This is a genomic window from Paraburkholderia sp. RL17-337-BIB-A (assembly GCF_046025895.1).
GTDB classification, from domain to species: Bacteria; Pseudomonadota; Gammaproteobacteria; order Burkholderiales; family Burkholderiaceae; genus Paraburkholderia; species Paraburkholderia fungorum_C.
In genome coordinates this window covers 1,492,866-1,550,536 of the sequence record NZ_JARESY010000001.1, presented here as the reverse complement: position 1 = coordinate 1,550,536, position 57,671 = coordinate 1,492,866, and the positions used below count along the sequence as shown (strand labels likewise).

General features: G+C 62.5%; 37 protein-coding genes, 1 tRNA gene and 1 pseudogene (1 of these 39 only partly in view). 15 read left to right on the top strand and 24 right to left on the bottom strand.

Annotated features, from left to right (window positions below):
- Nucleotides 1-97: the 3' portion of a phasin family protein gene (locus tag P0D84_RS07065; protein ID WP_408334074.1), read on the top strand. It extends 476 nt beyond the left edge of the window; the window shows 97 of its 573 coding nt (coding positions 477-573); the start codon falls outside the window, past its left edge; the stop codon is at nt 95-97.
- A gap of 324 nt (nt 98-421) precedes the next feature.
- On the opposite strand, the gene lpdA is transcribed toward P0D84_RS07065, so the two are convergent.
- The 3 genes from lpdA to aceE all read right to left on the bottom strand — a co-directional run bounded on the left by lpdA (nt 422) and on the right by aceE (nt 6,928).
- Nucleotides 422-2,209 (bottom strand): dihydrolipoyl dehydrogenase, encoded by a 1,788-nt coding sequence (gene lpdA, locus P0D84_RS07060; protein ID WP_408334071.1) that lies wholly within the window; start codon nt 2,207-2,209, stop codon nt 422-424.
- 285 nt (nt 2,210-2,494) lie between these two features.
- Nucleotides 2,495-4,147, bottom strand: a complete 1,653-nt coding sequence (gene aceF, locus P0D84_RS07055) for a dihydrolipoyllysine-residue acetyltransferase (RefSeq protein ID WP_408334068.1) — start codon at nt 4,145-4,147, stop codon at nt 2,495-2,497.
- Between the two features lie 84 nt (nt 4,148-4,231).
- Nucleotides 4,232-6,928, bottom strand: a complete 2,697-nt coding sequence (aceE, locus tag P0D84_RS07050) for a pyruvate dehydrogenase (acetyl-transferring), homodimeric type (RefSeq protein ID WP_408334065.1) — start codon at nt 6,926-6,928, stop codon at nt 4,232-4,234.
- Nucleotides 6,929-7,201: 273 nt separating this feature from the next.
- Between aceE and fixL the strand changes: the two genes are divergently transcribed.
- The 5 genes from fixL to folD all read left to right on the top strand — a co-directional run bounded on the left by fixL (nt 7,202) and on the right by folD (nt 14,798).
- A complete protein-coding gene (fixL, locus tag P0D84_RS07045; protein WP_408339708.1) occupies nt 7,202-9,718 on the top strand; it encodes an oxygen sensor histidine kinase FixL in 2,517 nt (838 codons plus the stop codon).
- Complete coding sequence (fixJ, locus tag P0D84_RS07040) at nt 9,715-10,359, top strand: oxygen response regulator transcription factor FixJ (protein ID WP_011488992.1); 645 nt, start codon at nt 9,715-9,717, stop codon at nt 10,357-10,359. Before fixL ends, fixJ begins: the two co-directional genes overlap by 4 nt.
- Nucleotides 10,360-10,988: 629 nt before the next feature.
- On the top strand, nt 10,989-12,386 hold the full coding sequence (locus tag P0D84_RS07035) for a DUF3300 domain-containing protein (protein ID WP_408334062.1): 1,398 nt from the start codon (nt 10,989-10,991) through the stop codon (nt 12,384-12,386).
- A gap of 20 nt (nt 12,387-12,406) precedes the next feature.
- The gene (locus P0D84_RS07030) at nt 12,407-13,348 is read left to right on the top strand and encodes a DUF2950 domain-containing protein (protein ID WP_408334059.1); all 942 of its coding nucleotides are present in this window, start codon (nt 12,407-12,409) and stop codon (nt 13,346-13,348) included.
- A 589-nt stretch (nt 13,349-13,937) separates the two neighbouring features.
- Nucleotides 13,938-14,798 (top strand): bifunctional methylenetetrahydrofolate dehydrogenase/methenyltetrahydrofolate cyclohydrolase FolD, encoded by an 861-nt coding sequence (folD, locus tag P0D84_RS07025; RefSeq protein WP_408334057.1) that lies wholly within the window; start codon nt 13,938-13,940, stop codon nt 14,796-14,798.
- A 248-nt stretch (nt 14,799-15,046) separates the two neighbouring features.
- Here the strand turns inward: folD and P0D84_RS07020 are convergent, their stop codons facing one another.
- Nucleotides 15,047-16,162 carry an acyltransferase family protein gene (locus tag P0D84_RS07020; RefSeq protein ID WP_408334054.1) on the bottom strand — a complete coding sequence of 372 codons (1,116 nt, stop codon included), beginning with the start codon at nt 16,160-16,162 and terminating at the stop codon, nt 15,047-15,049.
- 248 nt (nt 16,163-16,410) lie between these two features.
- Between P0D84_RS07020 and P0D84_RS07015 the strand changes: the two genes are divergently transcribed.
- The gene (locus P0D84_RS07015; RefSeq protein ID WP_408334050.1) at nt 16,411-18,519 is read left to right on the top strand and encodes a M3 family metallopeptidase; all 2,109 of its coding nucleotides are present in this window, start codon (nt 16,411-16,413) and stop codon (nt 18,517-18,519) included.
- Between the two features lie 238 nt (nt 18,520-18,757).
- On the opposite strand, the gene P0D84_RS07010 is transcribed toward P0D84_RS07015, so the two are convergent.
- Nucleotides 18,758-20,059: an amidohydrolase family protein gene (locus P0D84_RS07010; protein WP_408334047.1), complete on the bottom strand. Its 1,302-nt coding sequence runs from the start codon at nt 20,057-20,059 to the stop codon at nt 18,758-18,760.
- A 404-nt stretch (nt 20,060-20,463) separates the two neighbouring features.
- On the opposite strand from P0D84_RS07010, the gene P0D84_RS07005 reads away from it, so the two are divergent.
- Nucleotides 20,464-21,162, top strand: a complete 699-nt coding sequence (locus P0D84_RS07005) for an aspartate/glutamate racemase family protein (RefSeq protein WP_408334045.1) — start codon at nt 20,464-20,466, stop codon at nt 21,160-21,162.
- A 120-nt stretch (nt 21,163-21,282) separates the two neighbouring features.
- Here the strand turns inward: P0D84_RS07005 and P0D84_RS07000 are convergent.
- Nucleotides 21,283-21,359 (bottom strand) — tRNA-Met (locus P0D84_RS07000).
- Nucleotides 21,360-21,472: 113 nt separating this feature from the next.
- Nucleotides 21,473-21,760 (bottom strand): hypothetical protein, encoded by a 288-nt coding sequence (locus tag P0D84_RS06995; protein ID WP_179732908.1) that lies wholly within the window; start codon nt 21,758-21,760, stop codon nt 21,473-21,475.
- A gap of 248 nt (nt 21,761-22,008) precedes the next feature.
- Between P0D84_RS06995 and xth the strand changes: the two genes are divergently transcribed.
- A complete protein-coding gene (gene xth, locus P0D84_RS06990; RefSeq protein ID WP_408334041.1) occupies nt 22,009-22,785 on the top strand; it encodes an exodeoxyribonuclease III in 777 nt (258 codons plus the stop codon).
- 17 nt (nt 22,786-22,802) lie between these two features.
- On the opposite strand, the gene P0D84_RS06985 is transcribed toward xth, so the two are convergent.
- From P0D84_RS06985 to glnA, 4 genes are all read right to left on the bottom strand, one after another.
- Complete coding sequence (locus tag P0D84_RS06985; protein ID WP_408334038.1) at nt 22,803-25,079, bottom strand: prolyl oligopeptidase family serine peptidase; 2,277 nt, start codon at nt 25,077-25,079, stop codon at nt 22,803-22,805.
- A gap of 186 nt (nt 25,080-25,265) precedes the next feature.
- Nucleotides 25,266-26,783: a nitrogen regulation protein NR(I) gene (ntrC, locus tag P0D84_RS06980; protein WP_408334035.1), complete on the bottom strand. Its 1,518-nt coding sequence runs from the start codon at nt 26,781-26,783 to the stop codon at nt 25,266-25,268.
- 147 nt (nt 26,784-26,930) lie between these two features.
- Nucleotides 26,931-28,073 carry a nitrogen regulation protein NR(II) gene (glnL, locus tag P0D84_RS06975; RefSeq protein ID WP_408334032.1) on the bottom strand — a complete coding sequence of 381 codons (1,143 nt, stop codon included), beginning with the start codon at nt 28,071-28,073 and terminating at the stop codon, nt 26,931-26,933.
- Between the two features lie 212 nt (nt 28,074-28,285).
- Nucleotides 28,286-29,701, bottom strand: coding sequence for a type I glutamate--ammonia ligase (gene glnA / locus P0D84_RS06970; RefSeq protein ID WP_408334029.1), 1,416 nt, complete (start codon nt 29,699-29,701; stop codon nt 28,286-28,288).
- Between the two features lie 439 nt (nt 29,702-30,140).
- Here glnA and P0D84_RS06965 point away from each other — a divergent pair, with 439 nt between their 5' ends.
- Nucleotides 30,141-30,605 carry a rhodanese-like domain-containing protein gene (locus tag P0D84_RS06965; RefSeq protein ID WP_408334026.1) on the top strand — a complete coding sequence of 155 codons (465 nt, stop codon included), beginning with the start codon at nt 30,141-30,143 and terminating at the stop codon, nt 30,603-30,605.
- Between the two features lie 88 nt (nt 30,606-30,693).
- Here P0D84_RS06965 and P0D84_RS06960 read toward each other — a convergent pair whose 3' ends face one another.
- The 4 genes from P0D84_RS06960 to P0D84_RS06945 form a co-directional block, all read right to left on the bottom strand.
- Complete coding sequence (locus tag P0D84_RS06960) at nt 30,694-31,530, bottom strand: competence/damage-inducible protein A (protein ID WP_408334023.1); 837 nt, start codon at nt 31,528-31,530, stop codon at nt 30,694-30,696.
- 30 nt (nt 31,531-31,560) lie between these two features.
- Nucleotides 31,561-32,391: an EI24 domain-containing protein gene (locus tag P0D84_RS06955; protein WP_408334020.1), complete on the bottom strand. Its 831-nt coding sequence runs from the start codon at nt 32,389-32,391 to the stop codon at nt 31,561-31,563.
- Nucleotides 32,392-32,668: 277 nt separating this feature from the next.
- Nucleotides 32,669-33,667: a sterol desaturase family protein gene (locus tag P0D84_RS06950; protein WP_408334017.1), complete on the bottom strand. Its 999-nt coding sequence runs from the start codon at nt 33,665-33,667 to the stop codon at nt 32,669-32,671.
- 31 nt (nt 33,668-33,698) lie between these two features.
- A complete protein-coding gene (locus P0D84_RS06945) occupies nt 33,699-34,718 on the bottom strand; it encodes a YVTN family beta-propeller repeat protein (protein WP_408334014.1) in 1,020 nt (339 codons plus the stop codon).
- Nucleotides 34,719-35,248: 530 nt separating this feature from the next.
- Here P0D84_RS06945 and P0D84_RS49040 point away from each other — a divergent pair.
- A pseudogene (locus P0D84_RS49040) lies at nt 35,249-36,268 on the top strand (ESPR domain-containing protein); the annotation flags it as partial.
- A gap of 18 nt (nt 36,269-36,286) precedes the next feature.
- Nucleotides 36,287-38,953, top strand: a complete 2,667-nt coding sequence (locus P0D84_RS06940; RefSeq protein WP_459252209.1) for a YadA-like family protein — start codon at nt 36,287-36,289, stop codon at nt 38,951-38,953.
- A gap of 236 nt (nt 38,954-39,189) precedes the next feature.
- Here P0D84_RS06940 and hrpA read toward each other — a convergent pair whose 3' ends face one another.
- Nucleotides 39,190-43,797, bottom strand: coding sequence for an ATP-dependent RNA helicase HrpA (hrpA, locus tag P0D84_RS06935; RefSeq protein WP_408334008.1), 4,608 nt, complete (start codon nt 43,795-43,797; stop codon nt 39,190-39,192).
- Nucleotides 43,798-43,820: 23 nt separating this feature from the next.
- On the opposite strand from hrpA, the gene argA reads away from it, so the two are divergent.
- The 3 genes from argA (at nt 43,821) to proP (ending at nt 47,776) form a co-directional block, all read left to right on the top strand.
- On the top strand, nt 43,821-45,209 hold the full coding sequence (gene argA / locus P0D84_RS06930; RefSeq protein WP_408334005.1) for an amino-acid N-acetyltransferase: 1,389 nt from the start codon (nt 43,821-43,823) through the stop codon (nt 45,207-45,209).
- A gap of 56 nt (nt 45,210-45,265) precedes the next feature.
- Nucleotides 45,266-45,541: an oxidative damage protection protein gene (locus tag P0D84_RS06925; RefSeq protein ID WP_082855080.1), complete on the top strand. Its 276-nt coding sequence runs from the start codon at nt 45,266-45,268 to the stop codon at nt 45,539-45,541.
- Nucleotides 45,542-46,306: 765 nt separating this feature from the next.
- Entirely contained in the window at nt 46,307-47,776 is a 1,470-nt protein-coding gene (gene proP / locus P0D84_RS06920) for a glycine betaine/L-proline transporter ProP (protein WP_408334002.1), read from the top strand.
- Nucleotides 47,777-47,947: 171 nt separating this feature from the next.
- Here the strand turns inward: proP and P0D84_RS06915 are convergent, their stop codons facing one another.
- From P0D84_RS06915 to P0D84_RS06880, 8 genes are all read right to left on the bottom strand, one after another.
- Nucleotides 47,948-48,436, bottom strand: a complete 489-nt coding sequence (locus tag P0D84_RS06915; RefSeq protein ID WP_408333999.1) for a metallophosphoesterase family protein — start codon at nt 48,434-48,436, stop codon at nt 47,948-47,950.
- A 304-nt stretch (nt 48,437-48,740) separates the two neighbouring features.
- The gene (locus P0D84_RS06910) at nt 48,741-49,550 is read right to left on the bottom strand and encodes a hypothetical protein (RefSeq protein WP_408333996.1); all 810 of its coding nucleotides are present in this window, start codon (nt 49,548-49,550) and stop codon (nt 48,741-48,743) included.
- 2 nt (nt 49,551-49,552) lie between these two features.
- Nucleotides 49,553-50,128, bottom strand: coding sequence for a TMEM175 family protein (locus P0D84_RS06905; protein ID WP_408333993.1), 576 nt, complete (start codon nt 50,126-50,128; stop codon nt 49,553-49,555).
- A gap of 273 nt (nt 50,129-50,401) precedes the next feature.
- Nucleotides 50,402-54,157, bottom strand: a complete 3,756-nt coding sequence (locus tag P0D84_RS06900; protein WP_408333990.1) for an autotransporter outer membrane beta-barrel domain-containing protein — start codon at nt 54,155-54,157, stop codon at nt 50,402-50,404.
- 738 nt (nt 54,158-54,895) lie between these two features.
- The gene (locus tag P0D84_RS06895) at nt 54,896-55,282 is read right to left on the bottom strand and encodes a DUF488 domain-containing protein (protein WP_408333987.1); all 387 of its coding nucleotides are present in this window, start codon (nt 55,280-55,282) and stop codon (nt 54,896-54,898) included.
- Between the two features lie 80 nt (nt 55,283-55,362).
- Nucleotides 55,363-55,710, bottom strand: a complete 348-nt coding sequence (locus P0D84_RS06890; RefSeq protein WP_408333984.1) for a cupin domain-containing protein — start codon at nt 55,708-55,710, stop codon at nt 55,363-55,365.
- 156 nt (nt 55,711-55,866) lie between these two features.
- The gene (locus tag P0D84_RS06885; RefSeq protein ID WP_408333981.1) at nt 55,867-57,267 is read right to left on the bottom strand and encodes an FAD-containing oxidoreductase; all 1,401 of its coding nucleotides are present in this window, start codon (nt 57,265-57,267) and stop codon (nt 55,867-55,869) included.
- Nucleotides 57,268-57,359: 92 nt separating this feature from the next.
- Complete coding sequence (locus P0D84_RS06880) at nt 57,360-57,548, bottom strand: hypothetical protein (protein WP_408333978.1); 189 nt, start codon at nt 57,546-57,548, stop codon at nt 57,360-57,362.
- Nucleotides 57,549-57,671 lie beyond the last annotated feature (123 nt).

Here is a 57,671-nt window from a genome sequence, read left to right as displayed (position 1 = left end):
CGCCGAAAGCAACTTCAATGCAGCCGCAACAGCCGCATCGAAGGCAGCATCGCAAGCCGCTGCGCAAGCATCGCGCTCGGCAAAGAAGGCAGTCTAAGTTTCAGGCCGCATGTCACGCCGGCCCGCCTCACAGCTGGGCCGGCGTTATTGTAAGCAACAGCGTCGTGCCGTTGCCGCTCACACGGTTGTACGTGGCCGAACGCTCCGATACGTTGAATAGCGTATCGTTTGCCCGGCGAAAGGCCGGGATTTTTTTGCTGCTAGCTGAGATGTGTGCCGCATGTTTCATGCGTCGCGACACGACAAACGTTCTACGCTGCCTGCTGCAATAGAAAACGGCGCGCCCTTAGCGGGACGCGCCGTTTTTTTTCTCTGCATCACCGAACCCACCTGCATGCAGGTGGGCCCAGCGCCAGCGGCATTACTTCTTTTTCTGCGGCGGCAAGTCGGTACAGACGCCTTCGTACAACTCGGCAGCCATACCAACCGATTCGCCGAGCGTCGGGTGCGGGTGAATCGTCTTACCGATATCCGTTGCGTCCGCACCCATTTCGATCGCGAGACACACTTCGCTGATCAGATCGCCTGCATTCAGACCGACAATCCCGCCGCCGATCACGCGATGCGTTTCTTCGTCGAACAGCAGCTTGGTGAAACCTTCATCGCGGCCGTTGGCGATTGCGCGGCCCGACGCAGCCCACGGGAACACCGCCTTGCCGTACTTGATGCCTTCGGCCTTCAGCTGGTCTTCGGTCTTGCCGGCCCACGCCACTTCCGGATCGGTGTAGGCCACCGAGGGAATCTGCAGCGCGTCGAAGTACGCCTTCTCGCCATGAGCCACTTCGGCTGCGACGTGGCCTTCGTGCACAGCTTTGTGCGCGAGCATTGGCTGACCGACGATATCGCCGATCGCGAAGATATGCGGCACGTTGGTGCGCATCTGCTTGTCGACGTCGATGAAGCCGCGATCCGTTACGGCCACACCGGCCTTGTCCGCGCCGATCTTCTTGCCGTTCGGCGACCGGCCGACGGCGACCAGCACGAGGTCATAGCGTTGCGCTTCGGCCGGCGCCTTTTCGCCTTCGAACGACACGTAGATACCATCGTCTTTCGCTTCGGCGCCGGTGGTTTTGGTCTTCAGCATGACGTTGGCGAAACGCTTGCTGTTGTACTTCTCCCAGACCTTGACCAGATCGCGATCCGCGCCGGCCATCAGGCCGTCGAGCATTTCGACCACATCGATCTTCGCACCGAGCGTGGAGTAGACCGTCGCCATTTCGAGCCCGATGATGCCGCCGCCGATCACCAGCATGCGTTGTGGAATCTGACGCAGTTCGAGCGCGCCGGTCGAATCGACCACCCGCGGATCTTCCGGAATGAACGGCAGCTTCACCGCTTCCGAGCCGGCGGCGATGATGGCCTGCTTGAACTTGACGACCTTCTTGCCGCCTTCGGTCTGCACTTCCATGTGGTTCGGATCGACGAACGAGCCGTTGCCCGTCACGACTTCGACCTTGCGCATCTTGGCCATGCCGGCGAGACCGCCGGTGAGCTTCTTGACGACGCCCGACTTGAAGTCACGCAGCTTGTCGAGATCGATTTGCGGCTTGGCGAAGGTGATGCCGTGCGCGCCGAGCGCTTCGGCTTCGTCAATGACGAGCGCCGTATGCAGCAGTGCTTTCGACGGAATACAACCGACGTTCAGACAGACGCCGCCGAGCGTTGCATAGCGTTCGACGAGCACGGTCTTCATGCCGAGATCGGCCGAGCGGAACGCAGCGGAATAACCGCCGGGGCCCGAACCGAGCACGAGCATGTCGCACTCGATGTCCGCGTTGCCGGAGAAGCTACCAGCTTGCGGAGCAGGCGCGGCAGCCTTCGGTGCAGCGGCGGCTTGCGCCGCTTGAGCGGGCGCTTTCTCGGGCTCTTTGGCCGGCGCTTTCGGCGCATCTTTAGCCGGTGCAGCGTCCGCCGCTGTTTCGACGAGCGCGATGACCGTGCCTTGCGAGACTTTGTCGCCGGCTTTGACGCGTACTTCCTTGACGGTGCCGGCGGTATCGCTGGGCACTTCGATGGAGGCCTTATCGGACTCGAGCGTCATCAGCGCCTGTTCGGTCTCGATGACATCGCCCGGTTTGATATTGACTTCGATGACATCGACGTCCTTGAAGTCACCGATATCCGGCACTTTTACTTCGACGAGACTCATAGTGTCCCCTTCTCTTATTGATCGTGATGAGGGAAGAACCACTTCAAAGCAGCCTGAAAGCTGGCAGCAGTCTGGACAGAATCAACCTTTGCAGTCCGTCCAAGGACGCGCCTTTCTTTTGCCTACTTTTCTTTGGAAGACGCCCCGCAGGAAGTACCCTTGGGGTGCAAAGAAAAGTAGGTGCCGCCCCGCACAGGGGCGACACTAATAGACCGATAAGAAAGCAGGTTCAACAAAGAGACGTGGATAACAGAAAAGAAACCCACGCCCCGCGCAACACCAGGATCAAAGAATCACACGCCGAAAATCGGCAAGAATCGCACCCAGATAAGCATTGAACCGCGCTGCCGCAGCACCATCAATAACCCGATGGTCATACGACAACGACAGCGGCAGAATCAACCGCGGCACAAACTGCTTGCCATCCCAAACCGGCTTCATCGCGCCGCGCGACAACCCAAGAATGGCGACTTCAGGCGCATTGATGATCGGCGTGAAGTTCGTCCCGCCAATGCCGCCCAGGGAAGAAATCGAGAAGCAGCCACCTTGCATCTGATCCGGCTTGAGCTTGCCGTCGCGCGCCGCCTTCGAAAGCTCAGTCATTTCCTTCGCGATATCGATCAACCCCTTCTTATCCGCATCGCGAATAACCGGCACGACCAGACCATTCGGCGTATCAGCAGCAAATCCGATGTGGAAATACTGCTTGAACACCAGGTTGTCACCATCGAGGCTGGCATTGAACGTCGGGAACTGCTTCAAGGCCGACACAACCGCCTTGATCACGAACGCCAGCATCGTGATCTTCACGCCGGCCTTTTCGTTTTCCTTGTTCAACTGCACGCGCAGCGCTTCGAGCTCGGTGATATCCGCTTCGTCGTTGTTCGTGACGTGCGGGATCATGACCCAGTTGCGATGCAGATTCGCGCCCGAAATCTTCTTGATGCGCGACAGCGGCTTCGGATCGACCGGACCGAATTTGGTGAAGTCGACCTTCGGCCACGGCAGCAGGTTCAGCTCGCCGCCACCGGCAGCAGGCGCGGCAGCACCTGCCGGCGCAGCACGCTGACCCGTCATCACGCCCTTGATGAAGGCAGTGACGTCCGCTTGCGTAATACGGCCCTTCGGACCCGTGCCCTGCACCTGCGTCACGTCCACACCGAGTTCGCGCGCGAACTTGCGCACGGACGGCGAAGCATGACTCGCATGACGCGCACCGCCTTCGCCAGCCGGAATCAGCGGCGCCTGCGCGAGCGCGGACGGCGAAGCCGGAGCGGGCGACGGAGCCGCCGGCGCATCCGACGGCTTCTCGGCCACTTCCTGCCGGGCAGCGGGCGCGGGCGCCGGCGCAGCTGCGCCGCCATCCGCCTCCAGCACGACAATCACCGAGCCTTCCGACACGTTATCGCCAACCTTGACCTTCACTTCCTTGACGACGCCGGCGGCCGAGCTCGGCACATCCATGGTCGCCTTGTCGGATTCGAGCGTCACCAGCGACTGCTCTTTCTCGACGCGATCGCCGACCTTCACCGCGACTTCGATCACGGGAATGTCTTTGTAGTCGCCGATATCCGGCACTTTGACTTCTTGCAGACCACCACCGGCGGCAGCAGGCGCCGGCGCGGCAGCGGGTGCGGCGGCCGGTGCAGGCGCCGGCGCAGCAGCAGGTGCCGGAGCGGGCGCGGCAGCACCGCCTTCAGCGCCTTCCAGCACGACGATCAGCGAACCTTCCGACACGTTGTCGCCGACCTTGACCTTCACTTCCTTGACGACGCCGGCGGCCGAGCTCGGCACGTCCATGGTCGCCTTGTCGGATTCCAGCGTAACGAGCGATTGCTCTTTCTCGACGGTATCACCCGCCTTCACCAGCACCTCGATCACAGGAATGTCCTTGTAATCGCCGATGTCCGGCACCTTGACTTCGATCGCTTGACTCATTGTTAGTGTCTCCTGGGCCGCGCACGCCGCCTGCCCTGTCGATCAGAGCAGGCGCGCACGCCGTGGCACACGGGGAATGATGCCTTAGACGGTCATCGGGTTGGGTTTGGCGGGATCAAGGTCGTACTTCTTGAGCGCCTCGGCGACGACCTTGCGTTCGATCGTGCCTTCATCTGCCAGTGCATTCAACGCGGCAACCGTGACCCAGTAGCGGTCGACTTCGAAGAAGTGACGCAGCTTTTCGCGCGTGTCCGAACGGCCGTAGCCATCCGTGCCCAGCACGACGAACTTTTGCGGCACGAACGCGCGGATCTGCTCGGTCAGCGCGCGCACGTAGTCGGTCGATGCGATGACCGGACCTTGCGCGTCCTTCAGCAGCTTCTCGACGTGCGAGACTTTCTTCTCTTCGGTCGGGTGCAACAGGTTCCAGCGTTGCACTTCGTGGCCTTCGCGCGCCAGTTCGGTGAAGCTCGGTACGCTCCACAGGTCGGCTGCGACGCCCCAGTCGTTCTTCAGAAGATCAGCAGCGGCGATCACTTCATTGAAGATCGTGCCCGCGCCCATCAGCTGAACGCGCGGCGCCTTCTTGTCGGCTTCAGCCTTGCGGAAGGAATACATACCCTTGATGATGTCGGCCGCTACAGCATCGCCCTGCGGAATCGCCGGGTGCTCGTAGTTTTCGTTCATCACCGTGATGTAGTAGTACACGTCTTCCTGGTCAGCAACCATGCGGCGCAGACCATCCTGCATGATCACAGCGAGTTCGTAACCGAAGGTCGGGTCGTAGCTGATGCAGTTCGGCACCGAAGCCGCCCACAGCAGCGAGTGGCCGTCTTCGTGCTGCAGACCTTCGCCGTTCAGCGTCGTGCGGCCAGCGGTGCCGCCCAGCAGGAAGCCGCGCGAGCGCATATCGCCCGCGGCCCACGCCAGATCGCCGATACGCTGGAAGCCGAACATCGAATAGAAGATGTAGAACGGGATCATGATCTCGCCGTGCGTCGAGTACGACGTCGCGGCGGCGATCCAGTCAGCCATACCGCCGGCTTCGTTGATGCCTTCCTGCAGGATCTGACCGGTTTCCGACTCACGGTAGAACATCAGCTGGTCGGAATCTTCCGGCACGTACTTCTGGCCGTCCTGATTCCAGATACCGATCTGACGGAACAGGCCTTCCATACCGAAGGTACGCGACTCGTCCGGCACGATCGGCACGATGCGCTTGCCGAGCGCCTTGTCCTTCAGCAGGATGTTCAGGATCCGCACGAACGCCATCGTCGTGGAAATCTCGCGGCCCTCGCCCGTGCCCTTGAGCAGCGGCTCGAATGCCGACAGCGCCGGCACCGGCAGCGACTCAGCCTTCTGACGACGCGCCGGCAGATAGCCGCCGAGGTCCTGGCGGCGAGCGCGCATGTACTCGAGTTCTTTCGAACCTTCTTCGAACTTGAGGTACGGCACGTCGACGATATCTTCGTCGGAGATCGGCAGACGGAACTGGTCGCGGAATTTCTTCAGCTGATCCACGTGCAGCTTCTTCTGCTGGTGGGTGATGTTCATCGCCTGGCCGGCTTCGCCCATGCCGTAGCCCTTGATCGTCTTCGCGAGGATGACGGTCGGCTGGCCCTGCGAATTCGACGCTTCCTGGAACGCTGCGTAGATCTTGTGCGGATCGTGACCGCCGCGATTCAGGTTCCAGATGTCCTCGTCGGACCATTCGGCGACCAGCGCCTTCAGTTCCGGCGTGTTGAAGAAGTGTTCGCGAACAAACGCGCCCGACTCCGACTTGTACGTCTGATATTCGCCGTCGACGACGTCCATCATGCGGCGCATCAGCGCGCCCGACTTGTCGCGTTGGAACAGCGCATCCCAGCGGCTGCCCCAGATGACCTTGATCACGTTCCAGCCGGCGCCGCGGAATTCGCTTTCCAGTTCCTGGATGATCTTGCCGTTCCCGCGCACCGGACCGTCGAGGCGCTGCAGATTGCAGTTGATCACGAACACGAGGTTGTCGAGGCGTTCGCGGCCGGCCATGCCGATCGCGCCGAGCGATTCCGGCTCGTCCGTTTCGCCGTCGCCGAGGAAGGCCCAGACCTTGCGGCCTTCGGTCTTCACAATGCCGCGCGCCTGCATGTACTTCATGAAGCGCGCCTGATAGATCGCCATGATCGGGCCAAGGCCCATCGAGACGGTCGGGAATTGCCAGAAATCCGGCATCAGCCACGGGTGCGGGTACGACGAGATGCCCTCGCCGCCCACTTCCTGACGGAAGTTGTCGAGCTGGTTCTCGGTCAGACGGCCGAGCAGGAACGCGCGCGAGTAGACCCCCGGCGACGAATGGCCCTGCACGAACACGAGGTCGCCGCCATGTTGGGCCGACGGCGCATGCCAGAAGTGGTTATAGCCGACGTCGTACAGCGTGGCGGCAGAAGCGAACGAGGCGATATGGCCGCCCACGTTGGTGTCCTTGCCGGCGCGCAGCACCATTGCGATGGCGTTCCAGCGCGTGTACGAGCGGATGCGGTGTTCGAGGTCCTGGTCGCCGGGGATCTTCGCCTGACGCGAGACCGGGATCGTGTTGATGTACGGCGTATTGGCGGAGAACGGCAAATGTTCGCCGTGTACACGGGCGAATTCGATTTGCTTTTCGATCAGGTAGTGGGCGCGATCGGGGCCCACTGCAGAAATCACGCCATCCAGCGCTTCCAGCCATTCGCCGGTTTCCTGGGGATCGTCGTCTTTTTCGGCGGCGACATATTTCATGACTTCGTCGGGTACAGCGGACATGCTCGTCTCCTGGGTATGAGGAACGCTCTTGAACAGACGGCGCGGACGAAGCACGACCGCGGCAGCTTCGGCCGATTGTAAAAGGGGTCCCGACGTCCGCGCAACAAAATTTTCGAATTACGAGATCGATTCTCATAATGCGGAAAATTGTTGCGGCGCAACTTGATTTGACTGCCGATCGACGGATACGTCGGCTAGTTTGCGCCGAATAACGGTTCTTTCAGCGCTTTTTTGCGCCATTTGCTAGCGACTTGCTGCGCTACAATGCCACGCATGTTGACCGAACGGCTTTTCGCTCGCTCGGCGCGTACCCCCGGTTCGCCGGGCGATTCGACGCCGTCCTCCCGCTGGCACCACGGACCGTGGTGGTCGAACTCCTATTTGCTCACGCCGCTCCTGTCGATCCTGGTTTTCCTGGTCGTCATGAGCCTGATTCTGTGGAGCTTGAACCGGCGCGAACAGCAGCAGCAGGAAGACACGCTCTACCGCAATGTCGCGTGGGCGCAGCAGCAGATCCGCCTGTCCATGACGGGCGCGCAGGAACAGATCCAGGCGCTCGCCCGCGATCTGGTCGCCGGCCACGCCGATCCGCATTCATTCCAGGTGTCCACCACGGACATCATGCAGGGGCATCCCGAGATCCTCTACATGAACTGGTACACGAGCCAACAGCAGCCGCGCTGGCCCAATACCGCACTCCCCGTGTTCGGCCAGCGTCTCGCCAAACCGAACGACGCGCAGATGGACGAAGCCGTCAAAGCCGCCTTCAACGAGGCGCGCACCACGCGCCGCCAGGTGTACTCGCCGCTGATCTACGACGACCTCGGCAATGGATACATCACGCTGCAGACGCCGGTCTATCGCGACCGCGACTTCCTCGGCACGGTTGCCGCCGTGTTCTCGGTGGAAGGCATCCTGAAGCACGACATCCCGCCCGAGCTGTCGGCCAAATACAAAATCTCGATCATCGACGTGAACAACCGCGAGTTGACCACCACGTCGACCCGCCCGCGCCTGCCGCGCGACATGTTCTACGATCTGCCGCTCGACCCGCCGGGCCAGGGCGTCTCGGTGCGCGTCTATGCGTTCCCGCAGATGACCAACTTCACCAACAACACGCTGGTCTGGCTGGTGGCCGGCCTGTCGTGCTTCGTGCTGTGGAGTCTGTGGAGTTTGTGGAAACACACGCGGCAGCGCTTTGAAGCGCAGCAGGCGCTTTATGCTGAAGCCTTCTTCCGGCGCGCAATGGAGAACTCGGTACTGATCGGCATGCGCGTGCTCGACATGCACGGCCGCATTACTCACGTCAACCCTGCGTTTTGCCGTATGACCGGCTGGGACGAAAGCGATCTGGTCGGCAAGAACGCACCGTTTGCGTACTGGCCGCGCGACGCTTACCCCGAGATGCAACGCCAGCTGGACATGACGCTGCGCGGCAAGGCGCCTTCTTCGGGCTTCGAATTGCGGGTGCGCCGCAAGGACGGTTCGTTGTTTCATGCGCGGCTCTATGTCTCGCCGCTGATCGACAGCTCGGGGCGCCAGACCGGCTGGATGTCGTCGATGACCGACATCACCGAGCCGAAACGCGCGCGCGAAGAACTCGCCGCCGCGCACGAGCGCTTCACGACCGTGCTGGAAAGTCTCGACGCCGCCGTCTCCGTACTGGCCGCCGACGAAGCCGAACTGCTGTTCGCCAACCGCTATTACCGCCACCTGTTCGGGATTCGCCCGGACGGTCATCTGGAATTGGCGGGCGGCGGGTTCGATAGCGCACAGGCGTCGTCCGATTCAATCGATATGGTGGACACATATGCGGGTCTGCCCGCCGCCGCGTTGACCGAAAGCACCGCCGATGCGCAGGAAATCTACGTGCAAAGCATCCAGAAGTGGTTCGAAGTGCGCCGTCAGTACATCCAGTGGGTGGACGGCCACCTCGCGCAGATGCAGATCGCGACCGACATCACCACGCGCAAGCAGGCTCAAGAGCTCTCGCGTCAGCAGGACGAGAAACTGCAGTTCACCAGCCGCCTGATGACGATGGGCGAAATGGCCTCGTCGCTCGCGCACGAACTGAACCAGCCGCTCGCCGCGATCAATAACTATTGCTCGGGAACCGTGGCGCTGGTTAAATCCGGTCGGACGACGCCTGACAATCTCCTGCCCGTGCTCGAAAAAACCGCCCAGCAGGCGGTGCGCGCAGGCATGATCATCAAGCGCATTCGCGAGTTCGTGAAACGCAGCGAGCCGAAACGCCAGGCCACGCGCGTGGCCGATATCGTCGCCGACGCCGTGGGTCTCGCCGAACTCGAGGCGCGCAAGCGCAAGATTCGCATTGTGACCGATCTGCGCTCGCGTTTGCCGGTGATCTACGTCGATCCGGTGCTGATCGAGCAGGTATTGGTGAACCTGCTGAAGAACGGCGCGGAAGCGATGTACGATGCGCGCCCGAACGCGGTCGACCCCGTGATCCGCGTGGTCGTGCGGCTGGAAGGCGGGTTTGTCTGCATCAGCGTCGTCGACCAGGGACCGGGCGTCGACGAGGCGACCGCCGAGCGTCTCTTTGAACCGTTTTACAGCACCAAGTCCGATGGTATGGGCATGGGGCTGAACATTTGCCGTTCGATTATCGAATCGCACCGCGGCCGTCTGTGGGTGGTGAACAACGTCGAATCTGACGGCCACATCACAGGTGCCACGTTCCATTGCAGTCTGCCTATTGGAGAGCCTGACGGCCCGAGCAACGGCGGGTCAGAGGCGCCGACACCACAAACCGTTACGGGAGAGCTATGAACAGCCCAGTCACCACACAGGAAACTGTCTTTGTCGTCGACGACGACGAGGCCGTGCGAGATTCGCTGCGCTGGCTGCTGGAGGCAAACGGCTACCGCGTGCAATGCTTCTCCAGCGCCGAGCAGTTCATCGACGCGTGGCAGCCGCATACGCATCCGGGCCAGATCGCGTGTCTGATTCTCGATGTGCGGATGTCCGGCATGAGCGGGCTCGAGTTGCAGGAACGCCTGATCGCCGACAATGCGTCGCTGCCGATCATCTTCGTGACGGGCCACGGCGACGTGCCGATGGCGGTGTCGACGATGAAAAAAGGCGCCATGGACTTCATCGAAAAACCGTTCGACGAAGCCGAACTGCGCAAGCTGGTCGAGCGCATGCTCGATAAAGCCCGCAGCGAAAGCACCAGCGTGCAGCAGCAGCGCGCCGCCGCCGAACGGCTGGGCAAACTGACCGCGCGTGAGCATCAGGTGCTGGAGCGCATCATTGCTGGCCGCCTGAACAAGCAGATTGCCGACGACCTCGGCATCAGCATCAAGACGGTCGAAGCGCACCGCGCGAACATCATGGAAAAGCTCAACGTCAACACGGTCGCCGATCTGCTGCGACTGGCGCTGTCGAACAAGCCGCAACCGGCACAATAAGCATAACGCCCGCGGCACCGCCCGCGGGTCGCTACTGCGTTTGAACGGCCGGACTGTTGAAAAGTCCGGCCTGTTTCATCTTTCTCTTTTCTTTCCCTTATCCTTTCCTGCTTCGCGACAACAAGTCGGGGCATGGCCGATGTATCGGCGTCGGTATTCGCACTTCGGTCCGCGTTGGCATTGGCATTGGCATTGGCATTGGCATTGGCATTGGCGTCTGCGTCTCCGTCTGCATCCCCATCCCCATCCCCATCCCCATCCGTCAATCATTACGCATTACTCAGCATGCGCTTACGTCGCGGGGCAATAAGTTCTTTCCTCCGACAAGATTGACAAGCCTCGCCGCGCCGCTTAATTTACGCAGAACTCCTCAGCAGGGACCGTCGATGCCCGATGAACGCAGGACAAGTGTGCTGCCGTTGTCGTATGCGGGGTCACCATGCGTTGCGAAGCAGTCAAGGCGGTTCGACCACGTCGCTGAACTACCTGCCTTATCGAACGGCTCACACGAAACCGAGCCCTGCCTTTCTGCCTTTACTCGCTTCCATCTCCATTCCAGCGCGCCCAGACAACGCACCGTCCGTTGTGCATTGACTTCGCGCGTCTAACGCAGTCGGGAGGATTTCATCGTGAAACGATCCGGAACACACCGTTCGCGTGTGTTACTTGTTTGCGCCGCCCTTGCAGGCGCGCCACTCTTCGCCGGGCTGGTCACGCCGGGCGTCGTCCATGCGCAAAGCGCCGCGAAGATATCGAACCAGCAACTCGATTCGCTGACCGCACCCATCGCGCTCTATCCCGACGCACTGCTCGCGCAGGTGCTGATGGCCGCCACTTTCCCCCAGGACGTGCAGGCCGCAGCCGCATGGTCGAACGCGAACTCGAAGCTGCAAGGCGACGACGCCGTCAAGGCGGTCGCATCCGAGCCGTGGGACCCGAGCGTGCAATCGCTGGTCGCCTTTCCGCAGGTCCTCGCGACGATGGCGTCGAAACCGGACTGGGTCTCGCAACTCGGCAGCGCCTTTCTCGGCCAGCCGAATGACGTGATGGACTCCGTGCAACGCTTGCGCAAACAGGCGCAGGCCGCCGGCAATCTGAAGACGAGTTCGCAGCAGAAAGTCGTAGTCGAGCAAAGCACGATCCAGATCGTGCCGGTCAACCCACAGGTGGTATACGTGCCCACGTATAACCCGACTGTCGTCTACGGTACGTGGCCCTATCCTGCCTACCCGCCGGTGTATGTGCCACCGCCGCCCGGCTATGCCATCGCGACCGGACTCGCCGCCGGGCTTGCGTTCGGTGCCGGCGTCGCCGTGGCCAATTCGCTCTGGGGCGGCTTCAACTGGAACACGCATGACGTCAACATCAACGTGAACCGGTACAACAACATCAATGTGAACAACCGGCTCAACGTGAACAGCAACACGACGAACTGGAACCGCAACGCCAACGTCAATCGCAACGTCAACAACGCCAATCTCAACCGTAACGTCAACAACAACCTCGGGAGCGCGCAGCGCGATGCCTTCCGCGGCCGTGACGACGCGGCCCGTGCCCAGGCGCAACAGACCTTGCAGAACCGTACCGGCCAGAACGTCAGCGGCAGTGCCAGCCAGCGCGTGCAGGGGATTCATCAGGGCGGCGCCGCGAACGGCAACCTGCAGAGCCGTGCGCAGAACGTCAATCGCGATAACGCGTTGCGCGGCGCCGGCGACGGCAACGCCGCGCGGCAGGACGCGCAGCGTGGTGAGGCGAGCCGCAACGCGGCCGCGAATCGTTCCGGCGGCTTTGGCGCGAACGGTGGCGGCCAGCAACGCGCGGGCGGTGGTCTCGGCGCGAACGGTGGAGGCCAGCAACGTACGGGCGGCGGTCCCGGTGCGAACGGCGGAGGCCAGCAACGCGCGGGCGGCGGTCTCGGTGCGAACGGCGGGGGTGTCCAGCGCGGTGGTGGCGGCAACTTCGGCGGTGGCGGCGGCAGACTGGGCGGTGGCGGCGGCGGTGAGCGTCATCTCGGCCGCAACCGTTGAACGATCAAGAGGAGTCTCTGATGATTCGCATATTCCCACGCGGCGCCTTGCGCGCCCACGTTCTGACATTTGCCGCCGCCCTCGGCACGACCGGCACCCTGCTGGTCGCGCCGGTACTGTTGCTCGGCACGACCGCCGCACATGCGCAGGCGGTCTATCCCAGCGCCGACGACGCCGCCAATGCGTTCGTCGACGCCTTGGCCCGCAGCGACGAAGGCGCGCTCAAACACGTGCTCGGCAACGATTTTCATCGCTTCATTCCTGCTGAAGGAATCGGCGAGGACGACATCTACCAGTTCCTCGGCGCATGGTCTAAAGGGCATCAGATCGTCCAGGATCCAGTGAAGAGCAAGGGCCGCGCGACCGCGCATCTGGCTGTCGGCGACAGTGGCTGGACCTTGCCGATTCCGCTCGTACAGGCCGCGCACGGCTGGCGCTTCGATCCGTCGGCCGCACGGGACGAAATGCTGACGCGCCGTATCGGCCGCAATGAAGATGCAGCGATCCAGACTTCGCTCGCCTACCTCGACGCGCAAAACGATTATCACAACCTGACGCAGCACTACGCGCAGCGCTTCGTCAGTACGCAAGGCCAGCATGACGGCCTGTACTGGGCGACGGCGCCCGGCGAAACGCAAAGCCCGCTCGGACCGCTCGCCGCCACCATGCCCAACGGCACCCTGCCGAAAGAGGCCTATCACGGCTATCACTACCGGATCCTGACGGCGCAAGGTCCCCGTGCGAAGGGCGGCGCGCAGAACTACGTTGAGAACGGTGTGCTGACCAAAGGGGTCGGTCTGATCGCCTCGCCGGCGGAATATGGCAAGACTGGGGTGATGAGCTTTATCGTTAATCGGGACGGTCAGGTCTATCAGAAGAACCTCGGGCCGCAGACCGCGCGCGCGGCGGCCGCTATTAAATCGTTCGACCCGGACGATAGCTGGCAGCCGGTGCAACAGTAGCGTTCGCTTCGATGGCCGCGGCGGCGCATAAGCCGTCCGCGGCCGATCCACACTGAGATCCAGCGCCGGTATCGACGCTGGCGCCAGGCCAATCTTCAGCGCCGCAATACGTGCGGGCGTCCATCTCAGGCCGCACCGCCGCCCGCTACGTCCAGACCCGCCACCGCCCCAACACCGGCGTGCATGTTGACGTCCATGCTGGCACGCACCTCCGCCAATCCCATCTAGCCCGGCCAGAGCACTCAGCACTGGCATCCCCTCTGATACGCCTGGCCACCCACGACGCTAGCGTCTCCACATCGCTCAGCACAGGCATCCGAGCCGACATCCACGCTGACACGCACGGACACCAACCACGTCTAGCCGCCCACAGCCCTTAGCCCTCAACGCCGGCACGCACCGCGCCACCCGGAATCCAGACACGGCACGCCCTGCCGGGCCGGTATAATGTCGGACTTTGCAGCGCTGCTTATCCCTGATCCGCGCCGCGCGCTTTTCACGTGCCGACCCGTTTTCGATGAAAAGCGCCTTCGCAGGTGCCGCGCGCCTGCGCCTCCTCCGCTTTCCAATCTGCCCATCTCGACCGACCATGACTGCCAAACTGATCGACGGCCTAGCCCTTTCCAAGACCCTGCGCGCCGACGTCGCCACGCGTGCCGCCGCCCTCACCGCTCGCGGCCATCAGCCGGGCCTCGCCGTGGTGCTGGTCGGCGCCAATCCGGCCAGCGAAGTCTATGTGCGCAACAAGGTCAAGGCGTGCCACGACAACGGACTCGGTTCCTCGTTCGACCGCTATCCGGCCGATCTGCCGGAAGCCGATCTGCTGGCCCGCATCGACGAACTGAACCGCGACCCGCGCATCCACGGCATTCTGGTGCAACTGCCGCTGCCGAAGCATATCGACAGCCACAAGGTGATCGAAGCCATCGCGCCGGAAAAGGATGTGGACGGTTTTCACGTCGCCAACGCCGGTGCACTGATGACCGGCCGGCCCCTGTTCCGCCCGTGCACGCCGTACGGCGTGATGAAGATGCTGGCGGCCTATGAAATTCCGCTGCAAGGCGCGAATGCGGTGGTGATCGGCCGCTCGAACATCGTCGGCAAGCCGATGGCGCTGCTGCTGCTCGAAGCAGGCGCGACCGTCACGATCTGCCATAGCAAGACGCGCGACCTGGCCGCCCATACGCGTAACGCCGACGTGGTGGTCGCCGCCACCGGTCTGCGCAACATTCTCACGGCGGACATGGTGAAGCCGGGTGCCGCCGTGATCGACGTCGGCATGAATCGCGACGAAGCCGGCAAGTTGTGCGGCGACGTCGATTTCGCGGGCGTCAAGGAAGTGGCCGGCTATATCACGCCGGTGCCGGGCGGCGTCGGTCCGATGACCATCACCATGCTGCTCGTCAACACGATCGAAGCCGCCGAGCGCGAAGCGGCGGCAAACGCGTAAGGCTGAAGGGTGCAACCGTGCCGGCGAACCTTTTCGCCGGCATGCAAGGCCGCGGGTACCGCGCCGAATTCGAGCCCGCATCCCGCCAGCAACGCCTGGCGTGGATTCCCCGCTTTCATTCCTGCATCGTTCATCGGCGTCGATACCAGGCGTCGATCCTCGTCGGCATTATCTGTTACCGGCTCACGCGTTCCATGCCCGGTTCACGTGTTGCATGCCCGGCGCCACCCCTTGTGCCGGTCCACCACTCAGCGCATCGCCTGATCCCCAGCCGCCATCCCTGCGCCGAGCGGCGTTTGCGACCGCGCCAGACGCCGCCGGCACCACTTCAGCACCGGCCGCTCCACAAAGTGCCACGACAGCGCCGCGCACAGCAGAATGAACGGCGCGGCGATCAGCACTGCGACCACATGGCTCAAGTGCGGCGCGACATTGGCGACGCATTGCTGCACCATAAAGCCGTACAGATAAATCCCATACGAGTAATCGTGACGCGGCACGAAACGCCGCAACAGCGGCGTCGTGCCCACCCACAGCACGCCGTAAACGAAAGCCAGATAGAACAGCGGCTGAGCGCCGGCCGTGTCGCGGAACACCAGAAATACCATCGCCAGCGCGAGCGCCGCCAGGCCGTTGATGTCAACCCGCTCGCGCCATCCGTACAGCAGCATCCCCAGCAAGAAAAATGGCTCCGGCCAGAACGAATAACCGCCGGGCGTTTCGCTGAAGTCACGCAGCCCGATCTGCAGATGCGGCAGATGCACGCGGAAAACGAACGCAGCGCATCCGAGCACGACCGCCAGCGCCACGCCGCGCGCGCTGGAGAGCAGCCCCAGCATGCCGGTCACCATCACGATCAGATAACAGCGCACTTCGAGCGGCAAGGTCCACAGCGGCGCGCAGACGTCGACGGCAAAGCGGTTGTGCTCGAATACGCCAGGCAGCGCCCAGCCCGTTTTCAGCACAATGGTGGAAAAGTTGTCGAGGTTGCCCCACGTCGCGCCCGAGGCGAAATAGTCGCGCAGCGGCAGCGTCGTAAATAGCGGCCCGAGGATAAACACGGTCACCAGCGAACCGCCCGCCACTGCCGGCCACAGGCGCGCAATGCGCAACGCGACGAAACGCGGCACCGAGCGTTGCCGGTCGAAACTCGCGGTCACCAACATGCCGCTCATCAGAAAAAACGCATAGACGCCGAGTGCGCCGAAACCGTCGAAACCGAGCGCGTTCTGGACCCAATCCGTCGTGCCGTCGGGTGCTTGCAGCAGATACGAATGGCCATACACCACGGCGACGGCGGCAAGAAGCCGCACCAGATCGAAGTTGTTGCCGTTGCGCGATAGAGCGTGCGAAAGCGGGTTCATCGACACCTCTTACAGAAAACGTCGCCGACGGGTAGCGATACGCCAGAATGCGGCACAGCAGCAATTCGCACCGTTCGCTTTCGCACAGAGCCCGCGCACAGTCGCGCGACATCTGATAATTTGTCTGCCGACGGATTGGAATCGGCGCGCCCTGCCCCAATAATGCCTATATGAGGTGTTACCGGCGGCGTCGCGCGCGCCCGTCGATGCACCGATTACCCGTTCACCCGCGTCAGACAGGAAGCCTTATGTCCACTACCCCCTCGACTCACGACAATCCGCTCCTCGATTTTTCCGACCTGCCGCGCTTTGGCGACATCCGCCCCGAACACGTCACGCCCGCCCTCGATATCCTGCTCGCCGATGCGGCCGCCGCCGTCGAGCGCGCCGCCCAGCCCATCACGCCCGCTTCGTGGGCCGATGTGGTCGAACCGGTCGAGCGCGCCACCGAACCGTTGTCGCGCGCCTGGAGCGTGGTCGGCCATCTGAACGCCGTGGCCGATACGCCGGAACTGCGGGCCGTGTACGGCGAGAATCTGCCGCGCGTCACCGAATTCTGGTCGAGCGTGGGCCAGAACCTCGCGCTGTACGAAAAGTACAAGGCACTGAACGCCAGCAGCGATTTCGCTTCGCTCACGGGCGAGCGCAAGAAGATCCTTGGCAATGCGCTGCGCGACTTCCGCCTGTCGGGCGCGGAATTGCCGGAAGACCAGAAGCCGCATTTCGCCGAATTGCAGGAACGCCAGGCGAGCTTGTCGAAAGCATTTTCAGACCACGTGCTCGATGCGACGAACGCATTCGCGTATCTCGTCGAAGCCGGCGCTGAAGCACAACTGGCCGGCCTGCCCGAAGATGTGATCGAAGCCGCGAAGGAAGCGGCCGAACGCGAAGGCAAGACCGGCTACAAATTCACGCTGCACTTCCCGTCGTATTTCCCGGTGATGCAGTACTCGGAAAATCGCGCAATGCGCGAAGCCATGTACCGCGCGTATGTAACACGTGCCTCCGAACTCGGCTCGCAATACGGCAAGGGCAAGCCGGAATGGGACAACACTCAGGTGCTCGCCGATCAGTTGAAGCTGCGCGCGGAAGAAGCGCACATGCTCGGCTACAACAACTTCGCCGAGGTCTCGCTCGCGCCGAAAATGGCGGAGTCGCCGGCGCAGGTGATGGCCTTCCTCGAAGACCTCGCCACGCGCGCGCGTCCGCATGCCGAACAGGACTGGAAGGAACTGCGCGAATTCGCCGCGAACGAACTCGGCATGAGTGAGCTGCAACCGTGGGACATGACGTTCGCCGCTGAGCGTTTGCGCCAGAAGCGTTATTCGTTCTCGGAGAACGAAGTCAAACAGTACTTCCCGGAAGACGCGGTATTCAAGGGCCTCTTCAAGGTCACGGAGACGCTGTTCGGCGTGCGCATCCGTCGCGACGAAGCGGCCGTGTGGCATCCGGACGTGCGCTTTTTCCGCGTCGAGAATCAGGACGGCGGCCTCGTCGCCCAGTTCTATCTCGACCTGTATGCACGCGAAGGCAAACGCGGCGGCGCATGGATGGACGACGCGCGTGGCCGTCACAAGCACACGCACGGCAGCGTGCAAACGCCGGTCGCGTATCTGACCTGCAACTTCTCGGCGCCGGTGGGCGGCAAACCCGCCTGCTTCACGCACGATGAAGTGATCACGCTGTTCCACGAGTTCGGCCACGGGCTGCATCACATGCTCACGCGTGTCGACGAACTGGGCGTGTCGGGTATCAACGGCGTCGAGTGGGACGCGGTCGAACTGCCGTCGCAATTCATGGAAAACTTCTGCTGGGAGTGGGACGTGCTGAGCGACATGACTTCGCACGTCGAAACCGCCAGGCCGCTGCCGCGCGATCTGTTCGACAAGATGCTCGCCGCGAAGAACTTCCAGAGCGGTCTCGGCACATTGCGCCAGATCGTGTTCTCGATGTTCGACATGCAACTGCACACCGGTTTCGACGCGTCCGGCACGAAGAACGCGACCGAACTCGCGAGCGAGATCAACGAGCGTTTCCACGTGGTGCCGCAAGCTTCGTTCTCGCGTTGGCCGAATACGTTCAGCCACATCTTCGCGGGCGGCTACGCGGCGGGTTACTACAGCTACAAGTGGGCAGAAGTGCTGTCCGCCGACGCCTACGCCGCGTTCGAAGAAGCCGCGCAAGCCGCGAGTGGCAGCGTGCTCGATCAGGCGACCGGCATGCGGTATCGCAAGGAGATTCTGGAGGTGGGCGGCAGCCGTCCCGCGATGGAATCGTTCAAGGCCTTCCGTGGCCGCGAGCCGAATATCGACGCCTTGTTGCGGCACAACGGCATGACGCCTGGCGCGGCGCATTGATCTTGCGTCGTTGAAGCATCTGTCGGCGCTGTAGAGAGCGCCGTCGCCGATAAAAAAGCCGGTGACTTGCGTGAGCAAGCACCGGCTTTTGCTAATCGCGCGTGTGGCGCGTGTGGCGCGTGTGGCGCGTGTGGCGCCTGTGTCACGTGTATCACGTGTATCGCGTGTATCGCGTGTATCGCGTGTATCGCGTGTATCGCCTGTGGCGCCTGTGTCGCCGGTGGCGGGCGCGCTGCGGCTAGCCGCGATGCAGTTTGAAATCTACCTCTGCAGGCCGCCCTTCCAGCGACAACGCCGCGCGCGCAGCAGGCGCACGGCTCACCACCTTGCCGCGACTCACCACCGCGAGCCGCGCAGCGCGCAAGCGGATCGCTTCGACCGGATCGCGGGCGTCCAGCAGCACCAGATTGGCGGCGCTTCCCGGCGCGATGCCGTAGCCTTCCAGGCCGAGAATACGCGCGGCATTCACGGTGACCGCGTCGAAGCACGCATGCATGCCGTCGACACCCGTCATCTGCGCAACATGCAGACCCATATGCGCGACTTCGAGCATGTCGCCGGAGCCGAGGCTGTACCACGGGTCCATCACGCAATCGTGACCGAACGCGACGTTGATGCCCGCCGCCATCATCTCCGGCACGCGGGTCATGCCGCGGCGCTTCGGATACGTGTCGCTGCGGCCCTGCAGCGTGATGTTGATCAGCGGGTTGGCGATCGCGGCAACGCCCGACTCGCGCATCAGCGGCAATAGCTTGCTGACGTAGTAGTTGTCCATTGAATGCATCGAGGTCAGGTGCGAACCGGTGACGCGCCCATGCAGACCGAGGCGGTGCGTTTCGGCTGCGAGCGTTTCGATATGGCGCGACATCGGATCGTCCGATTCGTCGCAATGCATGTCGACGCGCAAGCCCTGCTCCGCCGCGTACTCGCACAACATGCGCACCGATTGGGCGCCGTCCGCCATCGTGCGTTCGAAATGCGGAATCCCGCCGACCACGTCGACGCCCATTTTGATCGAGCGCTTCAGGTTCTCGAAAGCGCCGGCGCTGCGCAATACACCGTCCTGTGGAAACGCCACCAGTTGCAGATCGAGATACGGGGCGACGCGGCGCTTCACTTCGACCAGCGCTTCGACCGCGAGCAAGCGCGGGTCACACACATCCACATGGCTGCGAATTGCCAGCAGCCCACGCGCGACAGCCCAATCGCAATACTGCAGCGCGCGCTCGACCAGCGCCTCCTGCGTGAGGTCCGGCTTCAGTTCGCCCCACAGCGCGATGCCCTCCAGCAAGGTGCCCGACGCGTTCACGCGCGGCAGACCGTATGACAACGTCGCGTCCATGTGGAAATGCGGATCGACGAAGGGCGGTGTGATGAGCGAACCGGCGGCGTCGATTTCTTCACGTGCGCTGGCGGCCAGATTCGGCTCAACAGCCACGATGCGGCCCGCTTCGATGCCGATGTCGACCGGCTGCTTTTGCTGCATTTTCTGCGGCGTGGCGCTCGGCGACAGCATCGCGCGGCGGATGATCAGATCCATGAATCGCTCCCTGTTGACCGCTCTTTGAATGATGTCGATTCTATCGGCGCCAGAAAGTGCGTGGCGGGGTTTTGTCTTAACTAGATGCCGTACCGGTGAGCAGGGGGACATCCGTACCGGCTGCGGGCAGGACCGTCCGCCTATACTCGACCTTTCGAACGTTCGATGCGTGGGATTTGGCGTTGGCGTTGGCGTTGGCGTTGGCCGTTTGCCGGTTGCCGTTTGCCGGTTGCCGTTTGCCGTTTGCCGTTTGCCGTTTGCCGTTTGCCGTTTGGCGTTTGGCGTTTGGCGTTTGGCGTTTGGCGTTTGGCGTTTGGCGCTCGGCGCTCGGCGCTCGGCGCTCGGCGTTTGGCATTCTCCTCCGTCACACACCAGCCGCATCGTCCACCAACGGGAGCAAGACCATGAAAACCATCGGCGTGATCGGCGGGATGAGCTGGGAATCGTCCACCGAGTACTACAAGCTCCTGAACCGCCACGCCAAGGCGCGCCTCGGCGGCCACCACAATGCCCGCAGCCTGATGTTGACCCTTGACTTCGCGCCGATCGAGGCCAACCAGCGCGCCGGCGACTGGACCGCGCTTGGCCAACAATTGGCCGACGCCGCCCGTCAACTCGAACGAGGCGGCGCCGACCTGGTGATACTGGCGACCAACACGATGCATCGCGTGTATGAATCGATCGAACGGGCGATCGAGGTGCCGTTCCTGCACATCGCGGACCCCACTGGCAACGCGCTGTGCGCCGCGGGAATCGAGCGGGTGGGCTTGCTCGGCACGCGCTACACGATGGAACAGACTTTCTACACGGGCCGCTTGCGCGAGCGCTACGGCCTCGAGACGCTGGTTCCCGATGAAGCCGAACGCGCGGATGTGCACCGCATCATCTACGACGAACTGTGCCACGGCAACGTGAACGACACTTCGCGTGCGGTGTACCAACATGTAATCGAAGGACTCGCCGCGCGTGGCGCGCAAGCGGTGATTCTCGGCTGCACGGAAATCACCTTGCTGATCAAGCCGGAAAACTCGGCGTTACCCGTGTTCGACACGACTGCGTTGCATGCGCAGGCGGCGGTGCAATGGGCGATCGATTCGGACTGAATGCAAGCGTGCGTGGCGGCTGCGTGGCGCGGCCCGATTGCTTCGTCCGGGCGCGCATGAGAAGAGAGGCCAGAAGTCAAAAAGCCCGCTAGCTTGCGCTAGCGGGCTTTCAACAATGCTTGGTTGCGGGGGTAGGATTTGAACCTACGACCTTCGGGTTATGAGCCCGACGAGCTGCCAGACTGCTCCACCCCGCGTCAGAGAAAAAAATTATAGCGGGTCGTCAGCAAGCCGTCAAACAATTGAATGAAATACTTTCAAACGAGGTGCGCAGCACGTTTCCTCGCTCCTGCAGCAATGAGCAAGCAACTCAAAGATCCTCGACCGTCGCGCCGTCCACCTTGCCGTCGATGATGTCCGCGCCGTACTGGCTTGCGCTGCGCTTGGCGACGCCGAAATCAGAGAACGTGGACGTCAGCACGAGACGAAATACGCGGCTTGCCTTCGAGCCGCTGATCGCGCCCGGCCGGCAGACGCGTACCGCCACGTCGTAACCTTCGGCATGGCGCTTGTGGCCGTCGAACTTGTCGAACTGGCGTGAAAACACCAGCGGATGCACTTCGAAGTCCTTATAAAGGGCTGGATAAAGTTGAGCCATGGACCATCCCCGATGCGCGTAAATGTGATCCCACTATACGCCGCGGCATGACAGCATCGGGCTTTTATTTTTCATGGCGGGCGCGGCGACTTTCACTGTCGCGTGCCTCGCGCGATAAGATGCGGGGCTATCGGCATAAGCCCGATCGTGCCAACCCGGAACTGGGTCGCAGACGGGCAGATAAAGCAATAGAGCAAAAACGAGGGGCAACGCCCTTCAAAGACTGTGCACAAGAATGTGAGAACTTCATGAAAATCGCCACCTGGAACGTCAACTCCCTCAAAGTACGCGAGCAGCATGTGATCGACTGGCTCGGCACCAGCCAGACCGACGTGCTGTGTCTGCAGGAATTGAAGCTGACCGACGACAAATTCCCCCGTGCCGCACTCGAAGAGAAAGGCTACCGGAGCTGGTTCGCGGGCCAGAAAACCTACAACGGCGTCGGCATTCTGGTGCGTGACGGCCTGAACGTCGACCCGAGCACCATCGTGCGCAATATCCCCGGCTTCGAGGATCCGCAGCAACGCGTGATTGCCGCGACGGTCGACGGCGTGCGCATCATCTCCGCGTACTTCCCCAACGGCCAGGCGCCGGGCACCGACAAGTTCGCCTACAAACTGCGCTGGCTTGCTGCGCTGCACGACTGGATCGCGCGCGAAATGGCGCTCTACCCGAAGCTCGCATTGCTCGGCGACTACAACATCGCACCGGAAGATCGCGACGTACACGATCCGAAAGCATGGGAAGGCCAGAATCTGGTGTCGCCCGAAGAGCGCGCCGCATTCGTGCAGCTGATCGGCCTCGGGCTGCTCGATGCATTCCGTCAGTTCGAGCAGCCGGAAAAAATCTATTCGTGGTGGGACTACCGGATGATGGCGTTCCGCCGCAATGCGGGGCTGCGCATCGATCACATTCTGCTGTCGAAGGCGCTGGCCGACGAGTGCTCGTCTTGCGATATCGACAAGGTCCCGCGCAAATGGGATCAACCGTCGGACCATGCGCCAGTTGTCGCGCAGATCGGCTGAACGCGTGACGAAAGAGGCTACGCCGCCCCGTTCAAGCAGCGCCACAAGAATTCAAACACCATCGCATCATGCTCGGCCTGCTCCAGTTCATCGGAGCCGCCGTGGCCTCCTTCCGTGTTCTCCCGATACCAGACACTTTGCGCGCCCAGTGCCTGCATGCGCGCGGCCATCTTGCGCGCGTGTCCGGGGTGCACGCGATCGTCGGCTGTCGATGTGGTGAACAGCACGGGCGGATACGCCACGTCAGCACTCACACGGTGATAGGGCGAGTAGGCAGCCAGCACACGCGCTTCGTCGGGCTCGTCCGGATCGCCGTATTCATCGATCCATGACGCGCCCGCGTGCAGCAGGTGATAGCGACGCATGTCGAGCAGCGGCACCTCGCAGACCACGGCGCCGAACAACTCAGGCCGCTGCACCATGCACGCCGCGACCAGCAGGCCGCCATTGCTGCCGCCCTGAATGCCGAGCTGCGCGGCACGGGTCACGCCTGTGCTGATGAGCGCCTCGGCCACCGCGATGAAATCGTCGAACGCGCGCTGCCGATGCTCACCCTGCGCCGCCGTGTGCCACTCAGTGCCGAACTCGCCGCCGCCGCGGATATGCGCCACCACATACACGCCGCCCCGTTCCAGCCAGCCGATGCCCGGCCCAGTCAGGTAGCTCGGCAGCAATGGAATCGCGAAACCGCCGTATCCGTTGAGCAGGCATGGGCGGGTTTGGTTGTGCGTTTGGTTGTGCGTTTGCAACCCCTCTACCGCGTGTTGCGCATCCCGCGGTCCGATCACGGTGTACGGCACCCGCGTGCCGTCCGCGGACACCGCGTGCGCACGCGTCACGACGAACGGCGTCGCGTCGAACTGAGTCGGCCAGCGGTCGAGTAACGCCCAATCGGTCAGGTCATCCTGAGCCAGATCGGTTAGCCAGTATGCAGGCGGCTGCAAATAATCGTCGGTATCGACGAACACTTCGTCGTTCAGCGTCGGCTCGACGGGCGAGACGTCGGCTTCTTGGTCATCACGCGACGGAAAGACGCGTTGATGCCAATGCCACGCTTGATCAGCCGTTTGCGACGGAGTCCACAGCGAAGTCTTGCTCCGCACATCTTCCAGATACGACACGATCAGATGATTGCGCGTGTGGGTCCACTCGCAGGCGGAGGTTTGCGATGTCGGCGTGAAGAGCGGCACCACGTCACGCTCACCACGCAACAATGCAGCTTCGCGGATCGCCAGCAACGCGCCGCCTGGATAGCGCACACCGTTGCAATCCCAGTCGAGGCGCGGCTCGAGCAGCAGCCAACCCTGCCAGCCGCCGACCGCGACGTATGACGGTACGTCGTACTGTTGCCAGGCATTGGCGCTGTTGGCGTTGCTGGCGCTGTTGGCGCTGTTGGCGCTGTTGGCGTTGCTGGCGTTGCTGGCGTTGCTGGCGTTGCTGGCGTTGCTGGCGTTGCTGGCGTTGTTGGCGCTGTTGGCAGCGCTCGCGCGATTAGCCGCGTCGCCCGCATCAACATCGGCACTATCGAGGTAATACGTATGCGAATCGAAGAAATCGACGCTGCTCACCACTGTGTGGCGCCGCTCGACCGGATCGTAGTGCGCCTCCACGCCGATATCGCCGAACGCGCCCTTGAAGACCACCGGCGCCTCGGCCAGCGCAGTGCCGCGCGTCCAGCGCCGCACTTCGCGCGGATAGCCGGAGCGCGTCAGCGTCTTGCGGCCGTTGTCCCAGCCGACATAAAGCGTATTCCGATCGATCCACGAAGCGGTGTGCTTGCCTGCCTTCGCAATCACGAAACCATCGTCGACAAAACGTTGCGCGTCGATGTCGAACTCGCGCACCACGAGCGCATCCGAGCCGCCCGGCGACAGCGTGATCAGCGCACGGTCGCCGTCCGGATAAAGAATGTCGAGCTCGACGCAAACCCACGGCGTGCCTTCGGCAGCACCGAGCGCGTCGAAATCGAGCAGGTTCTGCCAGACAGACGCACCGCTGCGCCAGGCTGCCCACGTGGTACGCCGCCAGATGCCTTTGGGATTGCGTTCGTCCTGCCACAAATCATAGGCCCACTCCTTCCAGCGATCCGGAATGACCGGACGCTCGCGCGGCAGATAAGCGTCGGCAAGCCGCTGCCTGAGCGACTCGAATTCGGCGCTGCTGCCCCACGCGGCGCGCGTGCGGGCGTTTTGCGCTTCGACCCACGCGAGCGCGCCGGGGTCGTCGAGCACTTCGAGCGACAGAAAGGGATCGGGGGAAAGCGGCCAGAAGAAAGGAGCGGGAGAAGCGGGCATCGTCAGCTGTCGAATGAAAACAGCGTTGATTATGCCTTGCGTGAGGCCGAGGGCCTTTGACGCTACGCGCGGGAACAGCGAAAGAGTAGCCGACCGGGCGGTTTACGGGGCTGTCTGGGAGACCTGCCCAACCGGCGGCCCAACGAGTGAAACTGCCGGGGCGGCTGGCAAGCCACCCCGCCAACCTTACGGCTCGAGATTGAGTTCCTGAATCTTGCGCGTAATCGTATTGCGACCGATGCCGAGCCGCTCGGCCGCCTCCACCTTGCGTCCGCGTGTGAAATCCAGCGCCTCGCGAATCACCGCCGCTTCGAAGCGGCGCGCGAGTTCGTCCATGACGTCGGCAGCATTCTCACGCAACATCCGCGCGACTTCGGTACGCAAGCCGCCTTCCCAGGCGCTCAAGGTGGTCGCTGCCGGCATGCCGGCAGCGGTAGCCGGGTGCGTGGCCGCGCTGGTACCGTTGATCGGCGCACCGCCGGCGAGGCCCGCCTCACCTGTGCCGATCACGCCATTGCCACCGTTCGAGAGATCGGTCACGCCTGCTTGCGTGGGCCCCAGATCGGGCGGCAAGTCCTTGATCTCGATGGTCTGCGCGGGCGCCATCACCGTGAGCCAATTGGCGAGATTCTCCAGTTGCCGCACGTTGCCCGGAAATGGCAGCGATGCCAGATAAGCCAGCGCCTCTTCGGACACGCGCTTCGACTCCACACCCAGATCGCGCGCACTCTTTTGCAGGAAGTGGCGCGTGAGCAGCGGAATGTCTTCGCTGCGCTCGCGCAGAGCCGGCAAGCGCAAGCGAATCACATTGAGCCGGTGATACAAGTCCTCGCGGAACAGACCCTGACGCACACGCGATTCGAGGTTCTGGTGCGTCGCTGCAATGACGCGCACATTCGCGCGCAACGGATTGTGGCCGCCAACGCGATAGAACTGGCCGTCCGACAACACACGCAACAAACGCGTCTGCAAATCGAACGGCATATCGCCGATTTCATCGAGAAACAGCGTGCCGTTCTCGGCCTGTTCGAAGCGTCCCTGGCGCATGGCCTGCGCGCCGGTAAATGCACCGCGCTCATGACCGAATAATTCGGATTCCAACAGATCTTTCGGAATCGCCGCCGTATTCAGCGCGATGAAGGGACCGTTCGCGCGTGGGCTATGTCGGTGCAACGCACGCGCGACCAGTTCCTTTCCGGTGCCTGATTCGCCGGTAATGAGCACGGTGGCCGCGGAATGCGACAGCCGGCCGATCGCGCGAAACATGTCCTGCATCGCCGGCGCCTGGCCGAGCATTTCCGGTGCATCGGCGACGCGGTCGTCCCACGTCTGTTCGCCGCGCATGCTTTCGTCGACCGCGCGCCGGATCAGTTCGACCGCCTTGTCGACGTCGAACGGTTTGGCGAGGTACTCGAACGCGCCGCCCTGGAACGCGGCGACCGCACTATCCAGATCGGAGAACGCCGTCATGATGATGACGGGCAAGCCCGGCACCCTGTCGCGAACGGTTTGCAGCAATTCAAGGCCGGAGCCGCCGGGCATCCTGATGTCGGACACCAGCACCTGAGGGCTCTCGTGATCGAGCGCCGCGGAAGCCTCGCGCACGTTCGCAAAGCTGCGTGTCGCGAAGTTTTCGCGAGCGAGCGCTTTTTCAAGCACCCAGCGAATCGATTGATCGTCGTCTACTATCCAGATCGGCTTCATATAGGTCGGTCAGAAGTCTTGAGAGGGAAAACGCCCCCAACCTGTCGCTTCGCACCAGCCCCCCCGAGGGGAGTGATCCCACAAGGGAACTTCCTGCGAGGCGAAAAACTTAGGGCGGCCCGGCGTTTTCTCACGGTGCATTCAGTGTTAGCAGTCGAGCGGCAGCAGAATCTGAAACTCGGTGTGGCCCGGCCGGCTTTCCACTTCGATCAGGCCGTCGTGCTGTTGCACGAAAGTCTGCGCAAGCGTCAATCCGAGACCGCTGCCGTCTTCACGCCCCGACACGAGCGGATAGAAAATGCGGTCACGGATTTCCTCGGGAATGCCCGGGCCGTTATCAGTGATACGCAAGTCCAGTGCCAGCTTACATAAGCGTTTCGACACGGTGATCTTGCGCGCAATACGCGTGCGCAATTCGATGCGCGCGTCGCCTTGCGAAATGCGTTCGCGCAAGGCTTCGGCAGCGTTGCGCACGATGTTCAGCAGCGCCTGGATCAGTTGTTCCTTGTCGCCGCGCAGGTCCGGCACACTCACGTCGTAATCGCGCTCGATCGTGAGGCCACGCGGAAACTCCGCGAGGATCACCTGGCGCACACGTTCACAGACTTCGTGAATATTCACGTCGCCGACGATATGCGGATGACGGTGTGGCTCGAGCAAGCGATCAACCAGCGTTTGCAGCCGGTCCGATTCCTTGATGATGACCTGCGTGTACTCGCGCAACTCGTCGCGCTGGCGCTCGCCGAGTTCGAACTCGAGCAATTGCGCCGCGCCGCGAATCCCGCCGAGCGGGTTCTTGATCTCATGCGCGAGATTGCGAATCAGTTGTTTGTTGACGGCCGTGAGGTCATTGATGCGCTCCTCGCGGTCGGTGCGTAAATGCCGCTCGTTCTCGAACAGTTCGAGCAGCACATAGTCTTGCGCGCTTTCCAGAAAACCGACGATCGCATGCACATGCAGCGGCTCGTGGCCTGGACGTTCGAGTATGGCGTCCAGATGCGTTGCGTGAAACCGGTGAGCGGCGATCGCGGCAATGGTCGCGACCAATTCGTCCGCATTCGAGAAAATGTCCGGCCACGCCATCTGCGTGAGTTGCTTTCGCGAGAGCTCCAGCATCGATTCCGCCGACGGGTTCGCAAACGCGACGCGCAGCGTGCGCTTTTCGAGCACCAGCACAACCGTCGGCAATGCCTCGAAGCCCGGCAGCAAACCGGAACCCACTAGCTGAACGTCGTCCGACAACGTCTGCACGTGCCCTTTTCTTGCCTTCATCAGATTCTTCAGAACCATCTTGCAGTCTGGCCGATAGGAGATGGTGATAAATCAGGTGTACCGCTTATTGTCCTGCTTCATTGCCCTGCTTCTTGCCCTTACGCCGCAAACGTCATGAGTGGGACTCATTCGGGTCCAACAAAAAAGGGACGGCGCCGCCGTCCCTTCGTGACCGATCGCGAGCGTCGGGCAAGCGCTTCGCCGTTTGAAGGGCGAAGCGTCATTGCCGCTTACAGCGAGTAGTACATTTCGAATTCGATCGGGTGCACCGACTGACGATAGCGTTGCAGCTCGCCCGTCTTCAGTTCGATGTACGCGTCGAGCATCGAATCCGTGAACACGCCACCGCGCGTCAGGAACTCACGATCTGCGTCGAGTGCGTCGAGCGCCTGGTCGAGGCCGGCACACACGGTCGGGATCTTTGCATCCTCTTCCGGCGGCAGGTCGTACAGGTTCTTGTCGGCAGCTTCGCCCGGGTGAATCTTGTTCTGCACGCCGTCCAGACCCGCCATCATCAGCGCGGAGAAGCACAGGTACGGATTCGTCATCGGATCCGGGAAACGCGTTTCGATACGGCGGCCCTTCGGGTTCGACACGTGCGGAATACGGATCGATGCCGAACGGTTGCGAGCCGAGTAAGCCAGCTTCACCGGTGCTTCGAAGTGCGGCACGAGGCGCTTGTACGAGTTCGTCGACGGGTTCGTGATGGCGTTCAGCGCACGAGCATGCTTGATGATGCCGCCGATGTAGAACAACGCGAATTCCGACAGACCTGCGTAACCGTTGCCTGCGAACAGGTTCGTGCCGTCTTTCCAGATCGACTGGTGAACGTGCATGCCCGAACCGTTATCGCCAACCACCGGCTTCGGCATGAACGTTGCCGTCTTGCCGTACGTGTGCGCGACGTTGTGGATGATGTACTTCATTTGCTGCAGCCAGTCGGCGCGCTGCACCAGCGTCGAGAACTTCGTGCCGATTTCGTTCTGGCCCTGGCCTGCGACTTCGTGGTGATGCACTTCGACCGGGATGCCGATCTGTTCGAGCAGCAGACACATTTCCGAACGGATGTCCTGGAACGTGTCGACCGGAGCGACCGGGAAGTAGCCGCCCTTCGTGCCCGGACGGTGGCCGGTGTTGCCGCCTTCGAAGTCCATCGACGACGACCACGGTGCTTCTTCCGAACCGATCTTGACGAACGTGCCCGACTGATCCGTGCCCCACTTGATCGAGTCGAAAATGAAGAATTCCGGCTCCGGACCGAAGAAGGCCGTGTCGCCAAGGCCCGTGCTCTTCAGGTACGCTTCAGCGCGCTTGGCGAGCGAACGCGGGTCGCGTTCGTAGCCCTTGCCGTCAGCCGGTTCGACGACGTCGCAGGTCAACACGAGGGTCGATTCTTCATAGAACGGGTCGATGAAGGCCGTGTTTGCGTCCGGGATCAGCAACATGTCCGATGCTTCGATGCCCTTCCAGCCGGCAATCGACGAACCGTCAAACGCATGGCCGCTTTCGAACTTGTCTTCATCGAATGCCGACACCGGCACCGAAACGTGTTGCTCTTTGCCGCGCGTGTCGGTGAAACGAAAGTCGACAAACTTGACGTCCTCGTCTTTGACGAGTTGAACGACGTCGGCCACGGATTTACTCATAACCTTTTCTCCTGATTAACGAATTCGGCGGATTCAGCCGCCGCCCAATCTAGCTGACCCGTCCCGGCGCGTCCACCCCTGGATCGTTGAGGGGAACATAAAAGCCTGCTGGACAAATCGATCGGCACCAATAAAGCATCTTCTGTGCCATGTATGCGCCAAGCAGGCGCAAAACCACAATGCGCGCGCATTTGCGGGGAATGGGCGCACCGCACCGCATCCAGCCCCGAAATCTCCGCGCCCTCCACAGCACCAGATTCGTGCATTCACAGAAACGGGGACAACAAGCACCGCCATTCTGGTGCATACGTAAAAATATGCACCATTTCAGAGCGATCGTCCTCGTTGTTCCCGCGCGAACCATCCGTCTCAGTGAGGCGCATGCGCGACACACGCGGCGCGCTAGAATGGTCATTTGGTCCGAAGGAGATTCGCGCTCATGAGCACGCTCGAACAGTTGTACGCCCAGGCGGATAAGCGCCGTACCGAGAACCAGTTGCCCTACGCCGGCGCGGTGTCGCCCGCCGAGGCGTTCGAACTGCTGCAACTCGATCCGCGCACGCGTCTCGTCGACGTGCGCACCCGTGCGGAACTCGATTGGGTCGGCCGGCCGGTTATCGGCGACGGGCAATATGCCCATGTGGAATGGACCCGCTACCCGGGCGCCGTGCCGAACCAGGAATTCCTCCAACAACTGAGCCAGGTGGGCTCGCCCGATACGCCGGTGCTGTTCTTGTGCCGCAGCGCCGCGCGCTCGAAGCTCGCGGCGATCGCTGCCACGCAGGCCGGCTTTACCAAGGCGTACGACCTGCTGGAAGGGTTCGAAGGCGATAAAGACGGCCAGGGGCATCGGAAGACGGTGTCGGGCTGGTGCTTTCGCGGATTGCCGTGGATCGGCGCCTGATTGCCGAGCAGTTGGCTTGATCGTCACGGCCCGCTTCAGCGGTAGCTGCGGGCGCGTATTGCCACGCCCGCCTCGAAGCAACCGCAGATCAACCGCGCGGTTTTGCCGCAGCCGCGGCCACCTCGGGTTCAACGATATCGCCGCCCAGCAGATGCACACCTTCGCGCAGCTTCACGAAGGCCGCCGCCACTGCTTCCGGCTCGCCCTTCACACCGAGATCGATGTGATGCCGCGCATAGACGCCGCCGCGCTCCGCATCGCCCACGCTCGGCAGGCTGAACACCCGCACGCCGGGAAAGTCGTGTTCGATCTTTTCCATCAACGGCGTAAGGCGCGACTCCGGCAGTTCGAACACCAGCAGTGATTTTTCCGCGTGCGGCATCGCGTGATGCAGATGCGCATAGTGCGTATCCAGCACCCATTCGATCATCGGCCACGCCATCACCGGGAAGCCCGGCACGAAGTAGTGCTGTTTGATCGAGAAGCCCGGAATCTTGTTGTAGCCGTTGGGAATAATGGCCGCGCCCTGCGGATACGTGCCCATATTCAGACGATGCCGGTTCTCAGGCGTTTCGAGATCGAGCGGCACGGCCGAGTTCGCCGGATGCATATCGCGGATGCGCTCCTGAATCAGCTTCGCGGCCTCGGGATGCAGCTCGAGCGGCACGCCGAGCGCGGCTGCCGCGCACTGGCGGGTGTGATCATCCGGCGTGGCGCCGATGCCGCCCGTGGAAAACACGATGTCGCCCGAGGCGAACGTGCGTCGCAGCGTTGCCGTGATGCGCTCCGGATCGTCGCCGATATATTCCGCCCAGCCGAGCGACAACCCGCGCGCGCCCAGCAATTCGATGACCTTCGGCAGATGCTTGTCGATGCGTCTGCCCGACAGGATTTCATCGCCGATGATGATGACGCCAAATGCCATTGCTGCCTCTTTCGCTTAATCAGTAATTCATCAGTAAGGAACCGGCGCCGCGTGCCGCGGGCCGTGCTCTTCCGCACGCATGCGTTGCAGCGCGCGCAAACAGTAGTAGCCGAACCACAGCGCCGAAAACACGAGGATGAACGCGTAGATCCAGATGGTCACCGCGGTGATCACTGGGAACAGCACGATCATCCATACCGACGACGCCCACAACAGCGTAGGCAGCGAGCCCAGCAGTCCGCTCGCAATGCCGATCAACAGGAGCGGCAGCCGGAAGCGCCGCACCAGCGCGCGCCGCTCGTCACGCGTGGCATGCAGCGCGAGCGCGTCGTAACTCATCACCCGATACGTCAACCAGCCCCACAGGAGCGGCGGAATCAGCGCGAAGAACGGTGGCACCAGCCAGAGCGGCAGCGTGACGATCAGCAGCACGAGACAGATCAGCGTGGTCCACAACGCCTGACCGAGGCTACCGTACCACGTTCCGCCGCGACGCATTTCGAGGCCAGAAAATTGCCGGGCCGACAGAAAGCGGATCACGGCTGGCATCGACAGCGTGGCGATCAACAGCAAGACCGTGACGACGATCAACGGAATCGCCATCGCAATCACGATAAATGGCGCGATCGCCACGTGCAGCGCCGAAAAACCGAGCCAGTCGAACAGATGATAAAGCGTGACCGTGAACGACCAGCTTTCGAGCCACGTGCGAGTCGCGCCGATCAGCGTCTGCCAGGAAAACCACAGGATCACGCCCCACCCCAGCGTTGCCGCCAGAAACGGCAGGAAGGTCAGCCAGAGCATGCGCGGGTGGAGCGCGCTTGTGAGCGCGCGTCCAAACGAGCGCAACAGATCATTCATGCGAGCCAGGGACGGTGAACGAAACGATGGAATAAGCGCGACGAAACGGCAACGCGTCCGGCAACCGGAGGCCCGGCGCCCGGATGTCCGGCAACCGCCAGTACAGCGCCGGGATGCCCGTCGCCCGGATGCTCGGCGTCCGGATGCCCGTCGCCCGGATCTGAACGCCGACCGGAATGCGGACCGGAAAATGAACCTGGAACGTGCGCTCAAACGTGGACAGGATAAACCACGTGACGCGCCGCCGGGCAAACCGGCGGCGTGCGGGGAAGAATATTCAAATCGGGGCGGCGTCGCTGCCCTCGGCGCGACGCTTCGGCGAAAGACGCCCGGCGATGCGCACAAAAGCGAGCCAGTGCTGTGCCCAGAAACCGTCGCCATAGCGGCGGCCTTCGAGTTGATCCTGGATGCCGGTCGGCTCCATTTCACGGCTCCAGGACACGCTGCGGAACAGCATGTCCCACCAGGGAAACAGCACGCCGAAGTTGCAGCCATATTTCAGCCCTTCGTGGGCGTAGCGGATGGCATGGTGACGGCGATGGAAAGTCGGACTGACCAGCAGGCGCTCGCCGAGCCAGCCGAAATACAGCCGAATATTCGCGTGCTGCACGCTCTGCGCCAGGTTCGTGATTGCCACCAGTACGACGAATTGCGACGGCGGCACGCCGATCACCAGCGCGATCACCGCGAAGAACGACGCTTGCAGCAGATCGTCGAGCAGATGGTTACGGTCGTCGGACCACAGCGACATCTGCTGCTGGCTGTGATGCACCGCGTGCAATTCCCACCACACGCCGATTCGATGTTCCCAGCGGTGGTACCAGTAACCGGCAAAATCGAGCACCAGCAGATACATCACGAACGTGACGAGCGGCTGCGTGGTGACGCCCGGCCACAGATTGTCGAATTCGAAATTCGCGATGTTGTGCAGCCGCAGCCAGGCCTGCACGTTGTCGAAGAACGGCTGTAGCGCGAAAAAGAAGAACAGGTTGAGAATACCGAGCTTGACGATCCACGTGTAAATCACGTCGACGCGCACTGCCTTGCGGTTTTCCCACTGCTCCACCGGGCGGAGCGCCTCGAGCGGGCGCAGGACCGCGTACATTGCCAGCACCTCGAAGACGCCGACGATCACCCAATACAGGCTGTCGTAGGTATCTTCGTCGTAGCCCATCAGATCGAAGCGGAACAGCAGCGGCTGCACCACGTCGACGTACAGCAACGTCTGCACCGCCGAGACGAAGCTGTCGAGAGAAGAAAAAATCAGATGGAACATGGTGCGGGCCCGTTACTTCCTTATTACAGCATCAAGCGCCGTTCGGCGCCGTGATCGGCGCGCGATTGAAGAAATAGATACCGTGCGGCGAACGGCCGACGGCAATGGTCTGGATCAGCTTACGCGTGTTCAGGTCGATGATGCCGACGTGCTTCGCGAAGCGGAAGGTAACCCAAAGATAGCGTTTGTCCGCGGAAAGTTCCATGTCGTCCGGCCCTGGCATCAAACCGGTGATGTCGCCGACATTGGTGAGCGTGTCTTCGTCGATGATGCTGATCGTGCTCGCCATACGGTTCGACACCGCCACATGCTTGCCGTCAGCCAGCGAGCGGAAGTTGTGCGCGCCCTTGCCTGTCTGGATCGTCTTGACGATTTTCTGGTTGCGCCAGTCGACCACCGCGACGTAATCGGCCCCGGTCATGCCGATCAGCAGGTACTTCTCGCCCGGTGTCATCCACAGGCCAGCCGGCACCTTGCCGACCTTCATCTTCCACTTGACCGTTTGCGTGGCCAGATCGATCGCGGCCAGCTCACCCGACACCTGCAGCGTGACGAAAACCGTCTTGCTGTCATTGGTGAACGCCATGTGGCTCGGCATCACCGCGAGCGGCAGACGCGAGGCCAGCGTCATCTGGTTCTTCTGGCCGTCGTAATGATAGATGTCGAGACGGTCCAGGCGCAGCCCGGTGGTGACAAGCCACTTACGGTCGGGCGAAAAGCCGATCTGGTAAGGATCCTCGATGTTTTCGACCCAGCGCTGCACCTGGCCCGACTTCGGATCGACGAACATCAGGTTGTTGGACACCGAATTGGCGACGATCAGCGACGAATTGTCCGGCGTGGCCATCAGGTGATGCGGTTCCTTGCCCGTGGGCACCGTGCCGACGACCTGGCGGGTGGTCTCGTCGATCAGGCTCAGCGTGGCTTCCCCGGAATTGAGCACGATCACGTTGTTGGCGTGGGCCGCCGGAGAAAAAACGCCTGCGGCGGCGATCAGTGCCGTTGCTGCGGCGAACGTGGCAGTCAAGCCGCGAAGAAAAAATTTACGCATGAAAACTCACTTCGGAGAACAAACGTCATTGTAGAACGTTTGCCAGGGCCCGCGGTTGATGTGGATACCGGTTGACGCTACGAAAAACAGGGGCGCGACAGAACCGGCAGCGCGCTCTGTCAGCGGTTTCCGGTGAGTTACGTGACTCGCGTCGGTTTTGCGTAAGAAAGTCGGCAGCCGATCTGACTCCAAGCCAATAAATTCTAACGCGATAAATTATTACATTCTTAAACTTTTTATTTTTACATAAGATAAAACAAGACTATTCTTTATTTTCAACAAATAAAAAACACTTATTCAAATTTAATAACAACTGATTATTTTCTTTCAACCATTTAGGAATTTTCTTATTCCGCCTCTGCCCCACCAGGTCTGACAATCCCGCCGATCATCGCCCATGCACTTAATCCAGTGGACTCAATGTCGTGACGCAGGCGATTCGGACGCGCGAATAATTCAGCAGGACAGGAAAACGAACGACGGAATTACCGCGATCGACATGTTCTATTTGTGCGCGACAAATCTGGGTGATGACGCCTTTATCCGAATCAGCATGCTTTCACGCACCGTCCACGCTCGTAATTCCGCGGAGTTTCAGAGGTATGAATAAGATCTACAAATCGGTTTGGTGCGAAGCGACGGGAACGTGGGTGGCCACGTCGGAAACGGCGCGGGCGAAGACAAAGCGTGCCTCGGGCAAGCTGGTGATTGCGCAAGTCCTGTTGGCGGGGGCCGCGCTGGCAGGGAGCGGCTCCGCGGCCTATGCGGATACGGCGTCCGCCGATCATTATTTCGGCGTCAGCGGACTAGCCGATGGTTCGGACGACGCCCTCGCGGTCGATGGCATGAATGCCATTGCGGCCGGCCCCACCGCTACAGCCGCCGCCCTCGATTCGATAGCGATTGGCAATTCCGCCCGTGCACTGAATAACGAGGCCATTGCGCTTGGCTCCAACACTGCAGCAACCGGCGCTGACTCGGTTGCAATCGGGTTCCAGGGAAAGGCAGCGGCATCCAACAGCGTCTCGTTCGGCGCAAATGCATCCGTTACAAAAGCGGCAACTGACAGCGTCGCTATCGGTTCGGGCGCCACGGCAACCGCCGCGAGTAGCGTCGCTTTAGGCGCAAAATCCACCACCACGGCCGATCTGACCGCGGCGGGAGAAAAGTTCGGCTCTGCAGATTCGGCTATCGGCGGCCTCACGGCCCACGGTGAAGTATCGGTCGGCTCAACCGGCAACGAACGACGTGTCACCAACGTCGCAGCCGGCGCGGCTGACACCGACGCGGTCAATGTCAGCCAGCTCAAGGCTGTCGATAGCAAGATCACGGCGGCGACCGCCAATAGCGTTCAATACGACGCAACGCCCGCCGACAGGAGCAGCGTCACGCTCGCCGGCCCAGCATCAACGGACGGTGGCGCGACGGGTGGCACCACGATCACGAACCTGCACCAAGGTGCGGTTTCAGCCACTAGCACGGACGCCGTCAACGGTGCGCAGCTTTTTGCCATCGCGGGTGATACCAGCGCCACCTATACCGCGAACAACGGCACCGGCGTCAAATACGTGCGCACCAATGACACCGGCTTGACGCCGGACGATGCCCATGCAACTGGTATCGCGTCATCAGCGGTCGGCTATGACGCGCAGGCCAATGGACTGCGCTCAGTCGCGGTCGGCGCATGGACGACTGCAGGCAACATGGCAGTCGCGGTCGGATCGAACGCTCAAGCCGAGGGGTTAGGGTCTACCGCGTTGGGGGCGGGTTCATCGGCTAGCGAAGTGGGCACAACCGCCCTTGGCGCGGGCTCGTCGGCAACCGCTCAATACGCCACTGCACTAGGCAGCGATTCTCTTTCGCAAGGCAAGGATAGTGTCGCAGTCGGCTACAACGCCGCCGCAACGGTCGAAAGCTCCACGGCTCTCGGCGCCAATTCCGTTGCCAGCACGTCGGTGGCCACCGCAGTAGGTGCCGGTGCGGAAGCAACGGGCGCGGCCGCCACTGCGATTGGAGCCAACTCATCCGCAGCGGCATTGGGCAGCGTCGCGCTCGGCAACATGGCTGACGCCGGCGCGGACGGTTCGGTCGCATTGGGCCAAGGTTCGAGCGCCACTGTCGCCGGCTCCGTCGCGCTAGGCCAAGGGTCCATCGCCGATCGCGCCAACACCGTTTCGGTTGGCTCGGCAGGCAGCGAACGCCAGATCACCAACGTCGCAGCCGGCACGCAAGCCACCGACGCGGTCAACGTCAGTCAACTGGCTGCCGCCACGGCGAGCGCTTCACGCTATTTCAAGGCGACCGGCGTTGCCGGCGGCGGTGACGATGCACTCGCGATCGGCGACTACTCCGTCGCAATTGGCAGCGGCGCGATTGCGTTGGACAAGGCGTCCTTTGCTGCCGGTACAAATGCCTCGGCAGACGCAATCGACAGCACCGCCGTCGGTACCCTCGCCACGGCCGCCGGCAAGATTTCGACGGCGGTCGGCGCCAACGCCGTCGCCAGCGACGTCGGCGACACGGCGGTAGGCGGCGGCGCAACAGCAACGGGCCCGCTCGCCACCGCAATCGGCAGCAACGCCTCCGCGACGGCATTCGGCAGCGTCGCACTCGGCAATATGGCTGACGCCGGCGCGGACGGTTCGGTCGCATTGGGCCAAGGTTCGAGTGCCGCCGCAGCCGGTTCTGTCGCGTTAGGCCAAGGCTCCATCGCCGATCGCGCCAACACCGTTTCGGTTGGCTCAGCAGGCAGCGAACGCCAGATCACCAACGTCGCAGCCGGCACGCAAGCCACCGACGCGGTCAACGTCAGTCAACTGGCTGCCGCCACGGCGAGCGCTTCACGCTATTTCAAGGCGACCGGCATCGACGGCAGCGGTGACGATGCACTCGCCACTGGCGACCATTCAGTCGCAATCGGCAGCGGCGCCGACGCGTCAGGCGCAAAATCCTTCGCCGCCGGTACAACCGCATGGGCGAGCGCTACGGACAGCACCGCCGTCGGCACGCTCGCCACCGCCACCGGCACGATTTCGACGGCGGTCGGCGCCAACGCCGTCGCCAGCGACGACGGCGACACGGCGGTGGGCGGCGGCGCAACAGCAACTGGCCCGCTCGCCACCGCAATCGGCAGCAACGCCTCCGCGACGGCATTCGGCAGCGTCGCGCTCGGCAACATGGCTGAAGCCAGCGCCAACGGCTCGGTCGCATTGGGCCAAGGCGCGAGCGCCATTGTCGCCGGCTCCGTCGCGCTCGGCCAAGGCTCGATCGCAGACCGCGCAAACAGCGTGTCTGTCGGCTCGGCGGGCAGCGAGCGTCAGATCACCAATGTCGCGGCCGGCACCGCCGACACCGACGCCGTCAACGTCTCCCAGCTGAAGGCGGTCAGCGACCAGACGGCCGCCACTGCCGCCAAGCTCGACGGCGCCGTGATGTACGACCAGAACGCTGACGGCAGCGTCAACAAGAACAGTGTGACGCTCGGCGGCGACGCAGGCACCGCGATTCACAACGTCGCCGACGGCGTCGATGCAAGCGATGCGGTCAACCTCGGTCAGCTGAATGCGGCCATCAACGGCGCGGTCAGCAACATCACGGTCAATACAGCCAATCCGTTCTACAGCGCGGAAGGCGATCGCGATACCGAAGGCGCGGCGGCAACCGGTACGCACTCGGTCGCGTCGGGCGCGAACGCGCAAGCCACGGGCAGCAACGCGGTGGCAATCGGCGCGAATTCGAGCGCGAGCGGCAACAACGCGACCGCACTCGGCGCAGCGGCGAATGCGAGCGCCTACAACTCGGTTGCGCTTGGTCAGGGCTCCGTCGCGGATCGGGCGAATACGGTATCGGTTGGCGCAGCAGGTCAGGAGCGTCAGATCACCAATGTCGCCGCCGGCGTGCAGGGCACGGACGCGGTCAACGTGAACCAGTTGCAACAAAGCGTGAGCGGCGCAGTCAACCAGGCCAACAGCTACACCAACGACCAGATCCGCTCTGCACGCCGCGATGCATACGGCGGCACGGCGTCGGCGCTGGCGGTTGCCGGCTTGCCGCAAGCGGTGTTGCCGGGCCACGGCATGGTGGCGATGGCGGGCGGCACGTACGGTGGCCAGTCGGCGATGGCCATCGGTGTGTCGCAACTGTCTGAAACCGGCAAGTGGGTCTACAAGGTGCAAGGTACGACCGACTCGCGTGGTCAGTTCGGCGCGTCGGTCGGTGCCGGCATGCACTGGTAAGACGTCAACACGCGTGTCTGGCTCAACCTGAGCCAGACACGTTGGAGGCTACTGAAGGAGTTGTATAGCAGCGAGCGGGCGCGGATCCGAGAGTGTCCGCGTCCTTTGCGCGCGATGTCATTCTCACGAGGAGTGGTATCGCGCGCTTTTTTGTGCGCGCGACAAAAGCGTTGCACGGAGCCGGTCAACGCCGCTCGAATAAAGCAAGTGCAAGGCGCCTCCGTGCCACTCGCCACTCAGCGCTGCATCGACTCCCACACCTTGTAGAGACGCTTCACGGAAACCGGCATCGGCGTACGCAACTCCTGCGCAAACAGCGAAATCCGCAACTCTTCCAGCAGCCAGCGGAATTCCGACAGACGCGGATCCAGCACGCCACCGCGTTGCGCCACTGCGCGCTGATAGTTTTGCAGGAGCGGATGAAACTCAGCGAACTGCCGCGCGTCGCGCGCCGAGTCGGCCTTCAGCTTGTCGACGCGCAGCGCAATCCCTTTCAGATAGCGAGGAAAGTGCGCCAGCTGCGGGTACGGCGTATCGACCACGAAGCGCTTGCCGATCAGCCCGTCGAGTTGGTTCTGCATGTCCGCATACGCCGCCGTGAACGACTTCGCCTGCACGAGCCTCTTCGTCGCGCTCGCGTATTCGCTCAGGATCTGCCCCACCAGCCGCGAGATTTCCTGAGCCAGCAGCGTGAGACGGCTGCGGCCTTCGTCGCGGCGCGTATGGAAACTGACCTCGTCGGCGGGCAAGGGGTCTTGCAGACAGGCACGGTCGAGCGCGGTGTCGATCAACTGATCGCGCAACTCTTCCTGCGTGCCGCGCGGCATGAACTGCATTGCCATTTCGCGCAGACCCGGCAGATTCTTTTCCAGATACTTGATCGGCTCTTTCAGTTGCAACGCGAACAATCGCCGCAGCCCTGCGCGATGAATCCGCGCGGCTTCGTCCGGTGAATCGAATACCTCGACGTCGCAATGCGTGCCGCGATCCACTAGCGCCGGATAGCCGAACAAAGTCTGCCCGCCACGGCGAATTTCGAGCAACTCGGGGAGCTTGCCGAAATTCCATGTGGTCAGCTTTTCGTACAGCGCGGTGCCTTGAGCGGTGCCTTGCGCGCCGTCTTGCAACGCGGTAAGCGGGCCGGACGCAGCAGCGCCCTTGCCTCGCGACGCCGCACCGCCTGCCGCACCGCCCGCGTGCGCGCCGGATGCTCCGCTCGCTTGCGCGGCACCGGCCACGCCGCCACCGCCGCCCGCATCCGCTAACGCTGCCCCAGCCGCGCTCGACGCAATCTTCTGAAAATGCTGCTGTGCCTGGCCGCCGAGTTCCGCGCGCAGTTGCGACATATTCCGGCCCATCGCGAGCTGCCGCCCGTGCTCGTCGACGACCTTGAAGTTCATGAATAGATGCGGCGTCAGCGTCTCGAGCTTGAAGTCGGATTGTTTCATGGCGACCTGGGTCTGCTCGCGAACATCGGCGATCAGCGACTCGAGCAAACCGCCCGCGCCGAAGCGCGGACCGCCATGCCGTTCGACGAAACCGGCTGCGTATTCAGGCAGCGGCACGCAATGACGCCGCAGCTTCTGCGGCAACGATTTCAGCAGAAGTTGCGTCTTCTCCTTCAGCATGCCCGGCACAAGCCACTCGCAACGCCGCGCGTCGACCTGATTGAGCGCATACAGCGGCACCGCGAGCGTCACGCCGTCGCGCGGCGAACCCGGCTCGAAATGATAGGTCAGCGCCATCTCGACGCCGGCCATCGTCATCCGTTTCGGGAACAGATCGGTCGTCACGCCGGCCGCTTCATGCCGCATCAGATCGTCGCGCGACAGATACAGCAGACGCAATCTGTCTTCCGGCTGAGCGCTCTTTTTCACCTCGTCGCGATACCAGCGCTCGAACGACGCCCCCGTGTAAATCCCTTGTGGCAACGCCTGGTCGTAGAAGCCGAAAATCAGTTCGTCGTCGACCAGCACATCCTGGCGGCGCGATTTGTGTTCCAGCTGCTCGATATCGGCAAGCAGCTTGCGGTTATGCGCGAAGAACGCGAGCTTCGTATCGAACTCGCCTTCGACCAGCGCGCCCCGAATGAACAGCTCGCGCGCCCGCGCCGGATCCTGCTTGCCGAAGCTCACGCGCCGCCGGTGATAGATCGGCAGGCCGTACAGCATCGCGCGCTCGAACGCCGACACCTGCGCCGCGCGCTTTTCCCAATGCGGCTCGGACAAGGACTTTTTCAGCAGATGCTCGCCGATTTTCTCGATCCATTCCGGCTCGATCTTCGCGATGCAGCGCGCGTACAGACGGCTGGTCTCGACCAGTTCCGCGGCCATCACCCACTTGCCGGCCTTCTTCACCAGCGCCGAGCCTGGCCAGAGGTAGAACTTGATGCTGCGCGCGCCGAGGAAATACGGTTCGTCGTCCGCTTTGAGGCCGATGTTGCCGAGCAAGCCGGTCAACAACGCGAGGTGGATCTGCTCGAACGTCGCTTCGGCCTCGTTCAGCCGCCAGCCATGCTCGCGCACCACCGTCAGAAGTTGCGAATGCACGTCGCGCCATTCACGCAGGCGCAGTTGCGACAGGAAGTTTTTGCGGCACTCATCCTGCAATTGCCGGTTCGTCTTCTTGTGCGCGATGGCTTCTTCGAACCAGTTCCAGATCTTCAGCCATTGCAGGAATTCCGAACGCTCATCGGCGAACCGGCGATGCGCCTGGTCGGCCTGCTCCTGCGCTTCGATCGGCCGGTCACGCGGATCCTGGACCGACAAGGCACTGGCGATGATCAGCACTTCCTTCAACGCCTGCTGATCGCGCGCGGCGAGAATCATCCGGCCGACGCGCGGATCGAGCGGCAAGCGCGCGAGTTCGCGGCCGAGCGGCGTGAGCTGGTTGTCATCGTCGACGGCGCCCAGTTCGTTGAGCAACTGGTAACCGTCGGCGATCGCGCGGCCCGGCGGCGGCTCGATGAACGGGAAGGTCTCGATCGCCGTCAGATGCAGCGACTTCATGCGCAGAATCACCGACGCCAACGACGAGCGCAAGATTTCCGGGTCGGTGAAGCGCACGCGGCCCTGATAGTCGCTTTCCTCGTACAGACGAATACAGATGCCGTCCGCGACGCGGCCGCAACGCCCTGCCCGCTGATTCGCGGCGGCCTGCGAGATCGACTCGACCTGCAGTTGCTCGACCTTGTTGCGATACGAGTAGCGCTTCACGCGCGCGAGACCCGTATCGACCACATAGCGAATGCCCGGCACCGTCAGCGAGGTTTCTGCGACGTTGGTTGCCAAAACGATGCGGCGCGCGTTCGAGGTGCGGAACACGCGTTCCTGTTCGGCAGCTGACAAACGAGCGAACAGCGGCAAAATTTCCGTGTGCGGCGGATGGTGCTTGCGCAACGCTTCGGCGGCATCACGGATTTCGCGCTCGCCGGGCAGGAAGACCAGCACGTCGCCGGGGCCTTCGCGGCACAGTTCGTCGACCGCATCGACGATCGCTTCCATCAGATCGCGATCGGTCTCGCGCTGCGTCTTCGGCCTGTCACGCGATTCACGTGACGACGCCGTTGCAGAGCCTTCCGCCGACTTCACCGCCGGACTGTCCTCCGCGACCGGTCGGTAGCGCACCTCGACCGGATACAGACGCCCGCTCACTTCGATGACGGGCGCGGGCTTTTCTGCGCTGCCGAAATGGCGTGCGAAGCGATCCGCGTCGATCGTCGCCGAGGTCACGATCAGCTTCAGATCGGGGCGCTTGACGAGAATTTCCTTCAGATAGCCCAGCAGAAAATCGATGTTGAGGCTGCGTTCGTGCGCTTCGTCGATGATCAGCGTGTCGTAGGCTTTGAGCAGCGGATCGGTCTGCGTTTCGGCGAGCAGAATGCCGTCGGTCATGAGTTTGACCGACGCGCCCGGCGACAGATTGTCGGTGAAACGCACCTTATAGCCGACCACTTCGCCAAACGGCGTGCCGAGTTCTTCGGCGATGCGGCGGCCCGTCGCCGATGCCGCGATCCGGCGCGGCTGCGTGTGGCCGATCAGACCCGTGCCGCCCGCGCCGAGACCACGGCCGAGTTCGAGGCAGATTTTCGGCAGCTGGGTCGTTTTACCGGAGCCGGTTTCGCCGCAGACGATCACGACCTGATTCTGTGCGATGGCCTTGGCGATTTCCTCGCGGCGGCCCGAGACGGGCAGCGCTTCGGGGAACGTGATCGGCGGAATCGGATTCGGCTCGACGACGCGTTGAACGCGCGGAGGACGTGGTTCGCGGCGGGGCTGGTCGTTTTGCGCAGCGCCTGCTTGCGGGGATTTTTGCGCGGACCCGCCCGGTTCGCGGCGGGGCTGACCGTTTTGAACCGGTGCGCCGCTTTGCTGATTGGCACGCGCCGCGCGCTGTGCATTCGATGCGGCGTCAGCTTCGCCACGCCTCGGCTGATTCGGCGCCCGTGCGCCGTCCGTATGCGCGCGCCGCGCTTCTCCGTGCGGCTGGCTTTGGCCTTGGGGCGCTTTCTGGGCGCCTCCATCGTGACGACGCGCTGGCTGCGCCGCGCCGCCGACATCCGGCTGCTTGCGCGCCGCATCTCCTTGCTGCGCGTGTTTGCGCCCTTCCTGCTTCATGTGGGTCGTCGGCGCCCCCGCTTCGCGGTGCGCCGCGTGCGGCGGGTTTTTTTTCTGCACAGACAGGGCCGCGCCTTCCACAGCGCGTCGCTGCTCGCGCGCCGTTTCCGGCGCGTTGCGCTTAGCATCCTGCGCATCACGGCGCCGCGCGTCGCCGGACTTCACCTGATCGGCGGCCGGCGCCGCATTCTCGTTCGCCGCAGCGGGACTTTTGGGTACATTCGACATGGGGGCGCATTATAATCCCCGGCATGAATTCCCAAACCGACCTCGTCCCCGCGCCCGCGAGCGTTCCGGCCCCCGCCGGAGCAACGGAAGATCTCGCACAGCACGCGCAATTCGTCGACTGGATGCGCTCAGTCGCCCCTTACATCCATGCGTTCCGGAACAAGACGTTCGTCGTCGGGTTCGGTGGCGAGGTGGTGCATCAGGGGCTCCTGAATGCGCTCGTGTCCGATATCGCGCTGCTGCAAGCCATGGGCATCCAGATCGTGCTGGTGCACGGCTCGCGACCGCAGGTCGAAGAGCAGATGAGTCTGCACGGCGTGGAATCCGAGTTTTCGCACGGCATGCGCATTACCGACGCGCGCGCCCTGGAGTCGGCGAAAGAAGCAGCTGGCGAAGTGCGTCTGGATATCGAGGCGGCAATCAGCCAGGGCTTGCCAAACACGCCGATGGCGCACGCGCACATCAGCGTGGTGTCCGGCAACTTCGTGACGGCGCGCCCGGTCGGCATTCTGGACGGCGTCGACTTCGCCCACACCGGCGTGGTCCGCAAGATCGACGCGGATTCGATCCGCCATTCGCTCGCGAGCCGCAAGCTGGTGCTGCTCTCGCCGCTCGGCTTCTCGCCTACCGGCGAAGCCTTCAATCTGGCCATGGAAGACGTCGCCTCGGCGGCCGCGATCGCGCTGCGCGCCGACAAGATCGTGTTCCTGACCGAAACGCCGGGCCTGATGCAAGCCGGCGAAGAAGGCCCCCAACTGGTCCGCGAACTGTCGCTCGACGACGCCTACAAGCTGCACGAAAGCGGCGAGGTCACCGGCGACGCGGGCTTCTATCTGAAACATTCGATCCGCGCCTGCCGCGGCGGTGTGGCGCGGGCGCACATCATCCCCTACGCGCTCGACGGCAGCCTGCTGCTCGAACTGTTCCTGCACGACGGCGTGGGCACGATGATCTCGTACGAGAACCTCGAAAGCCTGCGCGAAGCCACGCCGGACGACGTCGGCGGCATTCTCTCGCTGATCGAGCCGCTCGAATCCGACGGCACGCTGGTGCGGCGCGGGCGCCACCAGATCGAACGCGACATCGACCATTTCTCGGTGATCGAGCACGATGGCGTGCTGTTCGGCTGCGCGGCGCTGTATCCCTACCCGCAGGAGCGCATCGGCGAAATGGCGTGCCTCACGGTCTCGCCGGAAGCGCAAGGCACCGGCGACGGCGAGCGCCTGTTGAAGCGCATCGAACAACGTGCCCGGGCGCGCGGCCTCACGCGCATTTTCGTGCTCACCACGCGCACCGAACACTGGTTTCTCAAACGCGGCTTCGTCAAGGTCACGGTCGACGACCTGCCCGAAGACCGCCGCCGGCTTTATAACTGGCAGCGCAAGTCGCTCGTGCTGATGAAACAGCTCTGAGCGTCCCCATATAAAGCGACTGCCCGCCTCACATCTGATTAACGGAGAAGCACAGCATGACTCGTATGGTTCAATGCGCGAAGCTCGGCAAGGAAGCCGAAGGCCTCGATTTCCCGCCGCTGCCGGGCGAACTCGGCAAGCGGATCTACGAAAGCATTTCGAAGGAAGCCTGGCAGGCGTGGTTGAAGCAGCAAACCATGCTGATCAACGAAAACCGCCTGAACATGGCCGATCCGCGCGCGCGCCAATATCTGATGAAGCAAACCGAGAAGTTCTTCTTCGGTGAAGGCGCCGATACAGCCCAAGGCTACGTGCCGCCGGCAGCTGAGTAAGCGCTTTCGGTTGCACGCCAGCCTTGGCGATCAGCCCGATGAAAAATCCGCGCCGCGTGCGCGGATTTTTTTCGTCCGGTTTTCGTTCCAACCGTGCCGCAAAAACTCTCCAGACGGTACATTTCCGGCCAGTTTTAAGCCACTTCTCCGTACCGCCGAATCGCGCCAAATCCCCCGCCCCGCAAGGGATTGCACGCCGTCCCGAAAACCCGCTCCGGTTCTCGGGTTTGCGCGATCCTCTGTCATCGTGCTATCATGTGCATCGTTCCAACAGCAATTCACCTTCATTCACGTTAACATCAGGCTTGGTTAGGTAGCATTCGCAAGCACTGCTCGCATGGTTTTCACCGCGGGTTCACAGCGAATTTCAGCCAGGCGGATTGAACAGTTTTTATACAAGAAGGCTCGTCGGTCGTTTCACCGTTTCATCTCGCATCGTGAGCGGCGATCCAGCACCGGCCTTTTTCGTTTCAAGCCTTCCAGCGGCGCATGGGCCAGCTTTCAGCCACCCCAGCGTCCTCATGCATCTGCCCCCCTTCCACGGCCACGCAGATGCAACAGTCAGCACAATTTAGACGAGTGATTTTTCGCGACCTGTCTTGCGAGGCACGGGCGTTGTGTTTTTCTTTGCGCCCCACTCTTTCGTCCTTGCAGGCGATGGAGAAGCCATCGCCTTAGCTCGCGAAACTGCACTTCCCCAGCACCCGTGGCGGAACATTCATGCGCGTTTTCGTGAGTTTCGTCGCAGTCATTGGAGTTTTCACCTTGACCGCTTCCAGCAACGGCTTCTGGCGACACCAAAAAGAAGAACTACGCCTCTCACTCGACGACATCACCGTCGTCGACAAATCTCTCCTCAAGCGAGCCGTCGGCGCAATGGCGCTCGGCAACGCGATGGAATGGTTCGACTTCGGCGTGTACAGCTACATCGCTGTCACGCTCGGCAAAGTGTTCTTCCCGTCGTCGAGCCCGTCCGCCCAGTTGATCGCCACCTTCGGCACGTTCGCCGCGGCGTTCCTTGTGCGGCCGGTCGGCGGCATGGTGTTTGGACCGCTGGGCGATCGTATCGGCCGTCAGCGCGTGCTGGCCATGACGATGATCATGATGGCGCTCGGCACCTTCGCAATCGGCCTGATTCCGAGTTACGCGACGATCGGCATTTTCGCGCCGGCGTTGCTGCTGGTCGCGCGTCTGGTGCAAGGCTTCTCGACGGGCGGTGAGTACGGCGGCGCGGCGACCTTCATCGCCGAATTCTCGACGGACAAGCGCCGCGGCTTCATGGGCAGCTTCCTCGAGTTCGGCACGCTGATCGGCTATGTGCTCGGCGCGGGTACGGTCGCGGTATTGACGGCGACGCTCTCGAATGACGCGCTGCTCTCGTGGGGCTGGCGTGTGCCGTTCCTGATCGCGGGCCCGTTGGGTCTGGTGGGTCTCTACATCCGGATGAAGCTCGAAGAAACGCCTGCGTTCAAGAAGCAGGCCGAGCAACGCGAAGCCGAAGACAAAGCGCTCCCGAAGCAATCGTTCCGCGAGTTGCTGATGCAGCAATGGAAGCCGCTTCTGCTGTGCGTCGGCCTCGTGCTGATCTTCAACGTCACCGATTACATGGCGCTCTCGTATCTGCCGAGCTATCTGTCGGCCACGCTGCACTTCAACGAAACGCATGGCCTGTTCCTCGTGCTGCTCGTGATGGTGCTGATGATGCCGATGACGCTCGCAGCCGGCCGCCTGTCCGATACGATCGGCCGCAAGCCCGTCATGCTGTTCGGCTGCGTGGGTCTGTTCGCGCTGTCGATTCCGGCGCTGCTGCTGATCCGCATGGGCACGGTGCTGCCGGTGTTCGGCGGCCTGATGATTCTCGGTGTGCTGCTGTCGTGTTTTACCGGCGTGATGCCGTCGGCACTGCCGGCCTTGTTCCCCACCAAGATCCGCTACGGTGCGCTCGCGATCGGCTTCAACATTTCGGTGTCGCTGTTCGGCGGGACGACGCCGCTCGTCACGGCGTGGCTGGTCGACAGCACCGGCAATCTGATGATGCCCGCGTACTACCTGATGGGCGCGTCGTTGATCGGCATCGTGTCGGTATTCGCGCTGCGCGAAACGGCCCGCAAGCCGTTGCTCGGCTCGGGTCCGTGTGTCGCAACGCGTGCGGAAGCGCATGCGGTGCTGCGCGACGAGCGTGAGGCGGCGGAGATGGATGAGGGTTATGCTGCCGCGGCTACGGCGCGAGCCTGATCGCCTGGGTTGCATGGTAGCTAGCCGCCGAGGTTGTACGCGTGTCGTCCGCAGTCGCGGTTGGCGGTTAGCGGTTAGCGGTTAGCGGTTAGCGGTTAGCGGCAGGCAACCACAGCAATTCACGTTAGCGCTTGCGAAAGCGGGCCGGCAAAAATTCGCCGGCCCGCTTTTTTATGTCACCAGAAAATCGACCGCCACACTTGCGTGCCCGCCTTCAATGATCAGCATGCCGGCGGAAATCGGCAACTTGAACCGCCTGGGTCCGGCGCTGCCTGGATTGACGAACAACATGCCGTCGCGCTCGCTGATCGCGGGCTTATGCGAGTGCCCGGTCACGACTACGTCGATGCCTTCACTGCGCGGATCGTCGCCCACGTCGGTGATGTCATGTACGACGAGGATCGTCACCTGCTGAACGGTGAGCTTGACGTGTGTCGGCAGCGCGGCGACCGGCTCTTCGATGTCGTTATTGCCGCGCACGGCGGTGACCGGCGCGATCCGCGCGAGGGCATCGAGCACCGCCTGATTGCAGATATCGCCCGCGTGGATGATCGCGTGGCAGCCCGAGAGATACTGCAGCGCTTCGGGACGCACGAGGTTGTGCGTGTCGGAGATCAGGCCGATTCGGGTGGCTGAGGAACGTTGGGTGCGCGAAGTCATAGCGCGAGTATCGTCCAAACGGCGTTGGTCTGCTGTTTGCGGCGGGCCGGCGAGCTCGCGCGCTCAAGATACCTGCGGTTGCACAACGAGTTCGAACGACCAATCCGTCTGCACTGGGTTAGTGAGTTCGCACGCTCAAAGCGCTTGGCCTGCTCGGCAAATTCAGATCCACACGTGCAGTCCGGAAGCAGACGTTCAGCAGGTGCGCGCGTTCACCCACTCGATTCTCAATCCACCGACAGTTTCAGAATTACACGTGCAGAGTCCGGAGGCAGGCAGGTGCGCGCGTTCACCCGCTCAATTCTCAATCCGCCGACTGTTGTTCTGCAAGCTCACGCGTCAAAGCCTGCACCGGCCGCTTCGCCGCGAGCATCCGCTTAGTCACGCCCTGCACGACCACCGACACCAGCGCCGCACATGCAAAGCTCGGCCACACACCGTAGTGCGGCAGCATCATCGCGGTCACGGCGAAGAACGCCGCAAACGAACCGCGCCCGATCACCATGCCTCGCATCAACAACGCGACAAAGTCCGCGCCATGCGCGCGCTGAGCCGACACCGCAAGCACGATGCCGAGCAAGGGAAACACCGACAGCAGCCCGCTCCACGTCGCACCCATCGACGCCGACAGCGTGGTCACCGCCACCGTCAGCAGTGCCCCGGCGAGCATGCGCAGCGCAAGATCGCCGAGCCCGAGGCGCGCCGCCGGCACATGCCCTGTGACGCGCGGCAAACCGCTTTGCGACACGGCCACCGCCACGCAGCCCACCGCCACGGCCCACGGCAATCCGCCGGGCAAGTGCGTGAGCAGCATCGCCACACCAACCCACCCGAGCATGCCGGCCATGAGCGAAAACGGCCATGCTGAACGCCGGCAGGTCCACGTATACGCAAAATTGAACGCCTCGGAGGCGGCGATCGCCGCGATCGATGCCGCCGAAGCCTGCGCCGCGAACGCCGGCCCACGCTCCAGCGCGAGCAGCAACACGATCGGCCCGGCGACCACCGGCAGCCCCGCCAGCCATCCCGCCACCGACGGTCCCCACACCCGCCCCGCCACGGTCAGCGCGGCGAGAAACGCGGGCACCAGCGCGAGCTTGAGCGCAAGCAGCATGCTTACGCTTCCAGCACGTGTTCGATGCGCCGGTCGGGCACCAGCCACCACGCCGCGGCGAGCGTATAGAGCGCAGCCGAGAGCCACGGCTGAACGAATGCCAGCGCAATGCCCGACAGATAGATGATGACCGAGACCTTGCCCTTGAAGTCGTTGCCCACGGCTTTGGCCAGTGTCGAGTCCTTGCCGTGTTCGCGGATCAGCATGCGGGTCAGAATGAAATAGGCCATCGCCGACATGAACAGCACGACGCCGTACATCGCGGTCGGCCACGAAGCCAGATGATTTTCACCGACCCAATGCGTCACCGCCGGCAGCAGCGAGAGCCAGAACAACAGATGGAGATTGGCCCACAACACCGCGCCATTGACCTTCTGGACGGCATGGAACATGTGGTGGTGATTGTTCCAGTAGATGCCGACGTAGATGAAACTCAGCACGTAGGCGCAAAACACCGGCGCCACCGGGCGCAACGCGGCAAGATCGTAGCCTTCCGGCACCTTCAATTCGAGCACCATGATCGTGATGATGATGGCGATCACGCCATCGCTGAAGGCTTCGACGCGTCCCTTGCCCATCGGTCGGTTTCCTGGTCGTGCAACGGCGGTTGTGAGGAGAATGCGGGTGTGCCGGGAAGCTGATCCTTACGCGCGAGCACCGCGCGCAGCATGTCGGCATGCTTATGCTGGCAAGCCCGAGGGCAATTATCGGCGATGACCGCGCGATTTGTCGATGCGGGCCGTGGTTCGTGAGCGCGAACCACGTGTCAATATCGGGCCGCCGCATGTATCGCCGCGCGAGAAGAACATGCGAACCCCGACGGCCCGCGTTCGCGACGCACGGAGACACCGCTACCAGGTGTATTTCACGCCCGCCATACCGGTCAGCCGCTGGTAATCGTTACCACCAAAGGCCCACGCCACGCTACCCCAGGTTTGCCACCGATGAGCGAAGCGGTATTGCACCCCTGCCTTGATTTCCCCAGTGCTTTTCGCAATCCCATCGAGCGGAACGTTCACACCGTCCATTGCTACCGCATTTTTGCGGTTGGTGTACCACCAGTTGGCCTCGAACGATGCCTGGATCGTCTTGCCGCTATCTCTCGCAAAATCCCGGTAGATGCGCGCGCCCAGGCGGGTTACGAGCCCACCAGAACTGTTGTCCGCGACGTCAGTGCCGTTGACTTCCGTATGAGTGCCCGCGCTGTAGTCGATGTAGATGAGTTGCCCCTGCGGCTCGATCACCCAGTCACTACCGAATGGCTTCAGCGCGTATCCCGCCTCCAGCGACCCGGTCCAGCTATGTGCGCTGTACTTTTCGCCCGGCAGCAGATCGCCCTCGACCTCGTTGTCGAAGTTGCCGTACTGGACCCAGCTGTCGACATAAGCGCCGAGCCGGTCCTTTTCGTTAGCGAACCATGTGGCGTAGGTGCCGACCGCGTAGCCATTCACGGTGCCGTGCGCATTGAAAGGGTTGCCGTCCGCGCTCGAGTTCGTGCGCATGTTGCCGTATGCGGTCATGACGCCCAGATGCAAGCGGTCGCCGCTCTGCAGCACGGACCATTGCGCTGCATCACCGCCTGCCTGCAGCACTTCTCCCTGCGTTCTCACAGCCAGCTGACCGCCAGCTGCGTCGCTACGCAAGCTCGTGCCGACGACGCGCGCCCATCCTGCAGCAAGCCGGGCGCTGCCGTCCGGCTTATCGAATTCGGCGAACTGGGGCTCACCTAAGCGGTCATGCAGCGTACTCAGAAACATGGTCTGCGCCGCGTACTTGTTGCCTAGATAAACACCCCCTTCAGGTCTCAGCAGTTTGGCCGGCGTTGGTGTTGGTGTTGGTGTTGGTGTTGGTGTTGGTGTTGGTGTTGGTGTTGGTGTTGGTGTTGGTGTTGGTGTTGGTGTTGGTGTTGGTGTTGGTGTTGGTGTTGGTGTTGGTGTTGGTGTTGGTGTTGGTGTTGGTGTTGGTGTTGGTGTTGGTGTTGGTGTTGGTGTTGGTGTTGGTGTCGGCGTCGGCGTGGGCTGCTCGGAACGAAGGTACCACTGCCCGTCGGTGGGATCGCTCACCCCGCCCTGGAACAGCCGGTATTCATAGGGGCCCGCGACCACGCGGCCATTGAGGGTAAATGCACCGCTCGCCGAGCGGCTCGGATCACTCACCTGGACGACCTGGATGCCGTCCTGGTCGGTCACCGCCCCCGCACCGCCTACGCGTTGAACGGTAATGCCGGTCGCACCGCCGGCGCCGACGGCCGTTGACTGGGCTGCCAGCGTATCGGTTTGAGAACTTGCGCCCCCTGCATTGAGCACGGTCTCGATCAATAGCCGTCCACCGTCGGATGTATACGTGCCGCCGGTCACCACCATGCGGTCGCCAGCAAAGCCATTGACCATGGTAATCGCGCCATGGTTATCGAGATTGCCGGCGACGGTAAAAACGGCATCCGGGCCATTGGCCAGGGCCGGCAACGCATTGCCCACGCCAATCAGCCCATTGTTGACGACCTGGCCCGTCACCGTACCGTAACCGCCGAGCGCACCCGCGGCAGCGATGTTGACCTGTCCGCCTCCTGCCAGTTCTGCCCCGGTGTGCGCGCTGTCTCCAATGACCAGCGTGCCGCCGACAACATTTGTGTTACCGCTATAAGTCTGCACGCCATTGAGAACCACCTTGCCACTACCGGCTTGCGTAACGGATCCTGTGCCGCTGATAACTCCGCTATAAACCAGGCTATCCGAACGATCGAATACCAGTGCGCCGTCATTGTTGACGTTGCCGGCAATACTGCCGCCGCTGCCACCATTGCCGAGCTGCAGCGTGCCGGCGCTGATCGTTGTGCCGCCGGTGTAGATGTTATTGCCGGTCAGGATCAAGGTGCCGGTACCCGCCTGTTCCAGCGAACCTGCGCCGCTCACGGCGCCGCCGTAGGTCAGCGTATCGCTGCGGTTGAAAGCAAGCGTGCTGTTATCGGTTACGTCACTGACGATGCTCCCGGCGGTGCCGCCGTTGCCAACCTGCAGCGTGCCGGCGCTGATCGTCGTGCCTCCGGTATAGGTATTGTCCGCGGCAAGAATGAGGGTGCCCGGCCCGTTCTGATTCACACTGCCAGTTCCGGAAATTACGCCCGGCAAGGTCACGGTATCGGAGCGATCGATGGCAAACGTGCCGTTATCGGCCACATTCCCCACGATACTGCCCGTTGTGCCGCCATTGCCGAGTTGCACTGTGCCGGCGCTGATCGTCGTGTCTCCCGTGTAGGTGCTGTTGCCCGTTAGCGTCAGAATCCCTGCGCCTTGTTTGACCAGGCTGCCGCCGGTCCCGGCAAGGCCTGTGGCAAGTGTCACGTTATTGCCACCGGTATCGAAAATCGCGCCGTTCTGACCCAGCGGATTCAGGCGTGCGGACACATCGGTTGTGTTGCCGCCAGCCCACTGAAGACCACCGCCATCCAGGGTGACATTGCCCGAACCGAGGTTGGACAAGGCCTGGAAGTTGACAAGCCCAGCGGTGACCGTGGTGCCCCCGCTGTAGGTATTGTTTGCTGTCAGCGCAAGCGTGCCGGATCCCGCTTTGACGAGCGTGCCGCCAGTCACCGCACCGTTTGCATTGCTTAGCGTGGAACTCACCGTGGCAAGCGCATTGGCGCCATCGACTTCGAAAGTATGCGTGCCGCTATCGGACAACAGGATCTGCGCCCCCGATACCGTCATGTTGCTTCCGTCGCCATAGTTTCCAATCATGCCGTCGTTCCAGTTGATCGTTCGGGTTGCAGTGCCCGCACCGGGCTGAATCGACCGGGCACGAAGCGTAGCGCCGCCGTTCAGGTTGACGATGCCGGTGGCCGAGCCGGTCGTGCCGGAAAAATCGCCGAGCGTCAAGCTTCCGGTTCGGACCGTACCGCCGCTAACAGTCAGCGTGCCTTGGGCGCCCCCATTGCCGCTGGTGCTGGTGCGCCGACCGAGAGTGATCGATGTGGCATCGAGCATGCCGCCGCCCATGGTCAGGCTGCCGACCGCTGACTGCGTGCCGTAACCCGCCGCACCGATCAGCACGGCGTCGACTTTCGCATCGAGTACCCCTTGAGCGAGATTTACCGTACCGGTCGATCCGGTGTAACCGCTGGAGGTACCCGTGGCGATATTCATGGCACTGACCGGGCTGCTGCCGTCAGTACCACGTAGCACGAGTGTGCCGTTGGTTATTCCGCTCTGGAAACTCAACGTGCCGTTGGTCTGGTTGCTGCCGATCGTGATCTGGTCTGCGTTGATGGTGTTGCTTTGGCCTAGCAGCACGGTCCCACTGTTGATCGCGGTCGAGGACACCGTACGGTCGAAATCGGCAACGCCGAACGAGGCCGCAGTGATGGTATTGCTCCCTCCAGCCAGCGTCATGTTGCCGGCGGTGGTGCCCGGACCCGCGACACCCGTAATCTGTCCGCCGACACTGAACGCTTGCGTGGGATTGTTGGACACAAAATGGCTGAGGCCTGACATATTCAAGGTCTGTTGCGTGCCGTTGGCCGTACCGCCCAGACGGAAGACACCTCCCGAATACACCAGGGTACCGCCCGCCCCGGTGAGCGTGCCGGTAACGTTATTGCTGACAAGCAAACCGGTAACGGCGGTGGTCGTATTACCGATGTCGACAGTCGAGTTTGTCGTAAATGAAATGGTTTGTGCCTGTGTTGGGCTGACTGCCGCACTGACACCGATTAACAGAATGCCGGCACTAATGGGTCTTAGGAGAGGTTTGTCGCGAGATTCAGCGACGCCGCCGGTGCCAATTAGTCTGTCGGCATGAGTCACGGTTTGGCCAGTTTTATGCCTATCTTTCGGCTTGGCGACTTTAAATGCCATTTGCATAGAATCAGGCGAGCATTCGTGTATGACACGGTGGATCCGATTCATTTATGCCCCTTCGATGATTGAAATTATTTTCAAAGGCCACACCGATCAGGTCAAAACAGGTTATTCGCTGAACGGCCTGTTAGCAAGAGGATACACGAGCCATCACGCAGTCGATACCCTGAAGGGAATACGGATCGGAACTGGCTGAAAGCCTGAATCATGAAATCCACGGCGACCAGCCAGTTAATTGGGAAAATGTGCTATCAGAAATCCGATGTGACACAGCAACGTGAACAGTGGAATCAACTCGAATTTTGTAATGCGTGGATGTGCTAAATTCCATAAAAAATGATGTTAAACATAAAATTAATAACGGAAATCAATCCACAGCTTGAATAGCAGATTTGCTGCCGGCTAATAGTGCTGCAGGCGCGCGCGAGTATCCCGTGTCCACGTGTCCGCGTTCCCCAGATACGCGCCGCCGGCCGCGTTACGCACACATCACCTTATCAGCGCACCCCGCTCACTTAACAACTGGCGAAGAATGCTGCGATGGCACCGGCTTTCGTCATCGCAGTAGCAGCCGATGGCAAAGTGCGTCGTTTTTGACAATGCGGCAAGCAGGTCCAACACCTTGGCGGTGTCGCTACCATTCATCTCCGCCCGGAATTTTTTCGCAAACGCGGCCCAATCAGCGTCGCTGGCGGCCATCTTTCCTTCTTTCATCAACTCCGCATCAGGCGACAGATTAGGCAGCCATACATCGTAATAGTCGCGCGTGCTGAATTCCGTCCTGGGTACTCCGCGCGGCGGTCGCCGAACGGTACCGATACGCAGCCCTTCGTCGGGCGTCCTCGGAGACCCCAGCTGGACGATGCTAATGCTCATGTTTTCCCCTTTTCAACCGAATCCATCGCCTCGTCGATCGAAGCAAGCGTACCTTCCGCCTGGCGCGCTCCGGCGATCAATCAGCGGCGAACGCCAGGATAGTAAACCGCTAGCCACACGCTCGGCTCCGTGCCGCTCGTCCATGCCACCCGATGCCGGCAATGCGCTTCGATCAGCACGTGGTCGCCCGGCTTCATCGGATGAGGCTGCGGATCGCCTTCGAATTCGAGCGTTGCCGCGCCGCTCAGCAGCACGACCCACTCGGCCCGCGGACTGTCGTACCAGAAGTCTGGCGGGCTCGCGTGCCCCCTCGAGACGATCCGCTCGATGCTCACGCTATGTTGCTCTACCAGAGAATCAAGTTGCTCGTCCGGGCTCTTCGGTGCACCGAAATCGAACAGGTTGCGGCTGTTGATCACGCGTTTCATGGCCTGTGCTCCTGGCGCTCGTTCTTGGCTCTCGTTCTTGGCTCTCGTTCTTTGTGCTCGTTCTTTGTACTCGTCGTTGCACTCGAAGCTGCGTTCGTTTTGCGCTCGTCCGCTGCGCCCGTCCGTCCCTCGCGCTTGCCCCTCGCGCCCCGCCGCTCACTTCATCGGCTTCAACCCATCGAGCAAGGTCGGCACCAGTTCGCTGATAGTCGGATGAATATGCATCGCGTACTGCAAGGTCGGATAAGGCGCCCCGGCCGTCATGATGTCGATAAACGTGTGGATGGCTTCATCGCCTTCGATGCCATGGATCGCCGCGCCAAGAATCTGCTTGCTGTTGGCGTCGACCAGCACCTTCATGAAGCCGTCGGTCTCGCCGCGTTCGCGGGCACGGCCCACCCGCGTCATCGGCATGGTGGCGATCAGCGCGTCGCGGCCGGTCTTGCGCACGTCGGCCTCCGAAAGCCCGACGCGCGCGAGCGGCGGATCGACGAACACGGCATACGCCATGATCCGCGAGTCGACGCTGCGCGAGCCGCCGTCGAGCAGATTGGCCGCGACGATGTGGAAGTCGTCGTAGGACGTGTGGGTGAAGGCGCCGCGTCCGTTGATGTCGCCGATCGCCCAGATGCCCGGCACGTTGGTGCGCAACTGGCCGTCGACGGGAATCGTGCCGTGCTTGTCCGTCGCGATGCCGGCGGCGTCGAGGCCGAGGTCGTCGGTATTCGGTTCACGGCCGGTGGCGAACAGCAGGTGCGACGCTTCGAGCGCGGGAATATTCTGCTCGAAGCCGATACACACCGCATGCTCGCGATGCGGATGCGGTTCGACCCGCGAAGGCTGCACGCCGAAAACAAACTCGATCCCTTCGCGCGCCAGCACCTTCTGCACGGACTTGGCGAAGTCGGCATCCTCGCGCGTGAGCACGCGCTCGCCGCGTACCAGCACCGTCACCCGGCTGCCGAAGCGGCGAAAAATCTGCGCGAATTCGAGCGCGATATAGCTGCCGCCGACAATCGCCAGATGGTCCGGCAGTTCCGTCAGTTCAAGCAGATTGGAGTTGGTGTAGTAGCGAATACGCTCGAGTCCTTCGAGCGGCGGCACGACTGCGCGCGTGCCGGTATTGATGAAGATTTCGTTGGCGCTGATGTCCTCGCGCACCGTACCGTCCGGCCCGCTGATGGACAACGTATGCGCACCGGTGAAGCGCGCGTGGCCATTGAAGACGGTCACGTTATCCGCGCCGCGCAGCCATTTCTCGACGCCGTCGCGCGATTCGCCGATGATCTCGTCCTTGCGCGCCTTGACCGCCGCCAGATTGACGGTGACCGAGCCGCTCACCTGCACTCCCAGGTCGGCCGCGTGGCGCGCCACGTGGGCCGCGCGGGCGCTGGCCACATAAGACTTGGTCGGTGTGCAGCCGACATTCACACAGGTCCCACCGAAGGCCGCGCGTTCGATCACCGCGGTTTTACGTCCGCTTTGACCGAGACGCACAGCGAGCGGCGCACCGCCCTGTCCCGTGCCGATCACGACGGCGTCGAAGTGCTGTGGCATGGCAAACCTCCCGAGGCTGGGGTGCTGGTCGTAGCATCTTACCCTCAGCGCCTCGGGTTGCCGTGATCGTCGTTTCTAAGAGCTTCAGTCGTTCAGGCGTGGCAGTGCGCCGCGCAGATCAATTCGCGCGAGCGTTGCAGTGCGGCCTGCGCGCCGCGCGCTGCGACGACCCAGCCGACCTGGCCGAGGTTGAAGTCCTGCGACACCATCACTTGCATGAGGGCGACCATCGGCAGGACCACTGATGGCCGATAAAGCTGGTTTTTGATCAAGGCTGGCATAACGGCTCCCGTCGCGCCGGGCCGCTTAGGCATGGCGCGGAATTTACATTCGATGGGAGAATTTTAGGGAGACTTGGGGCGCGGATAAATACCGGGAACGCGAAGGCACTTGTCTGCCGATCT

Excerpts from the sequence above, each read along its gene's own strand:
- P0D84_RS07030 (WP_408334059.1), top strand. The coding sequence starts at position 12,407 with ATGATTCGCATATTCCCACGCGGCGCCTTGCGCGCCCACGTTCTGACA.
- P0D84_RS06945 (WP_408334014.1), bottom strand. The coding sequence starts at position 34,718 with ATGCGTAAATTTTTTCTTCGCGGCTTGACTGCCACGTTCGCCGCAGCA.
- P0D84_RS06995 (WP_179732908.1), bottom strand. The coding sequence starts at position 21,760 with ATGGCTCAACTTTATCCAGCCCTTTATAAGGACTTCGAAGTGCATCCG.
- folD (WP_408334057.1), top strand. The coding sequence starts at position 13,938 with ATGACTGCCAAACTGATCGACGGCCTAGCCCTTTCCAAGACCCTGCGC.
- P0D84_RS06910 (WP_408333996.1), bottom strand. The coding sequence starts at position 49,550 with ATGCTGCTTGCGCTCAAGCTCGCGCTGGTGCCCGCGTTTCTCGCCGCG.
- P0D84_RS06965 (WP_408334026.1), top strand. The coding sequence starts at position 30,141 with ATGAGCACGCTCGAACAGTTGTACGCCCAGGCGGATAAGCGCCGTACC.
- hrpA (WP_408334008.1), bottom strand. The coding sequence starts at position 43,797 with ATGTCGAATGTACCCAAAAGTCCCGCTGCGGCGAACGAGAATGCGGCG.
- P0D84_RS07015 (WP_408334050.1), top strand. The coding sequence starts at position 16,411 with ATGTCCACTACCCCCTCGACTCACGACAATCCGCTCCTCGATTTTTCC.
- fixJ (WP_011488992.1), top strand. The coding sequence starts at position 9,715 with ATGAACAGCCCAGTCACCACACAGGAAACTGTCTTTGTCGTCGACGAC.
- P0D84_RS06890 (WP_408333984.1), bottom strand. The coding sequence starts at position 55,710 with ATGAAACGCGTGATCAACAGCCGCAACCTGTTCGATTTCGGTGCACCG.
- P0D84_RS06905 (WP_408333993.1), bottom strand. The coding sequence starts at position 50,128 with ATGGGCAAGGGACGCGTCGAAGCCTTCAGCGATGGCGTGATCGCCATC.
- P0D84_RS06885 (WP_408333981.1), bottom strand. The coding sequence starts at position 57,267 with ATGCCACAGCACTTCGACGCCGTCGTGATCGGCACGGGACAGGGCGGT.
- aceF (WP_408334068.1), bottom strand. The coding sequence starts at position 4,147 with ATGAGTCAAGCGATCGAAGTCAAGGTGCCGGACATCGGCGATTACAAG.
- P0D84_RS06960 (WP_408334023.1), bottom strand. The coding sequence starts at position 31,530 with ATGGCATTTGGCGTCATCATCATCGGCGATGAAATCCTGTCGGGCAGA.
- aceE (WP_408334065.1), bottom strand. The coding sequence starts at position 6,928 with ATGTCCGCTGTACCCGACGAAGTCATGAAATATGTCGCCGCCGAAAAA.
- ntrC (WP_408334035.1), bottom strand. The coding sequence starts at position 26,783 with ATGAAGCCGATCTGGATAGTAGACGACGATCAATCGATTCGCTGGGTG.
- P0D84_RS06895 (WP_408333987.1), bottom strand. The coding sequence starts at position 55,282 with ATGAGCATTAGCATCGTCCAGCTGGGGTCTCCGAGGACGCCCGACGAA.
- P0D84_RS06880 (WP_408333978.1), bottom strand. The coding sequence starts at position 57,548 with ATGCCAGCCTTGATCAAAAACCAGCTTTATCGGCCATCAGTGGTCCTG.
- argA (WP_408334005.1), top strand. The coding sequence starts at position 43,821 with ATGAATTCCCAAACCGACCTCGTCCCCGCGCCCGCGAGCGTTCCGGCC.
- P0D84_RS06915 (WP_408333999.1), bottom strand. The coding sequence starts at position 48,436 with ATGACTTCGCGCACCCAACGTTCCTCAGCCACCCGAATCGGCCTGATC.
- P0D84_RS07005 (WP_408334045.1), top strand. The coding sequence starts at position 20,464 with ATGAAAACCATCGGCGTGATCGGCGGGATGAGCTGGGAATCGTCCACC.
- xth (WP_408334041.1), top strand. The coding sequence starts at position 22,009 with ATGAAAATCGCCACCTGGAACGTCAACTCCCTCAAAGTACGCGAGCAG.
- P0D84_RS07020 (WP_408334054.1), bottom strand. The coding sequence starts at position 16,162 with ATGAACCCGCTTTCGCACGCTCTATCGCGCAACGGCAACAACTTCGAT.
- P0D84_RS06950 (WP_408334017.1), bottom strand. The coding sequence starts at position 33,667 with ATGTTCCATCTGATTTTTTCTTCTCTCGACAGCTTCGTCTCGGCGGTG.
- glnL (WP_408334032.1), bottom strand. The coding sequence starts at position 28,073 with ATGGTTCTGAAGAATCTGATGAAGGCAAGAAAAGGGCACGTGCAGACG.
- P0D84_RS06955 (WP_408334020.1), bottom strand. The coding sequence starts at position 32,391 with ATGAATGATCTGTTGCGCTCGTTTGGACGCGCGCTCACAAGCGCGCTC.
- fixL (WP_408339708.1), top strand. The coding sequence starts at position 7,202 with ATGTTGACCGAACGGCTTTTCGCTCGCTCGGCGCGTACCCCCGGTTCG.
- P0D84_RS06925 (WP_082855080.1), top strand. The coding sequence starts at position 45,266 with ATGACTCGTATGGTTCAATGCGCGAAGCTCGGCAAGGAAGCCGAAGGC.
- P0D84_RS07010 (WP_408334047.1), bottom strand. The coding sequence starts at position 20,059 with ATGGATCTGATCATCCGCCGCGCGATGCTGTCGCCGAGCGCCACGCCG.
- P0D84_RS06985 (WP_408334038.1), bottom strand. The coding sequence starts at position 25,079 with ATGCCCGCTTCTCCCGCTCCTTTCTTCTGGCCGCTTTCCCCCGATCCC.
- glnA (WP_408334029.1), bottom strand. The coding sequence starts at position 29,701 with ATGAGTAAATCCGTGGCCGACGTCGTTCAACTCGTCAAAGACGAGGAC.
- lpdA (WP_408334071.1), bottom strand. The coding sequence starts at position 2,209 with ATGAGTCTCGTCGAAGTAAAAGTGCCGGATATCGGTGACTTCAAGGAC.